The organism is Arenibaculum sp. (genome assembly GCF_035998295.1).
Lineage (GTDB): Bacteria > Pseudomonadota > Alphaproteobacteria > Azospirillales > Azospirillaceae > DASYHS01.
Map to the genome: position 1 here is coordinate 1 of NZ_DASYHS010000046.1, position 53,971 is coordinate 53,971.

A 53,971-nucleotide genomic window follows, 5' to 3' on the forward strand; every position below is an offset into this window, starting at 1 on the left:
ACGGAGGTCGGGGCCATCGACGCCGCGCTGTCCGGCAGCGAGGAGATGGAGACCTACCGCGCCTCGCTGGAGCAGGGGCATCTCGACGAGCTGCGGGCCGCGTTCCGGCCCTTCGCGCCGCCGGCGGTCGACCTGGATACGGTGATCGTGGGGGTGGTCGGCGCGGCCAACGCCCTGTCGAACGCGGCGGCGGCCGGGCAGATGTCCCGGGACGACGCCGTCGGCGCCCTGACGCGCATCTTCATCGGCGCCCTGTCCGGCTGAGCATCGTCCAAATTAGTGGACGATCGGTCCGCGGATTGCCGGCTACTCGGCCGTCGTCTCCTTGCGCATCCTTTGGCCCGGCCGCCCGGTGCGGCAGGACAAGGGAGACTGTCATGACTGCTGTTTCGGTAATCGGCCTCGGGGCCATGGGCTCCGCGCTCGCGTCGACGTTCCTCGACCGCGGCCACGCTGTCACGGTCTGGAACCGGACGCCGGTCAAGGCGGACCCGCTCGTCGCCCGGGGAGCCGTCCGCGCGCCCGCGGTCGCGGACGCGGTCGCGGCGGGCGGCCTCGTCGTCGTCTGCGTCCTCGACTACGCCGCCGCGGGCGCCGTGCTCGACGAGGCGGCAGGCGCGCTCGACGGCAGGGCGGTGGTGAACCTCACCAACGGCACTCCGGCGCAGGCGCGGGCACTGGCCCGCCGGATGGCGGACCGCGGCGCGCGCTACGTCGACGGCGGCATCATGGCGGTCCCGCCGATGATCGGCTCGCCGGAGGCGCTGCTGCTCCTGAGCGGCGACGGCGACGCCTTCGAGGCCCATCGCGGCGCCCTCTCGGGCCTCGGCGGCCTGACATGGCTGGGCGCCGACTCCGGGCACGCCTGCCTGTACGACCTCGCGCTGCTCGCCGGGATGTACGGCCTGTTCGCGGGCTTCCTCCAGGCCACGGCGATGGTCGGTTCGGAGAGGGTCGCCGCGTCCGACTTCCTGGCGCTGCTGGCGCCCTGGATCGAGGCGATGGCCGGGCTGCTGCCGGACCTCGCCCGGCAGGTCGACGACCGCGACTACGCCGCCGACGGCGGGTCGAACCTCGCGATGCAGGCGGTGGGGGTCGAGAACATCCTGCAGGCCGCCCGGGACCAGGGGGTCGGCACCGAGCTGCTGGAGCCCATGCTCTCGCTGATGCGCCGGCGGGTCGCCGACGGCTTCGGCGGCGACGACGTGCCCGGCCTCATCGAGCTGATCCGCTTCTGAGCTCCGGGCCGGCCCCGGCTACGGCCCCGGTTACGGCTGCGGCTTCACGAGGCGGTTCCGCAGGACGCCGATGCGCTCGACCTCCAGTTCGATCACGTCGCCGGGGTTCAGGAACCGTCCCAGCTCCAGGCCGCAGCCGGTTCCGACCGTGCCGGAGCCGATAACTTCGCCCGCGTGCAGCGTCTCCGAGCGGGAAATGAAGGCGAGGATGTCGTCGAACCCGTGATGCATGCTGCGCGAGTTGCCGCCGCCCCACCGCTCGCCGTTGACCCGCGCGACCATGTCGAGTGCGGGCGAGTCGCCGATCTCGTCGCGGGTCACGATCCAGGGGCCGAGCACGTTGCCGGTGTCGAAGTCCTTGCCCTTGGCGGGGCCGAGCTGGCCGGCCATCTCCGCGAGCTGCGCGTCGCGCGCGGTGAAGTCGTTGAAGATCGTGTAGCCGAAGACGTGCTCGAAGGCGCGCTCCTTCGGGATGTCCACGCCCGTGCGGCCGATCACGCAGGCGAGCTCCAGCTCGAAGTCCATCAGGTTCGAATAGGATGGCCAGCGTATCTCCGCATCTGGGCCCACGACGCTGAAGCGGTTGGACTTGTAGTAGATGGGCTGGCGGTACCACACGTCCGGCACCTCGGCGCGCCGCCCCGTCATCGCCTCCATGCGCTCGAAGCAGTTCTTCAGATGCTCCTCGAACACCAGGCAGTCGCGCATCTGCCTCGGTTCCGGCAACGGCGCCAGCAGGCGCACCGACGCGAGCGGCGCCGAGGCCGGCTCGGGGGCGGCGGCATCGAGGCTCCGGGCGAGGTCCAGCGCCTTCTCGCCGCCGTCGATCAGCGCCAGCATGTCGGCCAGATGCGGCGACGGGCGGCCATGGACCAGCTCGTGGGCGTGCTGGAGGTCGAGGAGCGAGCTGGCGGCGGGATCGACGCGGCCGATGCGCCGGACGCCGCGTGCGTCCTCGTAGGTGGCGAGCTTCATGGGGTCAGTCCTCCAGGATGGCGACGGCGCGCGTCCAGCCGGCGGAGGCGCCTTTGACCTTGCAGGGAAAGCAGGAGACGGTGAAGCCGGTGGCCGGGAGCTGTTCGAGGTTGTGCAGCTTCTCGATGTGGCAGTAGCCGATCTCGCGCCCGGCCTTGTGCCCCTCCCAGATCAGCGAGGCGTCGCGGGTGCTGGCGTAGCGCCTGGCCGTGTGGACGAACGGGGCGTCCCAGCTCCAGGCATCGGTGCCGGTCACGCGCACGCCGCGCGAGGTGAGGTACAACGTCGCCTCGCGCCCCATGCCGCAGCCGGTGGACACGTAGTCGTCGTGTCCGTAGCGGCTCCCGGCCCGGGTGTTGACGACCACGATCTCGAGTGGGCGGAGTTCGTGGCCGATGCGCGACAGCTCGCGCTCCACGTCCTCGGCGGTGACGACGTACCCGTCGTCGAAGTGGCGGAAGTCCAGCTTCACCCCTGGCTGGAAGCACCAGTCCAGGGGGACCTCGTCGATCGTGATCGCCTTCTTGCCGCCGTCCATGGTGGACGCGAAGTGCCAGGGCGCATCGAGATGCGTCCCGTTATGCGTGCTGAGCTGCACCAGCTCGATGGCCCAGCCCTCGCCGGCGGGCAGGTCCTCGGGCTTCAGCCCGGGGAAGAACCCGCAGACCTGCTCCGCCGTCTGGCGGTGGTCGAGATAGGTGATGCCGGGCTCCAGTCCGGGCGGGTCCGCCTTGACGTGGTTCTCGAGCGGTACCGACAGGTCGATCAGTCTCCTGGCCATCGCTCCTCCTCCGCCGGCCTCCGCCCGACGGCGCGGACCGGACATTCTTATCGACGTGGCTCAATAATATCGTTATTTTTGCTTCTGTCGATGTTCGGTTGGAACGTCTGTGGCCGGAGGCTCGCGAGCCCATGACGGAACGGCATTCCTGGAATGAAGGGGCAGGGGCCACTCTGACGGGGTCGGACCTCGCCGTGCGGCAGCTGCAGGTGGACATCATCGCCGGCGTGCTGCCTCCCGACGCCAAGCTGAAGCTGCGGGAGCTGACCGAACGGTACGGAATCGGCGCCAGCCCCATGCGGGAGGCGCTGGCGCGCCTCAGCGCGCTCGGGCTCGTGCGCTTCCGCGGGCAGCAGGGGTTCCGGGTGGCGCCGGTCAGCCGCGCGGACCTCCTGGACATCACCCGGTCGCGCCAGATCGTCGAGCCCGAGGTGCTCAAGCTCGCCATCGCGGCCGGCGGGGAGGACTGGGAGGCCGAGATCGTCAAGGCGTTCCACCTGTTCAAGCGGGGGCTGGAGCAGGGCCTGCCGACGGGGCGCGAGGCTCTCGACACCTTCGAGGCGCGCCACCACGACCTGCACCGCGCCCTCGTGGCCGCCTGTCCCCTGGAGACGCTCCGGGATTTCTGCGACGACCTGTACCTGCGCAAGGAGCGCTACCGGCGCCTCCTGTTCCGGTACGACTTCACCGCCGAGGAGGTGATCGCCGAGCACGCGGCCCTCGTGCACGTCGTGCTCTCGCGCGATGCCGCCGCCGCGGCTTCGGTCCTGGCGAGGCATATCGGCCTGACGGCCGACATCTTGCTGAACGTCCTGCCGGAGCCCCATGCCGGCCGGTCCCTCGCGGGACGCGGTTTGCGCCGAGCCATTGCGAATGGGCGCCGCTAGAAGCGCCCCAACACCAGGAGGGCCGCTGAAAGCGCCCCGACATCAGGAGGAAACACGATGCGCCTGAGAACGACCCTGCTTGCCTGCGCGCTCGCCGCGGGAACGGCGCTTTCGGCCGGCAGCGCGCCGGCGGAGGACCTGCGGGTCACGGTCACCGCGGGCCACCCGCCGGTCTTCCTGTGGGTCAAGGAACTCCAGGACTACTTCATACCCGAGGTGGACCGCCGTCTCGCCGCCGGCGGCGAGCACTCGATCGAGTGGACGCAGGCCTATGGCGGCACGGTCGCGAAGATCGGCGGAGAGCTGGACGCGATCCGCGACGGCATCTCGGACATGGGCATCGTCGGGACCATCTTCCAGGCGTCCGACCTGCCGCTCCAGAACGTCAGCTATTTCGCGCCCTTCGGGACCAGCGACCTCAAGCAGGTGACCCGCATCATCGCCGAACTCCAGGAAACCATTCCCGCGATGGGGGAGGCGTGGACCGACAACGATCAGGTCTATCTCGCGGGGGCCGCGCTGGACACCTACCACCTCTTCACCAACTTCCCGGTGACGAGCGTGGACGACCTTGCCGGCAAGCGCATCATGGCGCCCGGCCCTTCGGCCAACTGGATCAACGGCACCGGCGCGGTGGCGGTCGCCTCGGCCCTGCCCGAATACTACAACAACATCCAGACCGGGGTCGCCGACGGGGTGGTCACATTCGCCACGGGGGCGTGGCCGATCAAGCTGTGGGAGGTCGCCCCCCACATCACCCCGGTCGACTTCGGCGCCATGTACGCGGTGGCGCTCACCGTGAACCGCGACGTGTGGGAGGGCTTCCCGGAGGAGGTCCGCACCGTGATGCGCGAGGTGGCGCAGGAATACGCCGACCGGGTCGCGACGGAGCAGGCCCGGCGCGCCGACGACTTCCTGCGGCGCATGGTGTCCGAACACGGCGCCACGCTCCATGAGTTCCCGGCCGCCGAGCGGGCGAAATGGGCCGAGAAGATCGTCAACCCGGCCCAGGCGTGGGTCGAGAGCCTGGAGGCGAAGGGCCTGCCGGCCCTCGAGGTGCTGGAAGGCTATCTGCGCGCCCAGGAAAGGGCCGGCACGACCCTGGTCCGCGACTGGGCCGCGGATCTCCGGAAGTGAGCGGCACGGCGACGGGGGCGGAGTCCGCCCCCTCCCTGCCCAGGCGGGCCTTCCACCTGTTCTCGGACGCGCTCGGCGCCCTCGGGACGATCTGGATCTTCGCCCTCGTGCTGCTCGTCTGCGCCGACGTGTTCGGGCGGTCGCTGCTGGGCGCGCCGGTACGCGGGGTCGCGGAGATCGTGTCCATGTCGATCGTCGGGATCGTCTTCCTCCAGCTCGCGGGCGCGTCGAAGGCCGGACGGCTGACCCGCTCGGCCGCGGTCCTGCAGCGCTTGCTGCTGCGCCGCCCCCGGATCGGCCTGTCCATGGAGGTCGCCTTCCAGCTCTGCGGCGCCGCGTTGTTCCTGGTCCTGTTCGAGGCGAGCCTGCCCTATTTCGCCCGGGCGTGGGAGCGGGGCGAGTATGTCGGCGCGCTCGGCGACTTCACGGCGCCGACCTGGCCCGTCCGCCTGCTGATCCTGGTGGGCAGCGTCGCGGCGGCCCTGCAGTTCCTGCTGGCGGCCGCCGATGCGATTCGCCGCCTGCTCCGGGTGCGGCGATGAGCGGGTTCGAGATCGGCCTGGCGTCGCTCGCCCTGATGCTGGTGCTGATCTGGTTCGGCATGCATATCGGCGTCGTGCTGACAGGCCTGAGCTTCCTGGGCGTGTGGCTGCTGCGCGGCGACTTCGACGTGGCCCGGCGGATGCTGGCGATCTCGGCCTACGAGAGCATCAACGGATACTTCTTCGGCGTCGTGCCCCTGTTCGTGCTGATGGGGCTGATGGTCGGCGCCGCCGACATGGGCCGGGACTGCTACCGGGTGGCCGAGCAGGTGTTCCGGCGCGTGCGCGGCGGCCTCGGCATCGCGACGGTGGCCGCCAACACGGCGTTCTCCGCCGTGACCGGCATCTCGATCGCCTCGGCCGCGGTGTTCACGAAGATCGCCGTGCCCGAGATGCTGCGGCTCGGCTACACGCCGAGGTTCTCGGTCGGGGTCGTCGCCGGCAGCTCGGTCCTCGGGATGCTGATCCCGCCGTCGCTGCTGCTGATCCTCTATGCCTTCCTGGCCGAGCAGTCCATCGGGGACATGTTCCTGGCCGGCGTGGTGCCGGGCCTGATCATGGCGGGGGCCATGGCGCTGGGCATCCTCCTGGTCGCCTACCGTTGGCCGGCTGCGGTCGGAGGCGCGCGGGCGCGGTCGGGAGGGGAGCCGTCGATGGCCGTCTCCGCCATGGCGGCGGCCCTCCTTCCGATGGTGTCGCTGATCCTGGCCGTGCTCGGCGGCATCTACGGCGGGCTGTTCACTCCGACCGAGGCCGGGGCGGTCGGGGCGCTGGGGGCCACCCTCATCGCGGCGGCGCGGCGCAAACTGACATGGCCGGTGTTCTGGGGGGTCCTGAAGGAGACCGGTCACGTGACCGTGTCGATCTGCTTCCTGCTGATCGCGGCGAGCATCTACACGCGCATGCTCGCGATGGCCGGCATACCGCAATGGGTCGCGGGCGGCCTGACCGGGCTCGGCCTGGGCTATTTCGGCTTCCTCGCGGTCTACGTCGTCGTGCTCGTGGTCATGGGCATGTTCCTCGACGCGACCTCGATCATGCTGATCACGATCCCGCTCGTCCTGCCGATCGCGCAGGCGCTGGGCATGGACCTCGTGTGGTTCGGCATTGTCACCGTGATCGCCGTGGAGATCGGGCTGCTCACCCCGCCGCTGGGCCTGTCGGTCTTCGTGGTGAAGAGCACGCTCGACGACGACCGCATCGCGCTCGCCGACGTGTTCGCCGGCGCCGCACCCTTCGTCCTCGTCATGCTCGCGGTGCTGGCGCTGCTGGCAGCCTTCCCGGCGCTCGTCCTGTAGGCCCGGCGGGGCGTCAGGCGCGCCGGTCCCGGACCCTGGCCCTGTGGGCCGCCACCTTGGCGCGGTTGCCGCACAGCGCCATGCTGCACCAGCGCCGCGCGTGCGACTTCGTCCTGTCCAGGAACATGAGCGTGCAGTCCGGGCCCTCGCAGGTCCGGATCAGCCGGAAATCGGCATGGGCCACCAGGTCGCCGATCGCCTCGGCGAGGGGATGCAGCAGCTGCCGGGGTGCGGTCCACCGCCGCACCCGCCGCAGCCGCAGGCCGGACGGCGGCTCGAACGGCGGCTCGTCCGCCGCCTCCACCCTCAGATGGCTGTCGGCGTCCGCGAGCAGGCCGTTGAGGACGTCGAGTTCCGCGGCGGCGTCCGCGGTCAGCCCGCTCCCGGCGTGCCGCCGCACGAACGCCCGCAGCCACTCGCGCAGGTCGCGGGCCTGCCCGGCTGCCGCGTCGAGCGCCGTCCGCCCGTCCGGCGCGTCGAGGAACGTCGCCGCCACGCCGTCCTCGACGAGGCCCGCCCGCGCCAGCCAGTCCGCAAGGCCCGGGCCGTCGGCCAGCCATTCGGTCCGGCCGTCGGGCTGCCCGGCGACGCTGTTGAGGAAATCCATGGCCGGGTGATCGCCGAGGAAGAGCGGATCGGGACGGGTGGGAGGGGCGGTGGTCATCCGGTGTCCTGCATGGCTGTAACCTCGATTATAACCGTTGACAGGTTACAAATCCACTGTAACCGTAATAACGCCAATTTAACGGTTACAAGGGAGTCGCATCATGGTCCGCTACCGCACCGTCGTCGTCGACCGTCATCGCGTGTTCTACCGGGAGGCCGGCGACCGTTGGCACCCGAGCATCCTGCTGCTGCACGGGTTTCCCAGTTCCTCCCACATGTTCCGGGAACTGATCCCGCGCCTGGCCGACCGCTTCCATGTCGTCGCGCCTGACATGCCGGGCTTCGGCCAGTCGGACGCGCCCGACCGGGCGCGGTTCGCCTATACCTTCGACACCCTCGCGAGGACGATGGAAGGCTTCGTCGACGCGGTCGGGCTGGAGCGCTTCGCGGTCTACGTCTTCGACTACGGCGCGCCGGTCGGCTTGCGCATGGCGATGTGGCGTCCGGAGCGCGTGACGGCGCTGGTCTCGCAGAACGGCAACGCCTACGAGGAAGGCCTGAGCGACGGCTGGGAGGCGCTGCGCAGCTACTGGCGGGACCCGAGCCCGGCGAACCGGGCCGCGATCCGCGCCGTGCTGACGCCCGAGGCCACGAAGTGGCAATACGTCCACGGCGTGCCGGACGAGACGATGGTCGCACCGGAATCCTACACCCTGGATACGGCACTCCTGGCCCGCCCCGGCAACGACGAGATCCAGCTCGACCTGTTCCTGGACTACGCGAGCAACGTGGCGCTCTACCCGAGCTTCCAGGAGTATTTCCGCACCCGGCAGCCGCCGCTGCTGGCGGTGTGGGGCCGGAACGACCCGTATTTTCTGCCGGCCGGGGCTGACGCTTTCAAGCGAGACAATCCACGCGCGGAGGTGCACCTTCTCGATACCGGCCATTTCGCGCTGGAAACCCATGTCGAGGAGATCGCGGCGGCCATCCGCGGCTTTCTCGCCAGGACCGTCCCCGCCGACCAGTGAGATGCTCGCGTGACCGAGATAGCAACACCCGCCCGGGAGAGGACGGAGAGCCAGACCGCTCTCCTGGTCCTGCTGGCGCTGAGCCTGTGCCACCTCCTGAACGACATGATCCAGTCGCTGCTGCCGGCGATCTACCCGGTCCTTCAGGTGAACTACAGCCTGACCTTCACCCAGATCGGCCTGCTGCACTTCACGTTCCAGGTGACGGCGTCCATCCTCCAGCCTGCGGTCGGCATCGTCACCGACCGCAAGCCGCGCTTCCGTCTCCTGACGATCGGCATGGGATGCAGCCTCGTCGGCCTGCTCCTGCTCGCCTCCGCCCAGCACTACGCGTTCCTGTTCTTCGCGGTCGCCTTCGTCGGCCTGGGCTCCTCGATCTTCCATCCGGACTCCTCCCGCCTCGCGCGCGCCGCGTCCGGCGGGCGGTACGGCCTGGCCCAGTCGGTCTTCCAGGTCGGCGGCAACGCGGGATCGGCGCTCGGGCCCCTGCTCGCGGCCTATGTCGTCCTGCCGCTCGGGCAGCCGAGCGTCGTCTGGTTCTCGGCGGCGGCCCTGCTCGGCATGCTCGTGCTCTGGCATGTCGGGTCCTGGGCGAAGCGGCGGCATCTCGCCGCCCGTTCGCGCCCGCGCGAGGCGGCGGCCGCCTCGCCCTATCCGCGCCGGACGGTGCTGTTCACGATCTTCATCCTCGCGATGCTGATCTTCTCGAAATACGTGTATCTGACCAGCCTGACCAGCTACTACACCTTCTACCTCATCGAGACTTTCGGCGTGTCGATCCAGCAGTCCCAGCTCCTGCTGTTCGTGTTCCTGGGGGCCGTCGCCGTCGGCACGATCCTGGGCGGGCCGATCGGCGACCGCATCGGGCGGAAGGCCGTGATCTGGGTCTCGATCCTCGGCGTCCTGCCGTTCACCCTGGCGCTGCCGCACGCGGACCTGTTCTGGACCGCGATCCTCTCGGCGGTGATCGGGGTGATCCTGGCCTCGGCGTTCTCCGCGATCGTCGTCTACGCGCAGGAACTGGTCCCCGGCCGGGTCGGGCTGATCTCCGGCCTGTTCTTCGGCTTCGCCTTCGGCATGGGCGGCCTCGGCGCCGCCGTCCTGGGCGTGATCGCCGACGCGCGGGGGATCGGGTTCGTCTATCGCGTCTGCGCCTTCCTCCCCCTGATCGGCCTGCTGACCGTCTTCCTGCCGAAGGAGGTCCGGCACCGCCGGGCCGCCTGACGTCGGGACAGATTCGGGTGACCGGGAACCGCTCCCCGGTCGCGATCTGCTTAACGTTCCTGGTGTTTTCGCAACTATCGTTCCCGTAATGCCTCCGGCACCCTTGACAGGCGGTGCCGCGATCGGTGTTAATTATCTAACTGTTTGGTTAGTTAAGGGGGCGATCGTGATCAGGCAAGCAGGTTTCGTTCTCGCCATGTCGGCCGCCATTCTGGCCGCCGGCACGGCCTCGGCCCAGGACTGGAAGCCCCAGAAGCCCGTGACCGTCGTCGTGCCGTGGCCGGCCGGCGGCTCGACCGATACGGTCACGCGCGTCGTCGCCGGCGAGCTTTCGAAGGCGATCGGCCAGAACTTCGTCATCCTCAACCAGCCCGGCGCATCGGGGTCGGTGGGCACGCGTTCCGTGTGGGAGGCGCCGCACGACGGCACGATGATGGCCGCCGGCGCGGCGGCCGACCTGGGTGCCTATCCGGTGTTCGGCACCCTCGACGTTCCGCTGGAGAAGTGGCGGCTGTACCTGCACGTCGCCAATCCCGGCCTGATCTCCGTGCGCGCCGACAGCGAGTGGGAGGATTTCGGCGACCTCCTGGAGGCCCTGAAGACCTCGTCCGAGCCGATCACCGTGTCGTCCGGCGGGCTGTCGTCGGCGACCGCCATCAGCATGCAGGCCCTGGACAAGGCGGCGGACCTCAACTACCGCCCGATCGTCTACGAAGGCGGCAATCCCGCGGTGATCTCCACCGTTTCCGGCGAGACCCAGTTCACGGCGCAGACCGCGACCGAGCAGGTCGACATGATCCGGGCGGGACGGCTCCGTCCGCTCGCCGTGGTCGCCGACCAGCCGCTCGAACTCGAAGGCTACGGCACGGTTCCGCCGGTGACCGACTGGCTGCCCGAGGTGGCGACCGCACCCAACTTCTTCGGCATCTTCATCCCGGCCGACGCGCCCAAGGAGGTGCTCGACACCATGGACCGGGTCTGGGCGGAAGACATCGCCAACTCCCAGGCCCTGAAGACCTATGCTGCCGAACGCGGCGCGCTCTTCCGCCCGACCTATGGCGACGAGGCGCGCAAGGCGGCGCTGCCGTATCTCGGCATCAACGCCTGGCAGCAGTTCGATAGCGGCGCGGCTCCGAACGACCCGAGCCAGTTCGGCATTCCCCGGCCGGAGTAGGGCCCGGCGCCGACGGCCCGGCATTCCCAGGAGGCTGCCGGGCCGCCGCTCCTGTCCGACCCGGCCGTGCGGCGCCGGTCTTCGAGCGCCGCCCGTCTCAAACCGATCCCTTCCGGTCTTCTCGCGCGCGGCACGCCCCCATGGACGGTCTCTCTCAATTCCTCGGTGCGATCGCCGCCATCGGCCTGTCCGGACAGATCGTGGTCGTGCTGTGGGCCACGTTGCTGGGGATCGTGGTCGGCATGATCCCCGGCCTCACGGCGACGCTGGGCGTCGCCCTGGTGACGACCCTGACGTTCACGATGGAGCCGGGAACGGCGATCCTCGTCCTGGTCTGCGTCTATATCGGCGCCATCTACGGGGGCGGCCGCACGGCGATCCTGCTCAACATCCCGGGCACGCCGGCCAACGCCGCCTCGGCGCTCGACGGCTTCCCGCTCGCCAAGGCGGGCCGTGCCGGCGAGGCGATGGCCATCGCGACCACCGGGTCCTTCCTCGGTTCGGTCGTGGGGATGGTCGGCCTCGCCCTGGTCGCGCCCTGGCTCGCCGAATTCGCCCTCGACTTCAGCTCGTTCGAGTTCTTCTGGCTCGCCGTGTTCGGCATCGTGCTGTGCGGGCAGTTGACGGCCCTCGACGATGCCCTCAAGGGCTGGATCGCCGGGTTCGCCGGCCTGCTGATCGCCATGGTCGGCCAGGAAAGCGTCCATGCCTACGGCCGCTTCTCGTATGGCATTCCGGACCTGGAGGCGGGGCTGGGCCTGCTTCCCGTCCTGGTCGGCGCGTTCGGTTGCGCGGAAGTCTTCTCTGTGATGCGCCAGGAGGCGACGCGGCTGGTGCATGGCGAGGTGCACGGCGTGATGGCGGCCGCCGCGTCGTCGCTGCGCCATGCGCGGACCTGGCTGCGTTCCGGCGTCATCGGCACCTTCATGGGCGTGGTTCCGGGCGTCGGCGAGGACATGGGGGCCTGGGTCTCCTACGCCGCCGCGCGCCGCGCGTCCAAGCGGCGCGACCTGTTCGGGAACGGCTCCACCGAGGGGCTGCTGGCTGCCGAGACCGGCAACAACGCCGCCGTGCCGGGAGCCCTGATCCCCGTCCTGACGCTCGCGATACCGGGCTCGGCGCCGGCGGCCGTCCTCCTGGCCGCCATGGTGATCCACGGGCTGCGGCCCGGCCCGCTGATCATGATCCAGCAGCCGGACTTCTTCTATTCGGTCGTGGCGATGGTGTTCTGGGCCAGCGTCGCGATGCTGGTGATGGGCCTCGCCTTGACGCGTCCGCTCCTGCTCGTGCTGCGCATCCGGCGCGAATGGCTGATGGGGATGATCTTCGTGCTGTGCGCGGTCGGCTCCTTCGCGATTGCCGGACGCCTGTTCGACGTTTGGGTGATGATCGGCTTCGGCCTTCTCGGCTTCCTGATGCGCGAGACGGGGTTCCCGATCGCGCCGATGATCCTGGGCGTCGTCCTCGGCCCCATCCTCGACAACAACCTGAGGCGCAGCCTCGCGCTGACGCAGGGCGACCTCCTGCCCTTCGTGACGCGCCCGATCAGCGCCGTGATCGCGATCCTGGTCCTGCTGATGATCCTCCTCAGCCTGCCTGCCGTGCGCCGCCGGATCGCGGGCCGCCGGGAAGACGACCTGCCGGAGAGGGGGGAGCGCCATGGCTGACGTCCGCCGCCGGGTGCTGATCTGCGGCTACGGTGCGTTCGGCGCCCTGCATGCGGCCGCCTGGCGGCAGGTGGGCGGCGACGTCGCGCTCATGGTCGCCGACCCGGGGGAGGAAGCCCGGGCCCGGGCGCGGGCGGACGGAATCGCCGAGGCCGACATCGGGGCCGAGCCCGCCGCCCTGATGGAACGCGCGGACCTGGTCGACATCGTCGCCCCGCCGGCCCTCCATCTGCCGCTGGCGCTGCAGGCGCTGGACCGCGGCAAGCCGGTCCTCGTCGAGAAGCCCGCCGTCCGCACGCCGGAAGAGGCCGATACGCTGGTCGGCAAGGTCGCCGCCACCGGGCTCGCGGCGCAGGTCGGGCTGGTCCTCAGGTGCCACCCGCTGACCGGGCGCGCCCGCGCCCTGCTGGCGGAGCGGGCGATCGGGAACCTTCTCGCCTTCGACGGCGACTTCTCGGGCTGGAAGCGCATGCGGGCCGATGCGTCCATCCTGGAGAACGACGGCGTCCATTTCCTCGACCTGATGCGCTTCCTCGCAGGCGCGCCGCCGGTGGCCGTCGACGCGCGGGCTGCTTCCCGGCTCGCCGGCGCCGTCGCGGACGACGTCCGCATCGAGGTGGCCTTCGGCAACGGGACCTCCGGTCACCTGCGGCTCGGCATCCTGGCGGGCGGGGAGACGGAGGACCCGTTCGTGCCCGGCGCCCTCACGACCAAGCGGCTCCGGCTCATCGGCGACAAGGGCAACCTCATCCTCGACTTCAACCGCAACCGGCTCTTCCACGGCGAGGTCGACTACGCGCCCGCTCCCGGCGGCTGGACGGTCTCGCCCGGCGCGATGCGCTGGGAACAGGTGCCGGGCGCCACGCCGTCGGCGCTCCTGGCGCGCAGCTTCCGGGTGTTCCTCGACGCGGCGGCGGGGCGGGGGGAACCGCTCTGCCCGGTCCGCGAGGGGGCGTGGGAATTGGCCCGGGTCCTCGCGGGCATCGAGCGCGCCCTCGCGCGTCCGGTCCCGGCCCCGATCGCAATCGGCGAAGGTTTCCCATGACGAGACGCACCATCAACCGCACCGACACGATCGCCGGCCTCCTGGTCGCGTCGCTGGGCATCGCGGCGTTCGTCGAGTCGCTGCGGATGCCCCGCTTCGAGGCGCGCGGCGTAGATCCCTACACGGTGCCCGGTCTCACGCCCGGCATCCTGAGCGCGGTCGTCGCCGTCCTGGGCGTGGCCCTCCTCCTGCGCGCCCTGCTCGGCCGCGAGGGCGGAGCGGGCGCCAAGCCGACCATCACCGTCTGGAACAGGGCGAGCGCGATGCGGACGGTGTTCACCGTCGTCCTGGTCCTCGTGTACGGGCTGGTGCTCTTTGGCAGGCTCCCCTTCGTTCCCGCCACCGCGATCTTCGTCTTCGCCTTCACGGTCGGGGCGGAGGCGATCAATCCGGAAAGGCGGCTCTCCATCCCCGCCGTCCTGGCGGGCGGTCTCGTTCTGGCGCTGGCGAGCGCGTACGCCATCCAGTTCATCTTCACCGACATCTTCCTCGTGCGCCTGCCGGGCTGAGCGCATGAAGGGCCATGACATCGAATTCCGGGAGTGAGGCGATGACCGTGCCGAAGCTGGAGGTCCACGACGGTCGGATCGGCATCTCGAACGCGTTCGCGCGCATGCCGTTCCGGTTCGGCGTCGTCACCATGGAGGCGGCGGCGAGCGCGACGCTCCGGCTCGACGTGTCCGTCGACGGCAGGCCGGTGAGCGGCTACGCGTCGGACCTGCTGGCCTACAAATGGTTCGACAAGAGGCCGGAGAAGACGCCGGCGGACAACGTGACCGACCTGCTGTGGGTGGTCGGGCAGGCGCTGGAGGTCGCGCGCTCCCTGCCGGCCGGCTCGCTGTTCGACCACTGGCGCCGGCTCGACGCGGAGGTGGACCGCCGGTCGGTGGCGGCGGGCTTCAACCGGCTCGGCGCGTCCTTCGGCGTGTCCATGGTCGAGCGCGCGATGATCGATGCCCTGGGCCGGGCGCTCGGCAGGCCGTTCTTCGACCTCGTCCGCGGCGGCGCGCTCGGGCTCGAGCCGGAATCCCTGTTTCCGGAACTGTCGGGCATTCCGCTCGCCGACGTGCTTCCCGAACGGCCCCTGGAGCGCGTCGGCCTGCGCCACACCGTCGGCCTCGTCGACCCGATCGACGCGGACGACCTGCCGCCGGCGGAAAGGTGCTGCGACGGCCTGCCCGAGACGCTCGCCGAGTACATGGAGCAGGACGGCCTGCGCTACCTGAAGATCAAGGTGGGCGGCGACGCGGCCGCCGATCTCGACCGGCTGGAGCGGATCGCGGCGCTGCTTTCGGCCATGGGCCGCGAGGTTTCGATTACGCTCGACGGCAACGAGCAGTACAAGAGGATCGATGACTTCGCGGCTCTCGTCGATGCGATCCGGTCGCGCGGGGCCCTGCAGGCGTTCTACCGGTCGATCCTGTTCGTCGAGCAGCCGCTCGAGCGGTCGGTCGCCCTCGCGGCACCCCTCGACGCCACGGCGATGTCCGTGATCGGCAAGCCGCTGCTGATCGACGAGGCGGACGGCTGGACCAGCGCCTACCGGGAGGCGATCGGGCTCGGCTACCGCGGGGTCAGCCACAAGAACTGCAAGGGCGTCGTCCGCTCCCTCCTGAACGCCATGCTCGCCTTCGAAAGGAACCGCGCGACCGCGTCGCCGGGATCGTATTTCCAGTCGGCCGAGGACCTGACCTGCCTTCCGGTGGTGTCGCTCCAGGCCGATCTCGCGGTGGTCGCGGCACTCGGCATCCCGCATGTCGAGCGCAACGGCCACCACTATTTCCACGGCCTCGACCATCTGCCCCGCGGCGAGGCCGAGGCGGCGCTCCGCGCGCATCCGGACCTCTATCGGCGGGAAGGGGACGGCGTCGTCGTCGCTATCGACGACGGCGCCCTGGACATCCGGTCGCTCCGGACGCCAGGCATGGGCTTCGCCTGCCTTCCCGACCTGGACGCGCGCACGGCGGCGGCGGACTGGTCGTTCGACAGCCTGAACGAAATCGATGCCGGCCGGCCGGCACACGGGAGATGAACGGAATGGATCACGCACTTCCAACGGCCATACGGGACGAGGACGAACTCGACGAGCTGCTGTCGCGGCCGAGCGACGGGCTGGTCTCCGCCCTGGCCGGCCTGGATGGCGACATCACCATCCTCGGCGTCGGGGGGAAGATGGGGCCGACGCTGGCGCGCATGGCCAAGCGGGCGGCGCCGCACAAGCGGGTCATCGGCGTGGCGCGGTTCTCCGAGCCCGGCCTCAAGGAGAAGCTCGAGGCGTGGCAGATCGAGACCGTCGCCTGCGACCTGCTGGACGCGAGCGCGGTGGACGCGCTGGAGAAGACGGCCAACGTCGTCTTCATGGCGGGCCGCAAGTTCGGGTCGAGCGGCAACCAGGCCCTCACCTGGGCCATGAACGTGCACGTGCCGGCCCTGGTGGCGCAGGCGTTCCGGGACTCGCGCATCGTCGCCTTCTCCACCGCATGCGTGTACCCCTTCGTCGGTGTGACGCAGCCCGGCGCGCGCGAGGACACCATCCTCAACCCGCCCGGCGAGTACGCCAATTCCTGCGTCGGGCGCGAGCGCATGTTCGAGCATTTCGCCCAGCGCCACGGCACGAAGGTGGCGCTGATCCGGCTCTCCTACGCGATCGACATGCGCTACGGCGTGCTGCACGACGTGGCGCGCGCCGTCCAGGAGGGCGTTCCGGTGCGGCTCGAGAGCGGGCATTGCAACGTGATCTGGCAGGGCGACGCGAACGACGTCGCCTTGAGGTCCCTTGCGCTGGCCGACAACCCGCCCCTGATCTTGAACCTGTCGGGACCCGAGCTGGTCGGCATCCGCAGCCTGGCGCGGCGGTTCGGCGAGCTGTTCGGCAGGGAGCCGGTGTTCGAGGGCACCGAGCAGCCCGAGGCATGGCTCGTGGACACGAGCCTGCAGCAGAACCTGTTCGGCTACCCGGGCGTGCCGCTGCCGCGGCTCGTCGAGTGGACCGCGGCGTGGCTGAAGCGCGGCGGCCGGTCGCTCGACAAGCCGACCCATTTCGAGGTCCGCGATGGAACGTACTGACGCGCCGTCGCGGGCAGGCACGTCCAGGCGCGAAGCGGCCCCCGGCGAGGCTGCCGGCGACAGCGAGCGCCGCGCCACGCGCGACGCGGCCGCCACGCGGGCGCGCATCCTGGCCGCGGCGTCGAAGGAGTTCGCCGACAAGGGGCTGAAGGGCACGCGCATCGACGAGATCGCGAAGCGCAGCCGCTGCAACAAGGCGTTGATCTACCATTACTTCGCCAGCAAGGAGGCGCTGTTCAGCGCCGTGCTGGAGAAGACCTACGAGGACATCCGCACGGCGGAGCACAAGCTCGACCTGACCCATCGCGAGCCGGTCGAGGCGATGCGCGAGCTGATCGGGTTCTCGTTCGACTACGTGAGCGCCCATCCCGAGTTCATCTCGCTGATCAACGACGAGAACCTGCACGGCGGCGTTCACGTCGCCCACTCGGCAAAGGCCCGAGACCTGAACAGCCCGCTCGTTTCCGTGATCGAGACCATCCTCGATCGCGGCGAGGCGGAGGGCAAGTTCCGGGGCGGCGTCGACCCCGTCCAGCTCTACATCTCGATCGCCAGCATCTGCTACTTCTTCATCGCGAACAGGTCGACGCTCTCCGTGATCTTCGACCTGCCGAAGACCCCCGACATCCTGGACATCCGCCGCCGCCACGTCATCGACGTGATCCTGGGCTACCTGCGCCCGAACGGTCCCGCCGGCACGGCGAAGCCGGGCGTATGAACACAGGCACGGCGAAGCCGGGCGAATGATTACCGGCACGGCGAAGCCGGGCGGATGACCGCCGGCCGGGGCGCGCCACAACCGAAGGACAGACCGTGAAGATCAGCGAACTTCCCGCCCGCCCGCTCGCCGCGCTGCGCAAGGGAGGCGTCATACCGGCCCACCCCCTCGCCCTCGACGCCGCGCGCCGGCTGGACGAGCGCCGCCAGCGCGCGCTGTCGCGCTACTATCTCGATGCCGGCGCCGCCGGTCTCGCGGTCGGCGTCCACACCACCCAGTTCGAGATCCGCGACCACGGCCTTCTGGAGCCCGTGCTGACGCTCGCGGCGCAAGAGGCCGCCGCCCATCCCGGCGAGCCCTTCCTGGTCGCCGGCGCGATCGGCCGGACCGGGCAGGCCGTCCGCGAGGCGGAACTGGCCCGCGTCAAGGGCTACCACGCGGTGCTCCTGGGCCTGGCCGGCCTGGACGATCTCGACGAGGACGCGCTGGTCGCCCATTGCCGCGCCGTCGCCGACGTCATGCCGATCATCGGCTTCTACCTTCAGACCGCCGTCGGCGGGCCCGTGCTGCCCTATTCCTTCTGGCGGCGCTTTGCGCGGATCGAGAACGTGGTGGCGATCAAGATCGCGCCGTTCCACCGCTATCGCACCCTCGACGTCGCGCGCGCGGTCGTGGACGCCGGGGCCGAAGAGCGCATCACGCTCTATACCGGCAACGACGACCACATCGTCGCCGACCTGATGACCCGCTTCACCTTCATGCGCGACGGCAAGCCCGTGAGCGTCCGGATCAAGGGCGGCCTCCTCGGTCACTGGGCCGTATGGACGAAGCGCGCGGTCGAGCTTCTGGCGGACATCCACGAAAGGCCGGATGCCAGGACCACGGCCGAGTGGCTGGAACTGGACGCCCGCACCACGGAGGCGAACGGCGTCCTCTTCGACGTCGCCAACGGCTTCGCCGGCTGCATCGCCGCGATCCACGAAGTGCTGCGCCGCCAGGGCCTCCTGGAAGGCATCTGGTGCCTCAACCCCGACGAGACGATGGGCCCCGGACAGGCCGAGGAGCTCGACCGGATCTACCGCGATTATCCCGAACTGAACGACGACGCTTTCGTGCGGGCCAATCTCGGCCGCTGGCTGAAGTGACGCGTGCCGGACTGCCCGGGGCGGGGCAGCCCCGGGCCGTCCGGGCCGCCTTCACCCCGTGCGCTCCGGCTGCGGGGCCGGAATCGTCCGGTCGAACAGCTCCGGAAAACGCCGCTCCAGTTCCGGCAGCGAGGTGAGGATCTCGCGCAGGTGCCGGCGCATCGCGGCCTCGGCGCGGTCCGCGTCGCGGGCGGCGATGGCGTCGACCACCGCCTCGTGCTGGACGATCAGGCGGTCGAGCGGCGTGGCGTGCGGCAGGCTGAGATAGCGCACGCGGTCCATCTGCGCCTTGGTCTCTTCCACCACCCGCCAGGCGTATTCGCAGTCCGCGCCGGCCGCGATCGTGCGGTGGAAGGCCTCGTCCAGCTCCATGAACCGCTGCGGGCGCAGGTCGTCCGCGGCCGCGCGCTGGGCCTCCAGGTTGCGGCGCAGGTCGTCGACGGTGCCCTCCCGCAGCTCCTGGCAAGCCCGGCGGACGATTGCCAGTTCCACCGCCTCGCGCACGAAGCGGGCGTCGCACACCTGCTTGGTCGAGATCTGGACGACGAAGGTGCCCCGCTGCGGGCGGATCGTCAGCAGCCCGGCCTCGCCGAGCTTGATGAAGGCCTCGCGCACCGGCTGCCGGCTGACGCCGAGCTGGCCGGCGATCTCCTGCTCCGACAGCGCCTGGCCGGGCTTGAAATGCATCGTGATGACGGCTTGGCGCAGCTCCCGGAACACCCGTCTCGCGACGGGTTCGGACGAGTCCGCTTCGATCCTCTTCAGCATGGTCCCCGTTTCCTGCGCCGGCACCGGGGCGGCGCAAAGCGTTTGCTTTCCCGATTTTCGTATACTACCATACTAGTAAGCGGTGCATCCATCACGCAGTCACCGTTCCTAACGTGCCCGGACCTACGGGCCGATCTCCTTGGGAGGATGCTATGAGCTTCATGAATGCCATCCTGCGCGGTGTCGCCCTGGGTGCCGTCCTGTCCACCGCCGCCGCCGCCACCACCGCCAACGTCGCCTGGGCGGCCGACTATACTCTGGGCGTCAACACCGCGTTGGCGCAGCAAGACCCCCTCTACAAGGGTTTGGAGGAATTCAAGGCGAAAGTCGAGGCGCGGACGGGCGGGGACGTGGAGGTGCGCCTGTACCCCGGCTCGCAGCTCGGCAAGGACGAGGACGTGCTGGAGCAGGCGCGCGCGGGCGCCGGCGTCGCAGTGGTCGTCGACGGCGGCCGTCTCGCGGTGTTCGTCGACGAGTTCGGCATCCTCGGCGCGCCCTATCTCGCCTCGGGCTACGACGGCATCCGCAAGGTCGTCACCTCGCCGGTGTTCGAGGAATGGGCGCAGAAGCTGCGCGACGCCTCGGGCCACCAGGTCCTTTCCTTCAACTGGTGGCAGGGCGAGCGCCACGTCCTGACCGACAAGCCCGTGGAGAAGCCCGCCGACCTCGAGGGCGTGCGCATGCGCACGCCGGGCGCGCCGGTATGGATGGAGACGATCCGCGCCATGGGTGCCACGCCGACCCCGATGGGCTGGGCGGAGGTGTATCCGGCGCTCCAGCAGCAGGCGATCGACGGGGTCGAGGCGCAGCATCCCGCCGCCTACGGCTCGCGCCTGTACGAGGTGGTCAGCGACATTTCCAAGACCGGGCACATCAACCTGATCACCGGTATCGTCACCAGCGCCCAGTGGTTCGACCAGCTTCCGGAGGAATACCGCCGGATCCTGCGCGAGGAGGCGCTCGCGGCCGGCGACGTCGCCTCCCGCGGCACCGAAGCCTCCCTCGCCGAGTACGAGCGGCTGATGAAGGAGGAGGGGGTGAAGATCCACGAGATCGACGTCACGCCCTTCCGCGAGGCGACGGCCTCCGTCTACGACACCCTGGGCTACGCCGATCTGCGCAAGGAGGTGGAGGAGATCCTCCGGAACTGAGGCGCGGTGCCGCTCGCGTCCATCGATCCGGATCGGAGGTACCCGCCCGTGCTGTCAGCGTTCGTGAAGGCAGAGGCCCTGGTGGCCGGGGTCCTGCTCGCGGTCATCGTCGTGCTCGTCTTCGCCGCCGGCGTGATGCGCTGGTTCGGGTATCCCCTGGTCTGGTCGGTGGACCTGGCGCAGCTCCTGTTCGTGTGGGTCAGCTTCCTCGGGGCCGACCTGGCGCTGCGCCGGCATGCGCATATCGGCATCGACTATCTGGTCAAGCGCCTGCCGCCGCGTGCGCGGACGCTGCTGGACGTGGCGCTGGCGCTGCTCCTGCTGGCTTTCCTGCTGGCGATGACCGTGCTGGGCTACCGCCTCACCATGCTCAACCTCGAGCGCCGGTTCGGCGACAGCGGGATCAGCTACGCCTTCGTGACGTCGGCCGTGCCGGTCGGATGCCTGCTGCTCGCCCTGACGCTGTCCGGCCAGCTCGTCCGCGCGCTCCGCAGCCTGCGCCGTGCGCCGCAGCCGGTCTTCGTCGCGGCCAGGGGCGGGGAGGGCGCGCCGTGACGCTCCTCGCCCTCGTCTTCTTCGTGCTGATGCTGCTCGGGTTGCCGATCGCCTTCGCGATCGGGATGGCGGGCTTTTCCTTCTTCGTCACCAACGAGCTGATGCCGGTATCGATCGGCGTCCAGCAGGTGGCGACCGCGTCCCAGAGCTTCCCGCTCCTCGCCGTGCCGTTCTTCGTGCTGGCCGGCCACATGATGAACCGCACCGGCATCACGCACCGCCTGATCGCCTGCTCCAGCGTGCTGGTGTCGTGGATGGCGGGCGGGCTGGCCCAGGTCAGCATCGTGCTGTCGACGCTGATGGGCGGCGTCTCCGGCTCGGCCGTCGCCGACGCCGCCATGGAGGCGCGCATCCTCGGCCCCGGCCTGATCGCGCGCGGATACTCCAAGGGCTTCACCTCCGCCGTGATCGCGATCAGTTCGCTGATCACCGCGACGATCCCGCCCAGCCTCGGCCTGATCCTCTACGGCTTCGTCGGCAACGTCTCGATCGGCCGGCTGTTCCTGGCCGGCGTCGTCCCGGGGCTGCTGATGATGGCGGTTCTGATGGCGACGGTCTGGGCGATCGCGCGGCGGCGCGGTTACGGCGCCGAGTCGGCCGAGCGCCCGACGCTGCGGGCCGTCGGCCGGGCGGTGGCCGACGCGAAATGGGCGCTGCTGTTCCCGGTCGCCCTGCTGTTCGCTATCCGCGGCGGCGTGTTCACCCCGTCCGAGGTCGGCGCCTTCGCGGTCGTCTACGCCGGCGTCGTCGGCTTCCTCCTCCACCGCGAGCTGAGCTGGGCCGGCATGATGGAGGCGCTCGGCGAGGCCGTGGTCGACACCGGCATGATCATGCTGATCATCCTGTTCTCGGGCATGGTCGGCTACGCGATCGTGTTCGAGCAGGCCCCGCAGTCGATCGCGGCGGCCATGGCCGGGCTGACGCGCGAGCCGCTGCTGGTCGTGGCGATGATCCTGGTGTTCCTGTTCCTGGCCGGCCTGTTCGTCGAGAGCACCGTGCTGGTGCTGCTGCTGACGCCGATCTTCCTGCCGATCGTGACGCCGCTCGGCGTCGATCCCGTGCATTTCGGCATCCTGATGATGACGATCGTGACGTTCGGCTCGATGACCCCGCCGGTCGGGGTGGCGATGTACACGGTGTGCAGCCTGCTCGACTGCCCGGTGGAGGACTACGTCGTCGAGGCGCTGCCCTTCGTCGCCGCGGTCCTGGCCCTGATCGTCGTGCTGACGCTGTGGCCGGGCCTCGTCCTGTTCCTGCCGAACGCCCTGATGTGACGTCCATGCTCCACGAAGACCGCCTGTTCCCGGCCGACGAGCGTACGCGCGCCATCGCGCGGGTCCTCTATGCCGAGGTGTGCGACCTGCCGATCGTCAGCCCGCATGGCCACACCGACCCGGCATGGTTCGCCCTCGACCGGCCGTTCGCCAGCCCGGCCGAACTCCTCGTCGTGCCGGACCATTACCTGCTGCGCATGCTGTACAGCCAGGGCGTGCCGCTGGAACGCCTGGGCGTGCCGCGGCTGGACGGCGGTCCCGTCGAGGCCGATCCCCGGCGGATCTGGCGCGTCGTGGCCGAGAACTGGCATCTCTTCCGCGGGACGCCGACCCGCCTGTGGTGGGAGCATTCGCTCGAACGCGTTTTCGGCGTCACGCAACGCCTCTCGGCGGCCACCGCCGACGGGATCTACGACTGCATAGACGCGTGCCTCGCCCGTCCCGAGTTCCGGCCGCGCGCCTTGTTCGAGCGTTTCGGCATCGAGGTGCTGGCGACCACCGAATCGCCGCTCGACACCCTCGACCATCACCGGGCCATCCGGGCGTCCGGCTGGTCCGGCCGCGTCGTCACGACCTTCCGGCCGGATATCGTGCTCGACCCGGACACGCCGGGCTTCCTGCGGAACCTGGAGGCGCTGGGAGATCTCGCCGGCGAGGACGCGCTGCGCTGGAACGGCTATCTCGCGGCGCTGGCGCGGCGCCGGCGGGACTTCATGGCGTGCGGCGCCACCGCCACCGACCACGGCCATCCGACCGCCGCCACCGCCGACCTGCCGCGCGACGAGGCGGCCCGGCTGTTCGAGCGCATCGTCTCCGGCCGCTTCGAGCCGGGCGAGGCCGAACTGTTCCGCGGCCAGATGCTGACGGAGATGGCGCGCATGAGCCTGGAGGACGGGCTGGTGATGCAGATCCATCCCGGCGTCCACCGCAGCCACAATCCCCGGCTGACCGGCACCTTCGGGCCGAACCGGGGCGACGACATCCCCGTGCGGACCGATTTCGTCGGCGCCTTGAAGCCCCTGCTGGACCGCTTCGGCAACGAGCGGGACCTGACGGTGATCCTGTTCACGGTCGACGAGACGACCTATGCGCGCGAGCTGGCGCCGCTCGCCGGCCACTATCCCGCGTTGCGCCTGGGGCCGGCCTGGTGGTTCCACGACAGCCCGGAGGGCATGCTGCGCTACCGCGAGCGGATGACGGAGACGGCAGGCTTCTACAACACCGTCGGCTTCAACGACGACACCCGCGCGTTCCCCTCGATCCCCGCCCGCCACGACGTCGCGCGCCGCGTCGACTGCGCCTTCCTCGCCCGCCTCGTGGCCGAACACCGGCTGGACGAGGACGAGGCGCGGGAGCTAGCCTCCGATCTCGCCTACGCGCTGCCCAGGAAGGCCTACAAGCTGTGAACCGCCGCCTGCGTCCGGAAGCCCTGGCCATGCTGTCCGCCGATGTCGCCCGGCCCCGCTACGACCGTTCGCAACTGCGGACCGGCATCGTCCATCTCGGCCTCGGCGCCTTCCATCGCGCCCATCAGGCGATCTACACCGAGGACGTCCTGGAAGGGGAGTTCGGCCCCTGGGGCATCGCGGGCGTGTCGCTGCGCAGTCCCGACACCCGCGACGCGCTCGCTCCCCAGGGCGGGCTGTACGCGGTCGCGGTGCGCGGCGCCGGCGGCGAGCGGCTGCGCGTCGTCGGCGCGGTGACCGAAGTCCTGGTCGCTCCCGAAGATCCGTGCGCGGTGTTGGAGCGGCTATGCCGGCCGGCGGTCAGGATCGTGACCCTGACCGTGACCGAGAAGGGCTACTGCCACGACCCCGCCACCGGCGCCCTCGACGAGGATCATCCCGGCATCCGCCGCGACCTCGCCGATCCCGGCCGTCCCGGGACGGCGCCGGGTTTCCTGGTGGAGGCGCTGGACCGCCGCCGCCGCGCCGGCCTCCAGCCGTTCACGGTGCTGTCCTGCGACAACCTGCCGAGCAACGGCGACACGACCGCCGGCATCCTGCGTCGGCTGGCGAGCCTTCGCGACCCGGCACTCGGCCGCTGGGTGGAGGATGCCGTGGCCTGCCCCAACAGCATGGTGGACCGCATCGTCCCAGCGACGACGCCGGAGGACCGCGATGCCGTCGCCCGGCGCCTCGGGGCCGAGGACGCGTGGCCCGTCGTGACCGAGCCGTTCTCGCAATGGGTGATCGAGGACCGCTTCCCGTCCGGCCGCCCGGCCTGGGAGCGCGTCGGCGCGGAGCTGGTCCCGGACGTCCGCCCGTACGAGCTGATGAAGCTGCGCCTGCTCAACGGCAGCCATTCGACCCTCGCCTATCTCGGCTATCTCGCCGGCTACGACACCGTGTCCCAGGCCATGGCCGACCCGGCCTTCGCGCGGCTGGTGCGCGGGCTGATGGACGAGGAGGTGACGCCGACGCTGACCGTCCCGCCCGGCGCCGACCTGGACCGCTACAAGGCGGCGCTCATCGACCGCTTCGCCAACCCCGCGCTCAGGCACCGGACGTGGCAGATCGCGATGGACGGGTCGCAGAAGCTGCCGCAGCGCCTGCTCGGCACCGTCCGCGACCGGCTGGCCGCCGGGGAGCCGGTCGACCGGCTGGCGCTCGCCGTCGCCGCCTGGATGCGCTACGTCGCCGGGCGCGACGAGCGGGGCGGACCGATCGACGTGCGCGACCCGCTCGCGGGCCGCCTCGCGGCTCTGGCCGCCGGGGCCGGAGGCTCCGCCGAGGCGCTCGCCTCCGCGCTGCTCGGCGTGCGCGAGGTGTTCGGCGACGACCTGCCCGTCACCCCCGCCTTCACGGCCGCGGTGACGGCGGCGCTCGACCGGCTCGTCCGCCTGGGCGCGCGCCGTACCGTCGAGGGCCTGTAGACCGGCGCGTGGCGCAACCAGCATTCGAGGAGCATGCGAAATGGAACAGACTTGGCGCTGGTTCGGCCCGGACGACGCGGTACGGCTGCCGCACATACGCCAGGCGGGCGCCACCGGCATCGTGACGGCCCTGCACCACATCCCCTACGGCGAGGTCTGGACGGTCGGGGAGATCCGCGCCCGCCAAGCCCAGATCGCCGCCGACGCCTCCCTCGGCCTGCGCTGGAGCGTGGTGGAGAGCCTGCCGGTCGCCGAGGCCGTCAAGCTCGGCGAAGGCGATCTCCGGCCGCTCTTCGACGCCTACCGCCAGTCCCTTCGCAACCTCGCGGCCTGCGGGGTCACGACGGTCTGCTACAACTACATGCCCGTGCTCGACTGGACCCGGACCGACCTGGCGGCGCCGGTGGTCGGCGGCGGGCGGGCGCTGCGGTTCGACGCACCCCGGTTCGCCGCCTTCGACTGCTACATCCTGGAGCGGCCGGGCGCCGAGGACGACCACGACCCGGCCGTCCTGGAGCGTGCGCGGGCCTGGAACGCCGGGGCGTCCGAAAGCGACAGGCGCCTGCTGCTCGACAGCATCATGGCCGGGTTGCCGGGCGCGTTCGACCGGTACGACGTGCCGGGGCTGCGCCGGATGCTCGACCGCTACCGGGGCATGACGCGCGACGACCTGCGGGCGACCTTCGCCCGGTTCCTGCGCGAGGTGATCCCGACCGCGGAGGAGGTCGGCATCCGCATGGCCGTCCATCCCGACGACCCGCCCCGGCCGCTGCTCGGGCTGCCGCGCATCGTCGGCACGGCCGAGGACCTGGCCTTCGTCGCCGCGGCCTGCCCGTCGGAGGCGAACGGCTTCACCTTCTGCACGGGATCGCTGGGCGCCGGACGGGACAACGACGTCCCGGCCATGGCGGAGCGGTTCGCCGGGCGCATCCACTTCGCCCATCTGCGCAACGTCGCGAAGGAGCCCGATGGCTCGTTCGAGGAGGCGGAGCATCTCGGCGGCGACGTCGACATGGTCTCGGTCGTCACGACCCTGCTGCGGGAGCAGGAGCGGCGGCGCGACGCCGACGACCCGCGCTGGCGCCTGCCGTTCCGCCCCGACCACGGGCACGAGCTGCTCGACGACGTCGGCAAGCCGACCCATCCCGGCTATCCGGCGATCGGCCGGCTGCGCGGGCTTGCCGAGATCCGGGGCGTCATGACCGCGGTCGCGGCGATGCGGGGGTTCCCGGTCTGACGGCCGGCGGCTCGCGGCGCCGCCGTTCGGGAGAGGGTTCCTATGCTTTGCCGCGCCGCAACGCCGCCGTGAGGGCGCGGCGATGGCGATGGGCACGCATCAGCAGGGACGCCGGCGCGCGACCATCCGGCTCGGACCGGCCCAGCTCCAGCCGGCCGTCCGGCAGCAGGCGCACGCCGTGCCGCTCCAACTCGTCCAATACGTCCCGCACGGAACTGCGCATGGTGTCGTCTCCGGTCCAACTCCGGCAATGATGCCAGTACCCGCGGCCGGGCGGAAATCGGTTGTCCGGATCTGAGCGATAGGCGGAGCCTATCGTTCCTGCCTTCGTTCCAGACGTAGGCACCCCTTGCGACATCCGCATTGCGCCGTTCTCCGGACCGGACGACCCTTTTCGCATGCACGACCTTCCGCTCCTCGCCCTGATCGGCGTCGTCCTGACCTTCCTGCTTGCAGGCTTCGTCAAGGGCGTGATCGGGCTGGGACTGCCGACGGTGGCCGTCGGCGTGCTGAGCCTTTTCATGCTGCCGGTCCATGCCGCCATGCTTCTGGTGATCCCGTCCTTCGTCACGAATGTCTGGCAGATGGCTGCCGGCCCCAGCTTCCTGGCCTTGCTGCGCCGTCTCTGGCTGATGATGATCGGCGTCTTCGCGGGAACCTGGCTGGGCATCGGCTTCATGACCGGATCCCGTTCCGAGCTTGCGACGGCGGCGCTCGGCGCCGCTCTCACGCTCTACGCCGTCCTGGGGCTGGGCAAGGTGCGCTTCGCGATCCCGCCGCGCGCGGAGCCTTGGGTCTCCCCGCTGGTCGGCCTGCTCACCGGCGTCGTGACCGGCGCGACGGGCGTGTTCGTGATCCCGGCGGTGCCTTATCTGCAGGCGTTGAACATGGGCAAGGAGGACCTGATCCAGGCCCTCGGCCTTTCCTTCACCGTCTCTACCGTGGCACTCGCCCTCGGCCTCGCGGACGGCGGGACTTTCGAGGCGTCCTACGCGATGGTCTCGCTCCTGGCCCTGGCCCCGGCGCTGGCCGGCATGTTCTTCGGCCAGCGCATCCGCCTTCGGGTTGAGCCGGAGGTGTTCAGGCTGTGCTTCTTCCTCGGGTTGCTGGCCCTGGGCATCCACCTGGGACTTCGCCCGCTGCTGTGAACGTATCACAGGTTGCAGGTTTTGGCGCCTTGGGTCGGGTGGTACCCGCAAAGGCTGCTTGTTGGTGGGCTGAGCGCGTGTTAGTGGTGCCTTTGGCGAGCTTCACGTGACAGGGATTCCGTCGAGTTGCACGTGACCGATGCGCTTCGACCTGATTGATCTCCGACTGTTCCTCAACGTCGTCGAGGCGGCGAGCATCACGCATGGTGCCGAACGCGCGAATCTGGCGCTGGCCTCGGCCAGCGCGCGGATCCGGGGCATGGAGGAGGCGCTCGGCGTGCGCCTGCTGGAGCGGGGCAGGCGCGGCGTCCGGCCGACGCCGGCCGGGCAGGCGCTGGTCCATCATGCGCGCGTGGTGCTGCAGCAGGTCGAGCACATGCGCGGCGAACTCGGGAAATATGCCCGCGGCCTCAAGGGCTTCATCCGGGTGCTGGCGAACACGGTGGCCGTGACCGAGTTCCTGCCCGAGGCTCTCGCCCGCTACCTGGCCGCCAACCCGAACATCAACATCGACCTCGAGGAAAGGCTCAGCTACGAGATCGTCCAGGCCGTCGCCGCATCCCATGTCGACATCGGCATCGTCGCCGACACGGTCGACCTCGGCGGGCTGGAGACCTTCCCCTTCCGGGTCGACCGCCTCGTCCTCGTCACGCCGCGGGACGGGCCCTTCGCCGGCCGGGACGAGATCGCCTTCGCGGAGAGCTTCGAGCACGAGTTCGTCGGGCTCAGCGCCGGCAGCGCGCTGCAGAACCATCTGGGCGAGCATGCCATGCGGGCGGGCCAGACGCTGAGGTTCCGGGTCCGGGTGCGCGGCTTCGAGGCGGTGTGCCGGATGGTCGAGCACGGCGTCGGGCTCGGCATCGTCCCCGAGACCGCCGCCGAACGGTGCTGCAGGACCATGGGCATCCGGATGGTCCGCCTGTCGGATCCATGGGCGTTGCGCAACCTCACGATCTGCGTCCGCCAGTTCGGTGCGTTGCCGGTCTACACGCGTTCCCTGATCGAGCATTTGACGGAACGGTCCGAACGGGTGCCGTGAGGCCCGGCGGCACCGTGCCCGCAACCCGCGAGGTTCACCGATGCCGGACGACGCCGTCTCCTGGTTCCTCAGCCGCCCGCTTCCCGACCCGCGGGCGCGCCTGTTCTGCTTCCCCCATGCCGGGAACGGTGGCCGGCACGTTCATGGACTGGCAGCGCCTGCTGGGCGACGGCATCGAGGTCCAGGCGCTGGAGATGCCGGGGCGCGGGCGGCGCATCGGCGAGGCTCCGGGGACCGACATGGAGGCGACGGTCGCGGCGGTCGCCGACGCGGTTCGCCCTCTGCTCGACCGCCCGGCCTTCTTCTTCGGCCACAGCCTGGGCGCCGTCGTCGCCTTCGAGGTCGTCCGCCGCCTGCGCGACCCCGCGATCCGGCACCTGTTCGTCTCGGCCTGCGCCGCGCCGAGCCACCTGCCCACCCCGCGCGTGAGGCGGCTCGCCGAGATGGAGGGCCCCGACTTCCTCGACGGCATCCGCGGCTACGGCGAACTGGCGGAGGAGATCCTCGCCGACGAGGACCTGCTGGCGATCTTCCTGTCGGTCCTGAAGGCCGACTTCACCATGATCGCGCGCTACGCCTACCGGCCGGCCGCGCCGCTGGACCATCCCGTCACCGTGCTGTTCCGGGAGCGCGACCCGCATGTGGCACAGGAGCATCTGGCGGACTGGCAGCGCGAAACCGTGCATCCCGTCGCCAGGTACGGCTTCGACGGCGGCCATTTCTTCGTCGCGGCCATGCCCGCGCGCGTCGTCGGCCTGATTGCCGACCGGGTCCGCCGGTCGCTGGCCGACGACGCGCTCAGATGAGCATTTCCGCGCGTTCCTGCGCGACGTTCCTGCCCTCGGCGAAATGGGCGAAATAGGCGTAGCCGTCCCAGACCCGCCGCCATTCCCGCCGCTTGGCCTCCGCGCCGAAGCGCTGCCCGACCCGGTCGAGATGGAGCGCGATCGCGTCCGCCGACCGCCGCGCATGGCCGACCGACAGGTTGTCGATCGACAGGTGCGTCCTTTCGTAGATCGCATCGAAGCCCCAGCGGTCGAGCTTCTGGATCTCGTGGAGCCGCAGCTCGCCGAGGCCGAACATCTCGATGCCGAGGTTGTAGCCGAGGATCTCGGGATAGAAGCCGTCGGGGAAGAGGCTGAGGCAGAGCTGATGGACCGGAAACGCGTAGAATGCGTCCGGGATCTCGTCCTGGTCGATGAACGCGGCGTCCCGGACGTGGGGCAGGGCGATCCCCATGCTGTCCAGGACCCGCCGGATCAGGGTGATGTGGTTCTTGCGGACGTCGCCGAGCCCCATCTCGTCGGCGTAGATCGCGAACAGGATGCCGTCGGCCGGCTGGTCGTAACGCCCGACATTGCCGATGCGGAACGCCCACGAGCCGTCGATCAGGCTGCCGAGCGCGAACACCTTCTGGCCGAAGACCACCTCGTCGCGCGCCGGGATCTCGTCCAGGGGAACGTAGGGGGACACCAGCTTGTCCCAGTAGACGGCCGCGATCCTCTCCTCCAGCGCCTCGGGCGCGTAGGCGAAGAAGCTGGCGTCCGTGAACCGCCCCGGCGCGGCCGACGCCCGGGCCCGTGACAGCGCCTCCGACGCCTTCTCCCGTGCCAGCGGCAGGACGTGGGGGAAGTTCTCGACGTTCACGAGGCGATGGAACAGCGTCCGGTCGTCGAGCGGGGCCGCCTCCTCGAACCGGACGTCCCGTTGCGGGTGGTGCCGTATGCGGTCGAGCCAGGCCGCGGCCGCGGCTTCGCCCGGCGCCACCAGCTCGTCCGCCTCTTCCGCCTCGTCCGACGGGGGCGCCGGGGCCGCGGCCCATTCCTTCAGCACCCGCGCCTCCTCCTCGGTGAAGATGCCGAACATCGGGCCGCCGAACTTCAGGGCGTCGAGGAAGCGGCAGCTTCCGCCGGGTGCCGCGCGGAGGTACCAGGACCGTTTGAACGCGCGCAGGAACGCGCCCATGTCGAGGCCGGGATCGCCCAGCAGGTCGGCCAGCGGCGCGCCGCCGACGCGGACCCGGCCGTGCTGCCCGCCGGCGAAGGGCGCATGGCGCTTCAGGATCTCGGCGGCCCTGGCCTCGACCGTCCGGACCGTGTGCCGTTCAGCCGTTTCGGCGAGCAGCCTCGCATGGGCCGCTTCGATCGCGGCCATGGCCGTGACGGCGTGCAGCAGGCGCCTGGCGGCGGCCGCGGCGCGGCGGGTGTCGGCATCCGCCTCGACGAGGTCCAGATAGGCGTCCAGGGTCGCCCTCGCTTCGGCCGGCGTGACCACCGGCCGCGTCCCCGCGAGCGCGTCGTCGATGCCGAACAGGTGATGGACGCAATGGACGCCGACCAGTTCGGGCAGGCGGGTCGCGGGATAGCGCGACAGCGACAGCAGGAAGGCGCCGTGCAGCGCCGTCGCGTCCCCCATGCCGGACTCGCGCGCGAAACTCGCGCTGCCGACCGGCGGCAGGAAGATGCCCCGCTCCTCCAGGACGCGGCGCCGGACGGCGGCGGCCGAACGAAGGGGGTTGCCTTCGCCCTGCAGCCGCCAGTGCTGCCCGAACAGCAGGTTCACGATCGCCGCCGGCTGCGTCGCCGGCTGCGACACGGTGTCGAGCCAGCACCCCGCCACCAGGGACAGGGCCGCGCGCTCGCGCAGCACCTCCCGCGACGCCTCCTCGCCATGCGACGCCGCCCGGTCGAGTTCTCGCAGCGCCACGGCGCGCCGCTCCTCCAGCCAGGCGGCGAGGCGGTCCCGGTCGACCGCCAGGCCGTCCTCGCCGGCGGCAGGCGGCATCGCCCCGAAGGTGTCGAGCGTCGTATCGAGGACCCGTTTGGCGGCGAGCAGGACGCCCTCGCTCTCCTGGTCCACCGCCAGCGCGGTGAAGATTGCGGCGGGGCCCTGCGCCAGTATCGCTTCGGCCGCCGCTTGTGCCGTGGGGCTGAAGCAGAATTCGTCGATCGGATTCACGTAGAACGGATCTATCGAGTCATCCATTTACTGCCCCATTTCAATATTCAACCATGATCATATACAATCAAAAAAGAACCTCGTAATTTTCATTTGCGGTTTCCGATCATATATTTCATAGTTTCCCGAGGATTTCGACATGAGAGTATGAAAATGACGAGATCGAACCTTTTCTTGCATGGCTGTTCCTATGCGCTCGGCGAGGTGGAGCATCCCGTGACCGCCATCGACGGCTTCACCGAGTTCCTCGTGGGCCAGCAGATGATCGACGATGCCGATCTCTGGGGGTGGGGCAGCTACCGTGCGACGCGCCGCACGGTAGTCGAGCTGTGGCTCGATGCCGCCGGGCAGTCGCTCTCCGCCTTCGCGCGCGAATCGGTCGACGCGGTGATCCTGTGCGGCGCCCGTTTCCCGACCGACGTCGACGGGCATGCCGAACTGGTCGGTCGCTTCCTCGAAGCGGTCGGGCTTCCTCACGCCATTCCCTACGGCGTCACGCTGAACCGGTGCGCGACGCTCGTCGCCGGGCTGGGACTGGCCGAGGCGCTGGTCGGAAGCGGGCACCACCGCGCCGCCCTGGTGGTCGCGGGCGATGCCGTCTCCTCGCCCGACGAGCGGCTGCGGCCTTTCGCGGTCTTCAGCGACGGGGCCGCGAGCTGCATCGTCGCGTCCGGCCTTCCCGGCCCGTTCGAGCTTCTCGCGACGGCGGGGGCGTGCGACGCGGCCGCGATGACGGTCGGCGGCCAGATCTCCGCCGACCTGACGCGGCGCGTCAACGCCGCGCTGGCCGCGCGGACGGGGATCGATGCCGCCGCGGTGCGTCGCCTCGCCCACAACAACGTCTTCAAGCCCATCGTCGTGATGAAGGAGCAGATGGGCGGCTTCCGCCGGGACCAGCTCTTCCTCGAGAACATCGCGCGTGCCGGCCATGTCTTCGCGTGCGACCCCCTGGTCAACCTCGCGGACCTGGCGGGCTCCGGCGCCGTGGGGCCCGGCGACGCGGTGGCGATGGGCTCCAGCGTGTCGGGCGCACGGTTCGGCGCGCTGCTGCGCATGCGCTGAAGGGCGGCCGGGCAGGGGCGGCGTCACGCCGCCCCCACGGGATGGCGGGGCGGCATCACGCCGCCCCCACGGGATGGCTCGCCCGCTCCAGATGGGCCGCCATGCCCCGCGGGCTTTCCAGCCGGGGCAGCTCGGTCAGGGGGACGGAAACGCCGAAGTCCTTGCGGATGCGGGCGAGCAGCCGCACCGCCGACAGGGACGTCCCGCCGAGGCGGTAGAACTCGCTCGTCGGCTCGATGCCGTCGGTCTTCAGGATTTCCGACCAGAGCGCGACCAGCCGCCGTTCCAGCTCGGTCTCCGGCCGTGCCTCCGGCGCCGCCTCCGCCGCGGCCGGCGCCCGTTCGGCCGCCGCCTCCTGCAGGGACTTGCGGTCGACCTTGCCGTTGCCGGTCAGCGGCAGGCGTTTGATCCAATGGAACCGGCGCGGCACCATGTAGTCCGGAAGCCGGGCGGACAGCAGGCCGGCGAGCTCGCGTTCCAGGTCCGCCGCCCCATCTTCGGCCCCGTTCGCGCGGACCAGGAAAGCGACGAGCTGCGCCCCGCCGGCGGCGACCACGGCCGAGCGGTCGACGGCCGGGTGTCCGTCCAGCACGGCCTCGATCTCGCCGGGCTCGATGCGGAAGCCGTTCAGCTTGATCTGGAAATCGGCGCGGCCCAGGATCTCGATCGTGCCGTCCGGAAGATAGCGGCCGAGATCGCCGGTCCGGTACAGCCGTTCGCCCAGGCATGGGTGATGGAAGAAGCGCTCGGCGGTGCGTTCCGGGTCGCCCCAGTAGCCGCGCGCCAGGCCGATCCCGGCGGCGCACAGCTCGCCCGGCACGTGGTCGGGGCATTCCCGGTCCTGCCGGTCCAGCACGTAGTACCGGTTGTTGGCGTTCGGCCGGCCGTAGGGGATGCTGGTCCAGGCGGGATCGACCCGGTCGATGGGGTGGAGGATGTTCCACACCGTCGTCTCGGTCGGCCCGCCCAGGCTGACGATGCGCGTATCGGGCTTCAGCGCCGCGATCCGGCCCGGCAGCGTCACGGGGATGCGGTCGCCGCTCATCATCACGAGGCGCAGCCGCTCCGGCAGCGGCCGCCCGGCGCCCGTCGCCGCCTCGACCAGCATGTCCACGATCGCGGGGACCGAGTTCCACACGCTCGCCCCCGCCGCTTCGGCGAGATCCAGCCAATGGGCCGGGTCCGTGGCCCGGTCGGCGTCCGGGACGGCGAGGGCCGCGCCGGCGGACAGCGCACCGAAGATGTCGAAGACCGACAGGTCGAAGCTGCACCGGCTGACCGCGAACAGCCTGTCGCCGGGACCGACCGCGAAGCGGGCGTTCACGTCCTCGACGAGGTTGACGACGCTGCGGTGGCTGATCATCACGCCCTTGGGGGTGCCGGTCGAACCGGAGGTGTAGAGCACGTAGGCCAGGTCGTCCTGGCCGGCCTCCGCCGGGGCCGGGTCGGCGACCTCGGTTCCGGCCTCCTCGACGGCGGCGGCAAGGAAGGCGTCGTCGATGGCGAGGCACGCGACCCCGGCATCGACGCCGCGCTGGACGAGCGCGCACCGCACCCCGCCGTCCCGCAGCATCTGGTCGATGCGCATGCGCGGCAGGTCCGCGTCCACGGGGAGATAGGCCCCGCCCGACATCACGGCACCGAGGATGCCGGCGATCTGCTCCCAGCCCTTGCGCATCACGATCGCGACCGGCTCGTCGCGCCTCACCTCCCGCAGGCGGAGCCACCGGGCCGCCTTCAGCGCCGCCGCGTACAGCTCGTGGTAGGTCAGGCGTTTCGAGGCGGTCTCGATCGCGGTCGCCTGCGGCGCGGCGCGCACCCGGTCCAGGAAACGGGCGTGCGCCTGCCCCGGCGGGACCGGCGCGTCGGTGGCGTTCGCTTCGCGGCGCCGCGCCGCCTGCGCGGCCGGCAGCAGGGACTGGTCCGCGGCTCCCCATGCCGCCTCTCCCCCGGCCAGCGCCTCCAGCAGGCGGCCGAAGGCGCCGACGAGCGCGTCGACCAGGCCGTCCGGGAACAGCGCGTCCACGGCGTCGACCTGGGCGACGAGGGCGCCTTCCGCCTCCAGGAGGAACAGGTTCAGCCACACCTGGGGCGTCTGGCTGACGCAGTATGCCTCGTGCCCGAACGCGGTGATCGCGGAGCCGTCGGCTCCGTCCTGGGCCGCGCCGACCGTGCTGTTGAAGGTGACGGGCATCGCCTCCGCCCGGCCGGCCCTCCGGTGCCGCCCCAGCGCCTGCATCACCTCGATCCCGGAGAACTGCCGGTGGTCGAGGACCTCGCGCAGCCGGTGCTGGAGCGCCTGGGCGCGCGCCTCGAAGCCGGCGGCGGGGTCGGTCTCGACTGGCAGCAGCAGGCAGTCCGTGAAGTTGCCGACGAGCTGGTCCATGTCGGGATGGACCGGCAGCCGGTTCGCGAGCGTCATGTTGAGCGTGAACGGCTCGCCGCCGCTCCACAGCGACAGGACCTCCGCGTAGGCGGTCGCCAGCACGGCGTTCGGCGTCAGCCCGGCGGCGGCGGCGCGGTCCTTCAGCCCCTGCCAGCGCGCGGGCGCCAAGGTGACGGTGCGCCTGGTCGAGACCGGCCTCCTCACCGTCTCCGGGTCGACGCGGAGCGGGAGCTGGGGGCGGGGCGGGAGCGCGTCGAGCCGGCTCGTCCAGTATTCGGTCGCGCGGGCATGGGCCGGCGTGGCGCGAAGGGCCTCCAGGGCCTCCACATGGGCGCGGAACGACGCGCCCAGCGGCTCGGCCGGCCGGTCCGGGTCGTCGAGGAAGCGCCGCCAGTCCCGGAACAGCAGGAACGAGCTGATGCCGTCCACGACCAGGCCGTCATGGCTGACGTGGAGCACCATCCGCTCGTCCGACAGGACCGTCAGGCGCGCGTCGACCAGCGGGGCGCGGTCGGCCGGCAGGACCTGATGCGACATGGCGTCCCGGACCGCCAGGCGGGCGGCCTCCCGCTCGGCTTCCGGCAGCCCTCGCAGGTCAGTGACCGGGATGCGGACCGGTGCCGCCTCGCCGGGCGGCAACTCCAGTTGCGTCCCGTCGGCCCGGAAGACGGTCCGCAGCGTCGGATGGCGGACCACGACCTTGGCGAGCGCCGCTTCCAGCCGGGCGGCATCGAAGACGCCTTCGATCTCGTGATAGACGTGCGAGGACACGTTGCCGAGCGCGAAATGCTCCTGGCGCCCGTAGAGATAGCTCTGCTGCATCGCCGTCGCCGCGAAGGCGCCGGCCGGCTCCGGGCCGTCCGTCCGGCCACGCAGATGCGCGACGATCTCGGCCTTGGCCTGACGGATCGCGGCGACGAGCGCAGGATCGATGCGGGACTTCGGGCCTTCGAGCCGGAGGTCCGAACCGTCGAGGGAGACGGACAGGCCACGGTCGGAAAGCTGCTTGAGGACTGCGGGGGCGCTCATATCAGGACTCCGCCTTCGTGGGACGGCAGCGCGTCGGACGCGTCGTGCGGCAGGCGCGACTGCGCGAGGTCGGCAAGGCTCGCGACCGTCCGCGCCTCCATGACCTCGCGGACGGTCACGTCCACCCCGTAGTCCGCCTGGAGCTGGTACTGCAGCGCGATCGCGGCCAGCGAGTTGAGGGCCAGTTCGGCCGGCGAGCGGTCGGCGATGTCGACCTCCGGGCCCAGCTTCAGGAGGCGGCGCAGCGTCTGGTGGATGAACCGGCGGACTTTGAGGTCCCGGCTCGAGCGGTCGAACGGCTGGTTCGGCATGATGCTTCCTCCCGGGTTCCGCGTCAGGCGGATGCGACGATCAGTTCAGGGGCGCGGGGCACGCCGGCCGGCGGCCGGGCCAGCGAGGACACGGAGAAGAAGACCCTGTGCTCGAGGGCGAGGCGGGTGCCGGGCGGAACCAGGCACACCGTTTCAGGCCATTCCGCCGGGACCGTTCCCCCCAGGGCCTCCGCGAGCCGGCCGGCGAAGCGCGGCATGACCGGGGCCGCGCAGGCGGCCAGCAGCCGCGCGGCCGCGAGCTCGAGGGCGACCGTGGTGCGCCATTCCTCCTGCAGCGATGGTTCCGACGCGAGCGGGCGGTGCTCGGCCGCGAAGCGGATCGTGTCATCGACCAGGCCGTCCAGCTCGCGCACGGCGCCGTCCAGCGCGAACCCGTCGGCGCCGTAGGAGACCGTGACCGCGCCGAGCCGGTTCTGGAGGCGGCCGAGGAATGCGCTCTGCCCGGGCGTCCAGGAGCCGGGGTCGGGGGCGCGGCCGCCGAAGTGCCGGGTCGTCCGGGCGCCCAGGTCGCCGAGCCAGGCTTGCCAGCGGCCGATCAGGGTTTCCGCGACCTTGCGCCGGAAGGCGGCGAAGTCGAATTCCGACGCTCCGGTCCCGGCATGCGCCGACGCGAGATAGTAGCGCACGGCATCGACGGTCTCCGGCGTCAGGACGTCCCTGGCCCGGATCGGGGGCTGCCGGGCCGGGCGCTTCCCGGCCGCCGGCGGTACGTAACCCATCGCGTTGTAGTCGACGTCCGCCATCCAGTCCGGATGGGCGAGGGCGTACAGCGCCGGATACAGGACGGTATGATGGAACGCGCCGTCGCCGCCGAGGAAATGGACGACCTTCCAGTCGTTGCACGGCCGGCCCGGGGCCCAGTCGCGTCCGAGCCGGCGTCCGAGCGCGGCGATCGCGTGAAGGAAGCCGTAGGCCATCGCGAGCCTGGACCAGACGACCTGTCCGTTCTGCGGACCCGCATCCGGATGCACGCCCCAGGCCGAACGGTGGGTGAGGGGAATGTGGACGGTGCCGCGCGCGAGGATCCGTCCGGCGAGCCGGCGCAGCTGCGGCGAAACCTTGCCCCGCCTCTGATGTTCGCGCACCGCGTCCGCGAGCGCGTGGACCGGGAGCGAGTCGCGGCCCGGCGGCATGCCGCGGACGATGCCCCCGGAGGAGACGAGCCGCGAGACGAAGGCGCGCAGCCCGGCCGGGTAGGCGGGGTCGGCGGCGGGGGTGGCGTAGAGGTCGGGCGCAACGTCCATCAGCGCAAGCGCCGACAGGGTCTCCTGCGCGTGTCGGGCGGCGGCGGCGGCGGGCGTGCCGCCCGCCATGCGCGCGCGCCGGGCGACGGCGTGCTGGTGGTCGTCGCTCCCGGTCAGGTGGTAGGCCTCGACGCCGTTCATGCGCTGGAAGCGCACGAAGGCGTCGGCTCCCAGCGGGGGCCCGCACCGCGCGCCCAACTGGACGTCGCCCGTCGGCGGCAGCGGCGGGGAGAAGACGAAGACCGGACGCTCCGCGAACCGCTCCCGTCCGGTCCTGCGCGCCGCCTGCGCCGCGCGCGTGGGGTTGCGCCAGCAGAGATTTACGAACCGCAGGTCCCCGGCGCCGAGGTTGCGCAGGACGTGCCGCTCGAACGGCTCGAGCAGGAGGACGGCGCCGGGGGCGACGGGATGGGGCCTGCTGTCGACGCTCACCTCGCCGTGCCCGTCCACGACCACGAAGGCCTCGGCCTCGTCGTGACGGCCCAGCGTGGTCTCGCCGCCGGGAGGGACGCGGCCGAAGCCGGCGGCGACCATCGCGGCGCCGCCGACCTCGATCGTTCCGATCGTCGCCATGTCGACGCCGAAGACGAGCGAGAATTCCGCACTCTCGATGGTCATGAGGCGCATGGACCGAGATCCTTCGAAAGGCGTCCGCACCCAGCGGGCGGACGACTCCGTCGCTGGCCGTCATAGTGTAAAACTACGTCCGATAAGAATATTGGTGAGGCTTGTTGATGTCGGACGACAATATGTATTTTCGGTAGCCTGACTACGGATAAGGCAAAATCATATTTTATCCATATCGAAGTATGCGGATTGCATTCAGTCGAAGGATGCTTCGTGATGTTTTGGACGTATGGCTCGGATATTAAGAGTAGTTCTTCAGTGATAGGCGGTCTTCGTGTATTTTCTCTTTACCTGCTCACCGTGCGTGAGTCAGCCTACGAGGCCAATCGGGAGGGTTTCATGCAGACATCCTTGAACGTCGCCGACGTCGAGCCGACCACGCACCGCATCGCCGACGAGGGCGAGGCCATCGATGCGGCCCGGCGGTTCGCGGCGCTGATCGCGCCGGGAGCCGCAGCCCGGGACCGGGAGAGGCGGCTCCCCTTCGAGGAGGTCGAGCAGTACTCCGCGACGGGGCTCTGGGCCCTGAACGTGCCGCGGGAATACGGCGGGCCCGGCGTGTCCTGCGCAACGCTCGGGGCCGTGTTCGGCATCGTCGCCGAGGCGGACCCGTCGATCGCCCAGATCCCGAAGAACCACTTCTATGCCCTGGACGTCCTCGCGCTGACCGGAACGGAAGCGCAGAAGGAGTTCTTCTTCCGGGAGGTGCTGCTCGGCAAGCGCATCGGCCAAGCCGCCTCGGAACGCGGCACGAAGCACGCGATGGACATCAAGACCCGGCTGGTCCGGACGCAGGGCGGGCTGCGGCTCAGCGGCCGCAAGTTCTACACGACGGGGGTGCTGTTCGCCCACTGGATCGCCGTGAACGCGATCGACGACGACGGTCGCTTCGTCCAGGTCTTCGTCCCGCGCGAAAGCCCCGGCGTCGAGGTGATCGACGACTGGACGGGCTTCGGCCAGAAGACGACGGCCAGCGGCACGACGGAGCTGCGCGACGTCCCGGTGGAGCCGGAGCACGTCGTGCCGCTCCAGGCCGCCTACGAGCGCCCGACGCTCGCCGGTCCCGTGTCGCAGTTCCTGCACGCCTGGATCGATGCCGGCATGGCGCGCGGCGCGATCGCGGAGACGATCGCATTCGTCAATACCAAGTCGCGGCCCTGGCCCGACAGCGGGCTCGCCAGGGCGTCGGAGGACCCCTACGTGATCCAGGCCGTCGGCGACCTCAAGATCCGCCTGTTCGCGGCCGAGGCCGCCCTCGACCGGGCCGCCATGCGCCTCGACCTCACCGGCGAGGTGCCGAGCGAGGACGAGGTGGCGGCCGCTTCCGTCGACGTGGCCTGCGCCAAGGTCCTGACCACCGAGCTGGCCATCCTCGCGGCCAACAAGCTGTTCGAGCTCTCCGGCGCGAGCGCGACGTCGGAGGGCTACAATCTGGACCGCCACTGGAGAAACGCCCGGACCCACACGCTGCACGACCCGGTGCGCTGGAAGTACAACCTCGTCGGCGACTACTACCTGAACTCCGTCCACCCCCGCCGCCACAACTATGTCTGAAGTCAGGTACGCCTGAAGTCAGGCGAGCGTGGGCGCCAGCGTGACCGCCAGCCCGTCGAGGTCGGGGGTGATGCGGATCTGGCAGGACAGCCTGGACGCGTCGAGGACGTCGGGCGCGTCGGCGAGCGTCGTCTCCTCGTCGGCCGAGCGCGAGGGCAGGCGGGCGGCCCATTCCGGCGCCACGTAGACGTGGCAGGTCGAGCACAGGCAGCAGCCGCCGCATTCCGCCGGCAGCGGCAGTCCCGCCGCCTTGATGCATTCCATCAGGGGCCAGTCCGCCTCGGCGTGGATCTCGTGCGTGGCGCCGGCATAGTCGGTGACGTGGATCTTCATGCGGCCTGGAACTTCTTCTGAAGGTTCGTGGAGGTCGTCGTGTACTGGAACAGCAGCTTCTTGTCGGGGCGCAGGTAGCGGAACGCCTGCTGCGCCATCAGCGCCCCCTCGTGGAAGCCCGACAGGATCAGCTTCAGCTTGCCGGGATAGTGGTTGATGTCGCCGATCGCGAAGATCCGCGGCACGCTGGTCTCGAACTTCTCGGTATCGACGCGGATGCGGCCCTCGGCCAGGTCCAGCCCCCAGTCGGCGATCGGCCCCAGCTTCATCGTCAGCCCGAAGAAGGGCAGCAGCCGGTCGGCGGGGACTGCGACGCGCCCGCCGTCCGCCGTCTTCACGACCACCGCCGACAGCTCGCCGCCGGCCCCCTGCAGCTCCGCGCATTCGCCCAGCACGAAGTCGATCCTGCCCGCCTCGGCCAGCTCCAGCATCTGGCGCGCCGATTCCGGTGCCGCGCGGAACTCCGGCCGCCGGTGGACGAGGGTGACGCGCTGCGCCACCTCGTGCAGGTTCAGCGTCCAGTCCAGCGCCGAATCGCCGCCCCCGGCGATCACGACGCGCTTGCCGCGCATCGCCTCGATGCTGCGCACGGCGTAGAGCACGCTCCCGCCCTCGTACGCCTCGATGCCCGGGATCGGCGGCCGGCGCGGCGTGAAGCAGCCCGCCCCCGCGGCCACCACCAGCACGCCGGCGTGGAACGCCGTGCCCTGGTCGGTGCGCACGTGCCATCCGCCGTCCCCGGCTGGGCGCACCTCGCTCACGGTCTGGCCGAGATGGAAGCTCGGCGCGAACGGGCGGATCTGCCGGAGCAGGTTGTCGATCAGCTCCTGCCCCGTGCACACCGGCAGGCCGGGGATGTCGTAGATCGGCTTCTCCGGATAGAACTCCGCGCATTGCCCGCCGGGCCTGTCGAGCACGTCGACGACGTGGCACGACAGGTCAAGCAGGCCGAGCTCGAACACCGCGAACAACCCTACCGGGCCGGCGCCGACGATCAGCGCGTCGGTCCGGATCTCGCCGTCGGTCATCTCTTCCGTCTCCATCAGTTGCGGTCCGCCGGCCCGATCCCCTCGGTCCGAGCCAGGCGCTCGCGCGCCTGCCCGGGCGTCTCGGCCCGTGCGTAGGCTTCGATGCCGGCCGCCCGGTCGACCGGGACCGCCTGCGCCAGCGTCGTCCCGCCCGGCGGCTGGAGGTCAGGCGGGAACAGGGCGAGCCGCTGGCTGCGGCCGAGCTTGTCGTCGCGGCCCGGGCTGATGTCGCGCTCGTTGGTGCCGGCGACCGGCGGGCCGGCGACGCCGTCCACGACCTCCAGGTCGAACCACCACCGCTTGGCGGGGTTGCGCCTGCCGTTCTCCTGGACGTCGTCCATCGCGATGATCGCCGGGCGCGCGGCGGGCACCGCGATCGACAGCTCGACCAGCCGGCGCGCCTCGACCGTGTCCTCCCGGTTCCACGGGCACATCTTCATGCACCGCCCGCACGCCGACCCCTTCATCTGGGTGACGCGGTACTTCGTGCATTTCTCGACGTCGGCCTTCCAGATCTCGTAGCCGTTGAACATCACCTTGGAGCCGAAGGAGATGGCGTTGCACGGGCATTCGCGCGCGCATTTGCGGCACTGCGCGCAGAAGTCCTGGACGCCGAAGTCGATCGGCCGGTCGACCGCCATCGGCAGGTCGGTGGTGAACACCACCGATTTCGAGCGCGGGCCGATGAACGGGTTCAGCAGCGTGTCGCCGATGCGCGACACCTCGCCCAGCCCGGCCATCAGGATGGCCGGGTTGTGGATCACCTCGGAATGGGCGTTGGAATGGGACCGGGCCGAATATCCCATCATGCGGCAATGGCCGGCCATGATGCCGGCGATCTCCGCGCCGCGCATGTAGGCGCGCATGGACTGCGAGGCGGAGATCCAGTCGTCCCCGGACGCTCCCTCCATCGTCTCGAAGCCCTGGTCGATCAGCATCACGACGGCGTAGGTGTGGTAGGGCTCGATCGGGGCGCCCTCGACGTCGTCGTGGGAATAGTACATCCACGGCTCGGCGCGGCAGATGCCGACGAAGTCGGCGCCGAGATGGTAGCCGAGAGCCTTGATCGCCTGCGCGTTGCGCTCGGGGTCGCCCAGCTCCCCGCCGCGCCCGGTCGGCGCCAGCGGCGTGCGGGTGCCCTGGTGCGGCACCATGCCCTGGATCAGCGGCTGCATGCCCAGTGCCAGCGGGTGCTTCATCGGGAAGCGCTTCTTCTCCCGCATCGCCTTCTCGCCGAGGTCGCCGGCCTCCGCGCGCTTGAAGAAGTCGGCGCGCTTGGGCACGCGCCGGATCTCCTGCGCGATCACCAGCGTCGTCGGCTCGTCGACCCGCCTGATCGTCTCCATGGGATAGCGGCCGAGATGCAGCGGCCGGGCCTCCTCCTCGTCGTAGTGCCAGCCCGGCCGCGTGCCGTCCTCGCCCATGTAGACCCCGGGCGCGTCGCAGCCGAGGTCGCTTTCCGGGGCGAGCGGCAGGTCGGCCGCGACCCGGTAGTCCATCGTCACCGCGCCGACGCGGAAGCCGCGGCGCAGGAACGGGGCCGCCAGCCGCCCGTTCTCGACCCGGGCCACGCCGGCCCCGACCGCGAGCCGGGCGAGATCGACCAGCGCGTCGCCGGCGAAATGCCCGCGCGCGGAGTAGCCGAGCCGGCGGACGTAGCCCGCCAGCACGGCGGCGATCTCGGCGCAGCGCATGTCGGTGCGGGCGGCGTTCGTGCCGCGGATCCACAGGTCGCCGGGTTCTCCCTCCGCGGGTTCGCGGCCGAACTCGACCGCGAAGACCAGCGCGTGGGTGTGGCCGTCCGGCAGGCCGGCCCGCTCCGCCGGGTCGATCGCGCAGCAGGCCGCGATCGTCGCGTCGAGGAAATAGGCCGACGCCTTCAGGTTCTCGGCGCGCACCGCCGGGTCCTCGGGGACGGATGCGCGCCCCGGTGCCGGCTGCCCGGCGAGCATGCCCGCGAACAGCTCCGCGTATTCGCGGATGCTGCCGGCGGCCGAGTCCGGTGCCGCCTCGATGCCGTCGGCCGGCATCGCCCCTGCGGCGACGGGCGCATCGGGATCGCGGCGCAGGCGCTCGAGGGCGAGGGGGCCGAGATGGTGGGGGCGTTGCCGGTTGGAATGGAGCCGCATCTGCCGTCTCCCTTGATGCCCGCCGCGTGGCGGATGCTGGACGTGGCGTGAAGGCTAGCAATGGTCCGGCCGGATGCCTATACTCGCTACGGCATGAATATCATTCCGGATCGGCATGAAGTGGACGTCAGCCTCCAGCATCTGAAGGTGCTGGAGACCGTCCTGCGCGAACGCAGCCTGACCCGGGCGGCCCATGCCCTGGACACGACGCAGCCCAATGTCAGCAAGGTGCTGGCGAAGCTCCGCCTGTATTTCCGCGACCCGCTCTTCGTCCGGGTGGGCTCGGCGATGGAGCCGACGGCCAAGGCGATCGAGTTGGCGGAGCCCGTGCGCCAGATCCTCGACGCCTCGCGCGCCTTGTGGGTGGAGACGACCGGCTTCGTGCCCGCGCACTCGCGGCGGAGCTTCCGCTTCTTCATCAGCGACGTCGGTGCTGCGCGGCTGGCGCCGCCCCTGATGGCGCGCCTCCAGCAGGACGCGCCCGGCGTCAGGCTGGAGCTGGTCCAGCTCGACGCGCGCCAGCTCCAGCCCAGGCTGGAGAGCGGCGAAGTCGACCTGGCCGTCGGCGCATTCCCGGACCTGGATCGCGGCATAAGGCGGCGCAAGCTGTTCACCGAGCGGCACGTCGCCGTGGTGCGGCCGGGCCACCCGCTCCTGGAGCGAGCGGGCGACGCGGATGCGTTCCTCGCCGCGCGCCACGTCATGGTCGCGGCGTCCGGCCTGGGCCATGCCCATCGCGAGGCGGTGAGGGTCCTGGAGGCGGCCATACCGCCGGAGAACGTGGTGCTGCGGGTGCCGGGCTTCGTGGCGGCCGCCATGGTGGTCAGGCACACGGATGCCGTCCTGACGCTGCCCGGCAATCTCGCATCCTTCATCGTGCCCGAGCTGGGGCTCGCGACCATCGAGCCGCCGCTGGAACTGCCGGTCATCGAGATCGCGCAGTACTGGCACGAGCGGTTCCACCGCGACGGCGGGAACCGCTGGATGCGTTCCGTCCTGCTGGAGATCCTCGGCCGGCGCCTGCGCGAGCGCAGCCGCGCGTGATAAAGGCGCGAGCGCAGCCGCGCGTGATCAAGGCGCGAGCGTAGCCGTGCGTGATCAAGGGCACGGGCGCGGGGAAGACCCCGCGCCCGCCGGGATGGGCCTCGGCTGGACGGCTCAGTTCGAGGCCGCGGCGTTCTCCAGTTCCTGCCGGTAGGCCGAGAGCAGGGCGGCGCCGTCGACCCCCAGCTTCGCGACCTCCTTCGCCCAGGCATCCTCCAGCGGCCGCGTCCGGGCCAGGAGATCCTTCATGAACGCCTCGTCGGCCTGGATCATCTCGACGCCGTTGGCGACGATGGCCTCGTGGGCGGCTTCCTCGTTCACGTCCTGGGCGCGGCCGGCCAGCCGCGCCACCTGCTCGCCGGAGACGGACAGGATGGCCGCCCGGTCCTCCTCCGACAGCTCGTCGAAGGCGGCGGCGTTCATGATCAGCGCCCAACTCGTGTTGTAGAGGCCGCCGCGCACCGCCGTGCCGTAGCGGATGAACCGGTCCAGGTTGAAGGAGCGGATCGGCTCCGTCGGGAAGAACACGCCGTCGACGACGCCGGCGCTGACCAGCTCGTAGGACTCGTTGGCCGGCTTCAGCACGGCCGCGACGCCGAGCGCGTCGGCGATGTCGTTGACGACGCCGCCGCCGACGCGAAAGCGCAGACCGGCGAGGTCGTCGAGGGTGCGGATCGGCCGCTTCGTGTTGAAGATATAGCCGGGGCCGTTCGTGAACACGGCAAGGGTCCGGACGCCGGGGTGCTGGTCGATCGCTGCCAACTCGCGTTCGTAGATGCGCTGGTAGGCCACCGAGGCGGCTTCCGCGGTCTCGCCGGTGCCGCTGAACTCCGCCAGCGTGGCCAGCGGGAAGCGCCCGGGCGAGTAGCCGTGCACGACCGCGGCGACATGGGCGATGCCGCTCGCGACCGCGTCGAAGGTACCGCCGGGGTTGGCGACGGGTTTCGGCAGGACCTGGATCTTGACCCGGCCTTCGGTCGCCTCTTCGACCTGGCTCGCCCAGACCTGCAGCACGTCCTTGAAGATGACGTGCTGCTGGGGCAGCCAGTTGGTCAGGCGCAGCACGGTCTGGGCCCGGGCGTCGGCGGGCGCGGCGAGGACGAGGACGAGTGCCAGGGCGGGGAGCAGCGATGCTAGGCGCTTCTTCATGACTTCCTCCTTGGGGTCCGGCCCGTTGCGTCCCGGCGGGATCGGGCTTCTTCTCGGACGTCGGTTTCGTGGGGCAGCATCCGGCGGCTGCCGGGGCGCGTCATTCCTCATCCATGAGGATGGGAAGCGGCGGCGCCGTTCCCTGCGCCATTCCCCGGGGTCAATGCAGCAGGCCGAAGGCGCGCGGCAGCGCGAGGCTGAGCCAGGGCACCGTCACCAGCAACGCGACGCGGAAGACGTCGGCGGCGACGAACGGGCCGAGGCCGCGGAACACCACGCCGGTCGGCACGTGCGGCACCAGGGTGCGCAGCACGAAGACATTCATGCCCAGCGGCGGTGTGATCAGGCTGATCTCGGTCACGACGACGACGACGATTCCGAACCAGACCGGGTCGAAGCCCAGCCCCGTCATCAGCGGGAAGAACACCGGTACGGTGAGCACGATCATCGAGATGCTCTCGAGCACGCAGCCGAGCAGCAGGTAGACGAGCACCATCGCCGCCACGACCAGCAGCGGATGGACCGAGAACGAGCCGACGAAGGCCGTCAGGTCCATCGAAAGGGTCGTGAAGTTGATGTAGTTCGCGAAGACCAGGGCGCCGGTCAGGATCGCGAACAGCATCGCGGTCGTGCGAGCGGTCTGGCGGAATACCCCGACCAGCTCGCGCAAGCCGGCCGCCCTGCGGGCGGCGGCGAACACCAGCGCGCCGAAGGCGCCGACCGCCGCGGCCTCGGTCGGGGTGAAGATGCCGCCGTAGATGCCGCCCAGCACGACCGAGAACAGCGCGATGACCGCCCAGACGTCGCGCGCGGCGCGCAGGCGCAGGCGCCAGGAAGCGCGGTCGCCGGCGGGCCCGGCCTCGGGGTCCCGCCAGGTCGTCCAGGCCACGGCCCCGGCGTACAGCGCTACCGCGACGAGCCCCGGCAGCACCGCCGCCGCGAACAGGGCGCCGATGTTGGTGTTGGTCAGGATGCCGTAGAGCACCATGATCACCGAGGGCGGGATCAGCACGCCGAGCGTGCCGCCCGCGGCGATCGCGCCGGTGGCCAGGCCGGGCTTGTAGCCGCGCGCCTCCATCTCCGGCAGCGCCACCTTGGAGAAGGTCGCGGTCGTCGCGAGGCTCGATCCGCAGATCGCGCCGAAGCCCGCGCAGGCGAGCACGGTCGACGTCGCGAGCCCGCCGCGCCGGTGGCCGACGAAGCTGTAGGCCAGCGCGTATAGCTCGCGCGACATCCCCGCGCGGGTGACGAGGTCGCCCATCAGGATGAACAGCGGGATGACCGACAGCGTGTACTGGGCGCCGGTCTCGTAGAGGGTCTGGACCACGCTCGCCAGGGCGACCGACGGCGACAGCTTCAGGGCCATGCCGGCGAAGCCGACGATGCCCATCGCGAAGGCCAGCGGCACGCGCAGCAGGCTGAGGGCGAAGAGGGCCAGGAACGCGAGGGAGGCTTCGAGCATGCGTCAGGGTTCCGTATCGGGGGGCCCGCCGCGCGCCAGGACGGCGAAGGCGTGGACCAGGGCCGTCAGCGCGCAGCACCCGCCCATGACCAGGGCCATGCCGCCGACCGGGAGCCGCAGGACGGGCGACTGATCGCCGGCGGCGATCATCTCCAGGCCCCGGCGCGCCATCGCATAGGCGAGATAGGCCAGCACGGCGGCGATGAGCAGGTCGGCCATCGTCCCGACCGCGGCGGCGAGCCGCCGCGACAGCGCGCGCTCGAAGTAGTCGATGGTGACGTGGGTGCCGGTGGCGGACGCCGCGGGCAGCGCCAGGAACACGCAACCCACGATCATCGCCTCGACCAGCTCGATGCTGGATGCGACCGGCGCGTTGAAGACGTAGCGCGACACGACGTCGACCGTGACGATGCCGGTCATCGCGGCGAGACAGGCGGCCGCCAGGACCTCGGCGGTGCCGTTGATGCGGGCCAGCATCGATGCGGGGAGGCTTCTCATTCCGGCAGCGTCCCCGGTCGCGGGGGGCCGGGCAATCCTCATCGATGAGGAATCGGGGGCTTGCGGCAGGGCGGGCCGGCGGTCACATTGTGCCCGGTATCGAAACCGAGCGGCGCGCCATGGCCAAGATCTCACCGTCCCGACGTTACTGGTTCCGTCCTGCCGGGGAAGGGCGGTCGAGTTCGATCGTGCAGCTGGACAACCATCTCGGCGCGCATGACGACTACCTGCTGGTGGCCGCGCTGCAGCTGGGGCTCCAGCAGCCGCCGAGCGGCTCGCCCGAGGAGGTCGTGCGCACGCTGCGCTGGCAGGCGATGTGCGACGGCTGGTGCCGGATCGGCGTCATCGACGTCGCCGGCACTCCGCCCTCGGCCTATGTGAACGCGGTCAGCCGCGAGCATCTGCTGCGCGCCTCGCGCTTCGTCGACGCGGAGCTGCGCGGCACGCTGGCGCGCATCGAGCTCCAGATCGAAAGGGCGCCGGAAGTGCGCGACGTGATGATCGTCACCGAGAAGGCGCTCGACCGCTATCTCACGCACGGCGCCCTCAGCGGCGACTTCGTGCCCGAGCGGGAACTGGCCGGGGGCTGACCGCCGGAACTGCGGGCGCCGTCAGGCGCCCGCGCGCGGGACCGCTACGCCGCATGGCTGGGAAGGCGGCGCTGCCATTCCAGCGAGGTGGCGATGATGGTGCGCAGGTCGTCGTGCCGGGCGCGCCAGCCGAGAAGCTCCCTGATCTTGCTGTTGTCGGCCACGACGCTCGGCGGATCGCCGGCGCGCCTGGGTGCCTCGCGGACCGGCAGGGGCCGGCCCGTGATCCCCTGTATCGCGGAAACGACGTCGCGGACCGAATATCCCCGGCCGTAGCCGCAGTTCAGCACCAGGCTGGGGCCGCCGTCCAGCAGATGGCGGAGCGCCAGCACATGGGCTTCGGCCAAGTCCGACACGTGGATGAAGTCGCGCACGCAGGTGCCGTCCGCGGTCGGGTAGTCGGTGCCGAAGACGTCGAGCCGCGCCCGGCGGCCGAGGGCCGTTTCGCAGGCCGCGCGGATCAGATGGGTGGTCGTCGCCGACATCTGCCCGGTCCGCATCTGCGGGTCGGCGCCGGCGACGTTGAAGTAGCGCAGGACGACGCTGCGCAGCCCGTGCGCCGGGTCCGCGTCGGCCAGCATCTGCTCGGTCATCAGCTTGGAGGCGCCGTAGGGATTGATCGGGGCGGGCCTCGTCTCCTCCGTCACCGGGACCTGCTCCGGCTGCCCGTAGACGGCGGCGGTGGAGGAGAAGATCACCTTGTCCACGCCGGCGTCCAGGCAGCCCTGGAACAGGGAAAGACTGTTGGCCGTGTTGTTCCGGTAGTAGTCGAGCGGCCGTTCCACCGACTCCGGGACGATGATGCTGCCGGCGAAATGCAGGACCGCCCGTACGTCGAACCGCTTCAGCGTGTCCACGACCCGCGCCCGGTCGCCGACATTGCCGCGGACCAGGGGGACCCCGTCCGGGACCAGCGCCGGGTTGCCGGTCGACAGGTCGTCGAGCACGACCGGGCGGAAGCCGGCGTCCAGCAGGGCCAGCACGGCATGGGAACCGATGTAGCCGGCCCCGCCGGTGACCAGGATCGGAGTGTCGTTCACCGGCCGGCCCTCCGGTTGCCGGGGGAGGGCGACTGCGGGGAGTAAGGCATGGCAACCGGCATGATCGGCAACGCTCCGGGCATCGGGAAGGCGGCCTTCGGGCCGCGGCTCCACCCAGAGTTAGGGAACGGCCCGGTGCCTGTCAGTGGCGCATCCCGGTGATCTCCGTTCGGGGCATCGGGGGGCAAGCCTTCCGGTCAGCCGCGCGGAACTCCGGCAGGTGTGCCCGGTTCACGTCTCGAGACCGGAACGGGAGCACGGCGCGGGACCATGGCGGAAGAGGATCGGCATATTCGGGAGCGGCCCGTCGACGCATCGTCGCGCGGCCCCGTGGTGTCGGGGGAACGGGCGCGGCAGGGCAGGATCGTGCTGAACACGCCGGCCCGCCGCTGGATATTCGCCACCGGCCTGCTGGTGCTCGTGGTGGTCGTGATCCTGTTCGGCTGGTAACGACGCCTCATCCCTGGGATCGTGGGAGTTCGCCATGCGCATCGCTGGTATCGCCGCCGCTCTCGTCCTCGCCGGATGCTCATCCCTGGCAGGGACTTCGCCCGGCACGGACGTTGCCGGCGCCGGGATCTGCCAGCCCGAACGCTGGGAGCGCATCCAGGCTCTGTCCACCAAGCCGGAGGTCGACGCGCTCGCGCGCGAGGCCGCGGACAGGTACCGGGCCGGCGACACCGCCGGCTGCCTCCTCGAGTTGAACCGGGCGGAGTACGAGGCTCACGAGGCGCCTATCTACGACTGATCCCCGGCACTCGCCTTTTCCGCGCGGGACCTCGGCTGGCATTCACCTGTTCACGTGATGGACGGGCGCCTCGAGATGGCGCCGAGCGTCCTTGGGGAATGGCAGGAAGGAACCGCCGATGTCCGCGATCATGCTTCGCACCGCTGCCCGCAGTCTTGCGGCCCTCTCGGGGTTGGCCCTTCTGGCCGCCTGCGCCAATCCGCGGACCGACGAGGTCATGCAGGCCCAGGACGCGCTGGTCGGCATGCCGGTCGAGACGCTGCTCTCCTGTGCCGGCGTGCCGGAACGGCGCGCCAGCGCCGCCGGCACCGACTTCTTCACCTATGTCGGCGCGCAGGGTGCGGGCACCGCCGGCCCGACGACGTCGCTGGGCGTCGGCCTCGGGACCGGCGGCGGTGGTTTCGGCTTTGGCCTCGGCCTGCCGCTCGGGACGGCCGGAGGGGGTATCCAGCGGGATGCGTGCGAAGCGACCTTCACGGTCCGCAACGGGGTCGTCCAGCAGGTCCGCTACAGCGGCGACGCGGTCGGGGAATGCTATCCCGTCGTCGCGAACTGCCTCGCGGTGGCTACGGGACCCGTGTCGGCCGTTCGATGATCCCTCCGATCGGCCCGGCCCGCGCGTGCCGCCGCTACTCGGCGGCGCTTCGCGTGTGGGTGAGCAGATGGTCGATCCGCTCCTTCGTGTGCAGCTTTTCAATCTTCATGCGCTTCAGTCCGATCTCGTCGGGCCAGAGGCGCTTTTCTTCTTCCCAGATGAGATGGTCCAGGGTGGCGTGGCGTTCGCGAAGCGAGTCGAGGCTCGGTTCTTCCGACATCGCAGTCCTCCTTGAAGCCTGGGACCGGGCGCAGGATGCGCCCGAGCGCACCGTCGAGAATCAGTGTCGTGGAAGACAGAAGTGTCTGCAAGAGGATTCGCACTCACCGGCGGAAGTATCGCCGCATCGGGGAGGAGCCGATTCGGGATGGTTCCTGCTTCTTCTCAGTTGTCGGGTGCGAGACGGGGAGTGACACATTTTCAAGGCGTTTTGAGCTATTTTACCTCGTATTGGGGGTGCGGTCACAGAAGATAGAATTTCAGAGAAAAGGGCCGAAATAACTCATCTACCATCCTTTCCGACTCTTCTCCCATTCAGGGCGGAGCTGCCTCCATGTTGCCCGGGCCGGACAGCGCCCATGTGACGGGGCGGGGCCGCATCCCGCTCGGGGCGCCGTGCCAGTCCGCCGACGTTCATCGCACTATTTTCCGGAAGGCGGAGCCACCGGCAGGCCATGAGGAAAGCGCCTGCTCGGCGACGGCCTCAAGCATGTCGCGGCTGAAGGCGGCCTTGGCCTACACCGCTCTTGGAACCACGACGAATATCGACGGCCCCTAGTAGATCAGCTCGTCTTCGCCCTTGCCTTCGGCGAGCACGATCTCGCCGCGCGCCGCCAGGTCCTTGGCGAGCTGGACCATGTACATCTGCGACTCGTCGACGTCGCGCACCCGGACGGGGCCCATGGAGGCCATGTCCTCGCGCAGGATCTTGGCGGCGCGCTCGGACATGTTGGTGAAGAACAGGTCGCGGAGCTGCTCGGAAGCCCCCTTCAGCGCCAGCGCCAGCTTGGGCTTGTCGACCACGCGGAGCAGCGTCTGCACGCCGGCCGGGTCCAGCTTCGACAGGTCCTCGAAGGTGAACATCAGCGCCTTGATCCGCTCGGCGCTGTCCCGGTTGCGTTCTTCCAGCGCGGTGATGAACCGGTTCTCGGTGTTGCGGTCGAGATGGTTGAAGATCTCCGCCATCATCTCGTGCGCGTCGCGGCGGCTGGTCCGCGCGAGGTTGGACATGAACTCGGTCCGAAGCGTGCGCTCGACCTGATCGAGCACTTCCTTCTGCACGGATTCCATGCGCAGCATGCGCATGATCACTTCCATCGCGAAGCTCTCGGGCAGCAGGGCGAGCACGCGCGACGCATGGTCCGACTTGATCTTGGACAGGACGAGGGCGACGGTCTGCGGGTACTCGTTCTTCAGGTAGTTGGCGAGCACCGTCTCGTTGACGTTGCCGAGCTTGTCCCACATCGTGCGGCCGGCCGGGCCGCGGATGTCCTCCATGATCTGGTCGACGCGGTCCTTTTCCAGGACCTTCAGCAGCAGGCGTTCCGTCGTGTCGTAGCTGCCGACCAGCGAGCCCGTGCTCGAGATCTGCTCCGCGAACTCGACGAACAGGCGCTCGATGATGTTGGCGCTGACCGTACCCAGGTTGGCCATGGTCTGGGAAAGCTCGCGGATCTCCTCGTCGTCCATGTAGCCGAACAGCTTGGCCGCATGCTCTTCGCCCAGCGCCAGCAGCATGATCGAGGCCTTCTCCGGTCCGGTCAGGCTGCGGTAGTCCTCGCGTACGCGCGTCGCCATGGCGTGTCCTCGCATCACGGTGCGCCCGCACCGCTCATGCGCGCGATGATAGATCAAATCCGCACCGGAAGGTGAGCGCATCATCGTCCGAAGGGGGAGGCGTGGCCTTCCTGCAACATTCGCAGCGGCCCGCGGCATCGGGGCGCGAGCCTCGAAGGGATATCGGATTCGATCCCGGTCCGGGCCGAACCCATATCCGTTCGGGACAGATACGCAAGGCAACGAACCTGTTTGTTTTATGTCTTGATGCGATGGCGATAATTCCTTAGGATTTTAGAGAGTGATGTTTTCTTCGTTCTCAACAAGAAGTTCGGCGGATATGGACAGCAAAACGGCGTATTCGGCCCCCACGGACAGGACCGAGCTGGTCCGGCTCACCACCCGCATAGTTTCGGCCTATGTCCGCAACTCGACGCTGCCGACCGGCATGCTCGCGGGGCTGATCGAGGGCGTGTTCGGCGCCCTGTCGGGCGCAGCCAGCCCACAGCCCGCGCCGTCGGTGGAAAAGCCGCAGCCGGCGGTCCCGATCAACCGCTCGATCCGGCCCGATCACATCGTCTGCCTCGAGGACGGCAAGAAGCTGAAGATGCTGAAGCGCCACCTCTGGTCGCGCTACCGGATGACGCCGGACGAATACCGCAGGAAATGGGATCTCCCCGCCGACTATCCGATGGTGGCGCCGGACTACGCCAAGCAGCGCTCCTATCTCGCCAAGAAGATCGGGCTGGGCAGGTTGGGGCGCGAGGACGGCACCCCGGTCGACGACGGTCCGGACGAGGTCGTCGCGGCGTGAGCTACCGGCCGGTGGGCATCCCTGCCGGTGATCGTCCCGGCTTAACCCTCGGTTAACGGCGCGCCGTCTACCGTCGTCGGGCGGGCGGTGGCCTCAGGCGCGCCGTACGCACCATCGGGTCAGAGCCCGGGTCACGGGCCGGATCGGGGACGGCAGCGACCGATGAGCGAGGAGAAGACGTCACTCGGCTGGAAACGACGCCTGGCCGCATGGTGGGAAGGCTACGAACTGCCGCCGGTGGCGGCGCAAGCCGATGCCCCTTCCACCTGTCTCCCGGCGCCTCCGCCGCCGCCCGGGCCACCGGGGCCGGCCAGTCAGGCCGGCAACGTCAGTCGTTTCGGCAGGCCTCTTTGGACCGCGACGCGGATCGAGGTCGCCGAGAAGATCTGGGGGTCGGGCTTCGCGACCCCTGGCGGCGAGGACTTCATCCCCTACCTCGTGAAGCCGCTCGGCCTGAACCCGGCCATGAGCGTGCTCGACCTGTCGGCCGGCCTCGGCGGGGCCACCCGCCAGATGGCCTCGACCTTCGGGTGCTGGGTCACCGGCCTGGAGGCGTCTCCGGTCCTGGCCGAGGCGGCGATGGAACGTTCGGTGAAGGCCGGCCTCGCCAAGCAGGCGCCGGTCGCGCATTACGATCCCGAGACCTTCCGCCACCCGAAGCGCTTCGACTGCATCTTCGCCAAGGAAGCCTTCGTCTTCATCAAGAACCGCGAGGCGCTGACCGACGCGATCGAGCTGAGCCTGAAGCCGAAGGGGCAGCTCCTGTTCACCGACTACGTATATGAAAAGCAGGCCGCCCCGGGGCCGGCGACCCGTTCCTGGCTCGACAACGAGCCGATCGAGCCGCACGTCCTCACGATCTCGCAGGTCGTGACGTCGCTCCAGCAGCGCAACCTCGACATCCGCATCACCGAAGACATCACGGACACGCACAAGAACCTCATCATCCAGGCGGTCCAGACCCTGACCGGCTTTCTGGAGAAGCACACGCTCGC

General features: G+C 70.4%; 52 protein-coding genes. 34 read left to right on the top strand and 18 right to left on the bottom strand.

The genetic code is table 11. The annotated features are described in order from the left end of the window. The coding region (locus tag VGO20_RS04600; RefSeq protein ID WP_327501118.1) for a hypothetical protein at nucleotides 1-264 on the top strand (264 nt) is incomplete at its 5' end. 113 nt (nucleotides 265-377) lie between these two features. After that, nucleotides 378-1,238 carry an NAD(P)-dependent oxidoreductase gene (locus VGO20_RS04605; RefSeq protein ID WP_327501119.1) on the top strand — a complete coding sequence of 287 codons (861 nt, stop codon included), beginning with the start codon at nucleotides 378-380 and terminating at the stop codon, nucleotides 1,236-1,238. Between the two features lie 30 nt (nucleotides 1,239-1,268). On the opposite strand, the gene VGO20_RS04610 is transcribed toward VGO20_RS04605, so the two are convergent. Then, nucleotides 1,269-2,213 carry a fumarylacetoacetate hydrolase family protein gene (locus VGO20_RS04610; RefSeq protein ID WP_327501120.1) on the bottom strand — a complete coding sequence of 315 codons (945 nt, stop codon included), beginning with the start codon at nucleotides 2,211-2,213 and terminating at the stop codon, nucleotides 1,269-1,271. Between the two features lie 4 nt (nucleotides 2,214-2,217). Beyond that, nucleotides 2,218-2,994: a cyclase family protein gene (locus tag VGO20_RS04615; protein ID WP_327501121.1), complete on the bottom strand. Its 777-nt coding sequence runs from the start codon at nucleotides 2,992-2,994 to the stop codon at nucleotides 2,218-2,220. 194 nt (nucleotides 2,995-3,188) lie between these two features. Here VGO20_RS04615 and VGO20_RS04620 point away from each other — a divergent pair, with 194 nt between their 5' ends. The 4 genes from VGO20_RS04620 to VGO20_RS04635 are packed head-to-tail and all read left to right on the top strand — an operon-like array spanning nucleotide 3,189 to nucleotide 6,858. Further along, the gene (locus VGO20_RS04620; protein ID WP_327501122.1) at nucleotides 3,189-3,881 is read left to right on the top strand and encodes an FCD domain-containing protein; all 693 of its coding nucleotides are present in this window, start codon (nucleotides 3,189-3,191) and stop codon (nucleotides 3,879-3,881) included. Nucleotides 3,882-3,938: 57 nt separating this feature from the next. Continuing rightward, the gene (locus VGO20_RS04625; protein ID WP_327501123.1) at nucleotides 3,939-5,018 is read left to right on the top strand and encodes a C4-dicarboxylate TRAP transporter substrate-binding protein; all 1,080 of its coding nucleotides are present in this window, start codon (nucleotides 3,939-3,941) and stop codon (nucleotides 5,016-5,018) included. Continuing rightward, nucleotides 5,015-5,560: a TRAP transporter small permease subunit gene (locus tag VGO20_RS04630; RefSeq protein ID WP_327501124.1), complete on the top strand. Its 546-nt coding sequence runs from the start codon at nucleotides 5,015-5,017 to the stop codon at nucleotides 5,558-5,560. The genes VGO20_RS04625 and VGO20_RS04630 overlap by 4 nt, the downstream gene beginning before the upstream one ends. Beyond that, nucleotides 5,557-6,858 carry a TRAP transporter large permease gene (locus VGO20_RS04635; RefSeq protein ID WP_327501125.1) on the top strand — a complete coding sequence of 434 codons (1,302 nt, stop codon included), beginning with the start codon at nucleotides 5,557-5,559 and terminating at the stop codon, nucleotides 6,856-6,858. Before VGO20_RS04630 ends, VGO20_RS04635 begins: the two co-directional genes overlap by 4 nt. Before the next feature lie 13 nt (nucleotides 6,859-6,871). Here VGO20_RS04635 and VGO20_RS04640 read toward each other — a convergent pair whose 3' ends face one another. After that, a complete protein-coding gene (locus VGO20_RS04640) occupies nucleotides 6,872-7,522 on the bottom strand; it encodes a CGNR zinc finger domain-containing protein (RefSeq protein WP_327501126.1) in 651 nt (216 codons plus the stop codon). 103 nt (nucleotides 7,523-7,625) lie between these two features. On the opposite strand from VGO20_RS04640, the gene VGO20_RS04645 reads away from it, so the two are divergent. The 10 genes from VGO20_RS04645 (at nucleotide 7,626) to VGO20_RS04690 (ending at nucleotide 18,531) form a co-directional block, all read left to right on the top strand. Continuing rightward, on the top strand, nucleotides 7,626-8,492 hold the full coding sequence (locus tag VGO20_RS04645) for an alpha/beta fold hydrolase (protein WP_327501127.1): 867 nt from the start codon (nucleotides 7,626-7,628) through the stop codon (nucleotides 8,490-8,492). A 9-nt stretch (nucleotides 8,493-8,501) separates the two neighbouring features. Continuing rightward, nucleotides 8,502-9,716 (top strand): MFS transporter, encoded by a 1,215-nt coding sequence (locus VGO20_RS04650; protein WP_327501128.1) that lies wholly within the window; start codon nucleotides 8,502-8,504, stop codon nucleotides 9,714-9,716. Nucleotides 9,717-9,882: 166 nt separating this feature from the next. After that, a complete protein-coding gene (locus VGO20_RS04655) occupies nucleotides 9,883-10,890 on the top strand; it encodes a Bug family tripartite tricarboxylate transporter substrate binding protein (protein ID WP_327501129.1) in 1,008 nt (335 codons plus the stop codon). A 140-nt stretch (nucleotides 10,891-11,030) separates the two neighbouring features. Continuing rightward, the gene (locus VGO20_RS04660; RefSeq protein WP_327501130.1) at nucleotides 11,031-12,557 is read left to right on the top strand and encodes a tripartite tricarboxylate transporter permease; all 1,527 of its coding nucleotides are present in this window, start codon (nucleotides 11,031-11,033) and stop codon (nucleotides 12,555-12,557) included. After that, nucleotides 12,550-13,602, top strand: a complete 1,053-nt coding sequence (locus VGO20_RS04665) for a Gfo/Idh/MocA family protein (RefSeq protein ID WP_327501131.1) — start codon at nucleotides 12,550-12,552, stop codon at nucleotides 13,600-13,602. The genes VGO20_RS04660 and VGO20_RS04665 overlap by 8 nt, the downstream gene beginning before the upstream one ends. Next, nucleotides 13,599-14,111 carry a tripartite tricarboxylate transporter TctB family protein gene (locus VGO20_RS04670; protein WP_327501132.1) on the top strand — a complete coding sequence of 171 codons (513 nt, stop codon included), beginning with the start codon at nucleotides 13,599-13,601 and terminating at the stop codon, nucleotides 14,109-14,111. Before VGO20_RS04665 ends, VGO20_RS04670 begins: the two co-directional genes overlap by 4 nt. A gap of 41 nt (nucleotides 14,112-14,152) precedes the next feature. Beyond that, nucleotides 14,153-15,634, top strand: coding sequence for an enolase C-terminal domain-like protein (locus tag VGO20_RS04675; RefSeq protein ID WP_327501133.1), 1,482 nt, complete (start codon nucleotides 14,153-14,155; stop codon nucleotides 15,632-15,634). 5 nt (nucleotides 15,635-15,639) lie between these two features. Further along, nucleotides 15,640-16,668 (top strand): NAD-dependent epimerase/dehydratase family protein, encoded by a 1,029-nt coding sequence (locus VGO20_RS04680; RefSeq protein WP_327501134.1) that lies wholly within the window; start codon nucleotides 15,640-15,642, stop codon nucleotides 16,666-16,668. Further along, nucleotides 16,655-17,386, top strand: a complete 732-nt coding sequence (locus VGO20_RS04685) for a TetR/AcrR family transcriptional regulator (protein WP_327501135.1) — start codon at nucleotides 16,655-16,657, stop codon at nucleotides 17,384-17,386. The genes VGO20_RS04680 and VGO20_RS04685 overlap by 14 nt, the downstream gene beginning before the upstream one ends. Before the next feature lie 95 nt (nucleotides 17,387-17,481). After that, the gene (locus VGO20_RS04690; protein ID WP_327501136.1) at nucleotides 17,482-18,531 is read left to right on the top strand and encodes a dihydrodipicolinate synthase family protein; all 1,050 of its coding nucleotides are present in this window, start codon (nucleotides 17,482-17,484) and stop codon (nucleotides 18,529-18,531) included. Nucleotides 18,532-18,582: 51 nt separating this feature from the next. On the opposite strand, the gene VGO20_RS04695 is transcribed toward VGO20_RS04690, so the two are convergent. Next, complete coding sequence (locus VGO20_RS04695; protein WP_327501137.1) at nucleotides 18,583-19,299, bottom strand: GntR family transcriptional regulator; 717 nt, start codon at nucleotides 19,297-19,299, stop codon at nucleotides 18,583-18,585. Between the two features lie 152 nt (nucleotides 19,300-19,451). Between VGO20_RS04695 and VGO20_RS04700 the strand changes: the two genes are divergently transcribed. Genes VGO20_RS04700 through uxuA form a run of 6 tightly spaced genes read left to right on the top strand, consistent with a single transcriptional unit; the run spans nucleotide 19,452 to nucleotide 26,391 of the window. Next, nucleotides 19,452-20,450: a C4-dicarboxylate TRAP transporter substrate-binding protein gene (locus VGO20_RS04700; RefSeq protein ID WP_327501138.1), complete on the top strand. Its 999-nt coding sequence runs from the start codon at nucleotides 19,452-19,454 to the stop codon at nucleotides 20,448-20,450. Nucleotides 20,451-20,498: 48 nt separating this feature from the next. Then, nucleotides 20,499-21,005: a TRAP transporter small permease gene (locus VGO20_RS04705; RefSeq protein ID WP_327501139.1), complete on the top strand. Its 507-nt coding sequence runs from the start codon at nucleotides 20,499-20,501 to the stop codon at nucleotides 21,003-21,005. Further along, a complete protein-coding gene (locus VGO20_RS04710) occupies nucleotides 21,002-22,279 on the top strand; it encodes a TRAP transporter large permease (protein WP_327501140.1) in 1,278 nt (425 codons plus the stop codon). The genes VGO20_RS04705 and VGO20_RS04710 overlap by 4 nt, the downstream gene beginning before the upstream one ends. Before the next feature lie 5 nt (nucleotides 22,280-22,284). Next, nucleotides 22,285-23,685 (top strand): glucuronate isomerase, encoded by a 1,401-nt coding sequence (gene uxaC, locus VGO20_RS04715; protein ID WP_327501141.1) that lies wholly within the window; start codon nucleotides 22,285-22,287, stop codon nucleotides 23,683-23,685. 29 nt (nucleotides 23,686-23,714) lie between these two features. Continuing rightward, on the top strand, nucleotides 23,715-25,154 hold the full coding sequence (locus VGO20_RS04720; protein WP_327501142.1) for a mannitol dehydrogenase family protein: 1,440 nt from the start codon (nucleotides 23,715-23,717) through the stop codon (nucleotides 25,152-25,154). 40 nt (nucleotides 25,155-25,194) lie between these two features. After that, the gene (uxuA, locus tag VGO20_RS04725; RefSeq protein ID WP_327501143.1) at nucleotides 25,195-26,391 is read left to right on the top strand and encodes a mannonate dehydratase; all 1,197 of its coding nucleotides are present in this window, start codon (nucleotides 25,195-25,197) and stop codon (nucleotides 26,389-26,391) included. Nucleotides 26,392-26,431: 40 nt separating this feature from the next. Here the strand turns inward: uxuA and VGO20_RS04730 are convergent, their stop codons facing one another. After that, nucleotides 26,432-26,614 carry a hypothetical protein gene (locus VGO20_RS04730; RefSeq protein WP_327501144.1) on the bottom strand — a complete coding sequence of 61 codons (183 nt, stop codon included), beginning with the start codon at nucleotides 26,612-26,614 and terminating at the stop codon, nucleotides 26,432-26,434. A gap of 175 nt (nucleotides 26,615-26,789) precedes the next feature. Between VGO20_RS04730 and VGO20_RS04735 the strand changes: the two genes are divergently transcribed. From VGO20_RS04735 to VGO20_RS04745, 3 genes are all read left to right on the top strand, one after another. After that, nucleotides 26,790-27,539 carry a sulfite exporter TauE/SafE family protein gene (locus VGO20_RS04735; RefSeq protein WP_327501145.1) on the top strand — a complete coding sequence of 250 codons (750 nt, stop codon included), beginning with the start codon at nucleotides 26,790-26,792 and terminating at the stop codon, nucleotides 27,537-27,539. Between the two features lie 139 nt (nucleotides 27,540-27,678). Further along, a complete protein-coding gene (locus VGO20_RS04740) occupies nucleotides 27,679-28,578 on the top strand; it encodes a LysR substrate-binding domain-containing protein (protein WP_327501146.1) in 900 nt (299 codons plus the stop codon). A 116-nt stretch (nucleotides 28,579-28,694) separates the two neighbouring features. Continuing rightward, nucleotides 28,695-29,384 carry a thioesterase II family protein gene (locus VGO20_RS04745; RefSeq protein ID WP_327501147.1) on the top strand — a complete coding sequence of 230 codons (690 nt, stop codon included), beginning with the start codon at nucleotides 28,695-28,697 and terminating at the stop codon, nucleotides 29,382-29,384. Here the strand turns inward: VGO20_RS04745 and VGO20_RS04750 are convergent. Beyond that, complete coding sequence (locus VGO20_RS04750; protein WP_327501148.1) at nucleotides 29,377-31,563, bottom strand: iron-containing redox enzyme family protein; 2,187 nt, start codon at nucleotides 31,561-31,563, stop codon at nucleotides 29,377-29,379. The genes VGO20_RS04745 and VGO20_RS04750 overlap by 8 nt on opposite strands. A 126-nt stretch (nucleotides 31,564-31,689) precedes the next feature. Here VGO20_RS04750 and VGO20_RS04755 point away from each other — a divergent pair, with 126 nt between their 5' ends. Further along, nucleotides 31,690-32,598: a beta-ketoacyl-[acyl-carrier-protein] synthase family protein gene (locus tag VGO20_RS04755; RefSeq protein ID WP_327501149.1), complete on the top strand. Its 909-nt coding sequence runs from the start codon at nucleotides 31,690-31,692 to the stop codon at nucleotides 32,596-32,598. 55 nt (nucleotides 32,599-32,653) lie between these two features. On the opposite strand, the gene VGO20_RS04760 is transcribed toward VGO20_RS04755, so the two are convergent. The 3 genes from VGO20_RS04760 to VGO20_RS04770 are packed head-to-tail and all read right to left on the bottom strand — an operon-like array spanning nucleotide 32,654 to nucleotide 38,216. Next, nucleotides 32,654-36,013: a non-ribosomal peptide synthetase gene (locus VGO20_RS04760; protein WP_327501150.1), complete on the bottom strand. Its 3,360-nt coding sequence runs from the start codon at nucleotides 36,011-36,013 to the stop codon at nucleotides 32,654-32,656. Next, entirely contained in the window at nucleotides 36,010-36,324 is a 315-nt protein-coding gene (locus VGO20_RS04765; protein ID WP_327501151.1) for an acyl carrier protein, read from the bottom strand. Before VGO20_RS04765 ends, VGO20_RS04760 begins: the two co-directional genes overlap by 4 nt. Before the next feature lie 23 nt (nucleotides 36,325-36,347). After that, nucleotides 36,348-38,216 (bottom strand): class I tRNA ligase family protein, encoded by a 1,869-nt coding sequence (locus tag VGO20_RS04770; RefSeq protein WP_327501152.1) that lies wholly within the window; start codon nucleotides 38,214-38,216, stop codon nucleotides 36,348-36,350. 339 nt (nucleotides 38,217-38,555) lie between these two features. Here VGO20_RS04770 and VGO20_RS04775 point away from each other — a divergent pair, with 339 nt between their 5' ends. Continuing rightward, entirely contained in the window at nucleotides 38,556-39,770 is a 1,215-nt protein-coding gene (locus VGO20_RS04775) for an SfnB family sulfur acquisition oxidoreductase (RefSeq protein WP_327501153.1), read from the top strand. A gap of 18 nt (nucleotides 39,771-39,788) precedes the next feature. On the opposite strand, the gene VGO20_RS04780 is transcribed toward VGO20_RS04775, so the two are convergent. Genes VGO20_RS04780 through VGO20_RS04790 form a run of 3 tightly spaced genes read right to left on the bottom strand, consistent with a single transcriptional unit; the run spans nucleotide 39,789 to nucleotide 43,260 of the window. After that, nucleotides 39,789-40,103 carry a 2Fe-2S iron-sulfur cluster-binding protein gene (locus tag VGO20_RS04780; protein WP_327501154.1) on the bottom strand — a complete coding sequence of 105 codons (315 nt, stop codon included), beginning with the start codon at nucleotides 40,101-40,103 and terminating at the stop codon, nucleotides 39,789-39,791. Continuing rightward, nucleotides 40,100-41,146, bottom strand: coding sequence for an NAD(P)/FAD-dependent oxidoreductase (locus VGO20_RS04785; protein WP_327501155.1), 1,047 nt, complete (start codon nucleotides 41,144-41,146; stop codon nucleotides 40,100-40,102). The genes VGO20_RS04780 and VGO20_RS04785 overlap by 4 nt, the downstream gene beginning before the upstream one ends. Continuing rightward, a complete protein-coding gene (locus VGO20_RS04790; protein WP_327501156.1) occupies nucleotides 41,146-43,260 on the bottom strand; it encodes a 4Fe-4S dicluster domain-containing protein in 2,115 nt (704 codons plus the stop codon). Before VGO20_RS04790 ends, VGO20_RS04785 begins: the two co-directional genes overlap by 1 nt. 120 nt (nucleotides 43,261-43,380) lie before the next feature. Between VGO20_RS04790 and VGO20_RS04795 the strand changes: the two genes are divergently transcribed. After that, complete coding sequence (locus VGO20_RS04795; RefSeq protein WP_327501157.1) at nucleotides 43,381-44,304, top strand: LysR substrate-binding domain-containing protein; 924 nt, start codon at nucleotides 43,381-43,383, stop codon at nucleotides 44,302-44,304. A gap of 114 nt (nucleotides 44,305-44,418) precedes the next feature. Here VGO20_RS04795 and VGO20_RS04800 read toward each other — a convergent pair whose 3' ends face one another. From VGO20_RS04800 to VGO20_RS04810, 3 genes are all read right to left on the bottom strand, one after another. Beyond that, nucleotides 44,419-45,453, bottom strand: a complete 1,035-nt coding sequence (locus VGO20_RS04800; protein WP_327501158.1) for a TRAP transporter substrate-binding protein — start codon at nucleotides 45,451-45,453, stop codon at nucleotides 44,419-44,421. A gap of 160 nt (nucleotides 45,454-45,613) precedes the next feature. Then, nucleotides 45,614-46,915, bottom strand: coding sequence for a TRAP transporter large permease (locus tag VGO20_RS04805; protein ID WP_327501159.1), 1,302 nt, complete (start codon nucleotides 46,913-46,915; stop codon nucleotides 45,614-45,616). A 3-nt stretch (nucleotides 46,916-46,918) separates the two neighbouring features. Continuing rightward, entirely contained in the window at nucleotides 46,919-47,413 is a 495-nt protein-coding gene (locus VGO20_RS04810; RefSeq protein WP_327501160.1) for a TRAP transporter small permease, read from the bottom strand. A 188-nt stretch (nucleotides 47,414-47,601) separates the two neighbouring features. Here VGO20_RS04810 and VGO20_RS04815 point away from each other — a divergent pair, with 188 nt between their 5' ends. Next, complete coding sequence (locus VGO20_RS04815) at nucleotides 47,602-48,003, top strand: hypothetical protein (RefSeq protein ID WP_327501161.1); 402 nt, start codon at nucleotides 47,602-47,604, stop codon at nucleotides 48,001-48,003. Between the two features lie 44 nt (nucleotides 48,004-48,047). On the opposite strand, the gene galE is transcribed toward VGO20_RS04815, so the two are convergent. Continuing rightward, complete coding sequence (galE, locus tag VGO20_RS04820; protein WP_327501162.1) at nucleotides 48,048-49,043, bottom strand: UDP-glucose 4-epimerase GalE; 996 nt, start codon at nucleotides 49,041-49,043, stop codon at nucleotides 48,048-48,050. Between the two features lie 270 nt (nucleotides 49,044-49,313). Between galE and VGO20_RS04825 the strand changes: the two genes are divergently transcribed. The 3 genes from VGO20_RS04825 to VGO20_RS04835 all read left to right on the top strand — a co-directional run bounded on the left by VGO20_RS04825 (nucleotide 49,314) and on the right by VGO20_RS04835 (nucleotide 50,386). Continuing rightward, nucleotides 49,314-49,493 (top strand): hypothetical protein, encoded by a 180-nt coding sequence (locus VGO20_RS04825; RefSeq protein ID WP_327501163.1) that lies wholly within the window; start codon nucleotides 49,314-49,316, stop codon nucleotides 49,491-49,493. A 34-nt stretch (nucleotides 49,494-49,527) separates the two neighbouring features. Beyond that, entirely contained in the window at nucleotides 49,528-49,791 is a 264-nt protein-coding gene (locus VGO20_RS04830) for a hypothetical protein (RefSeq protein ID WP_327501164.1), read from the top strand. Nucleotides 49,792-49,909: 118 nt separating this feature from the next. After that, a complete protein-coding gene (locus VGO20_RS04835; RefSeq protein ID WP_327501165.1) occupies nucleotides 49,910-50,386 on the top strand; it encodes a hypothetical protein in 477 nt (158 codons plus the stop codon). A gap of 34 nt (nucleotides 50,387-50,420) precedes the next feature. Here VGO20_RS04835 and VGO20_RS04840 read toward each other — a convergent pair whose 3' ends face one another. Beyond that, on the bottom strand, nucleotides 50,421-50,606 hold the full coding sequence (locus VGO20_RS04840) for a YdcH family protein (RefSeq protein ID WP_327501166.1): 186 nt from the start codon (nucleotides 50,604-50,606) through the stop codon (nucleotides 50,421-50,423). 554 nt (nucleotides 50,607-51,160) lie between these two features. Then, nucleotides 51,161-52,183, bottom strand: a complete 1,023-nt coding sequence (fliG, locus tag VGO20_RS04845; RefSeq protein ID WP_327501167.1) for a flagellar motor switch protein FliG — start codon at nucleotides 52,181-52,183, stop codon at nucleotides 51,161-51,163. Nucleotides 52,184-52,502: 319 nt separating this feature from the next. On the opposite strand from fliG, the gene VGO20_RS04850 reads away from it, so the two are divergent. Both VGO20_RS04850 and VGO20_RS04855 read left to right on the top strand, forming a co-directional pair. Next, entirely contained in the window at nucleotides 52,503-52,976 is a 474-nt protein-coding gene (locus VGO20_RS04850; protein WP_327501168.1) for a Ros/MucR family transcriptional regulator, read from the top strand. Nucleotides 52,977-53,138: 162 nt separating this feature from the next. Next, nucleotides 53,139-53,971 (top strand): SAM-dependent methyltransferase (locus VGO20_RS04855; protein WP_327501169.1); only part of this gene is annotated, 833 nt, incomplete at its 3' end.

Excerpts from the sequence above, each read along its gene's own strand:
- VGO20_RS04605 (WP_327501119.1), top strand. The coding sequence starts at position 378 with ATGACTGCTGTTTCGGTAATCGGCCTCGGGGCCATGGGCTCCGCGCTC.
- VGO20_RS04610 (WP_327501120.1), bottom strand. The coding sequence starts at position 2,213 with ATGAAGCTCGCCACCTACGAGGACGCACGCGGCGTCCGGCGCATCGGC.
- VGO20_RS04615 (WP_327501121.1), bottom strand. The coding sequence starts at position 2,994 with ATGGCCAGGAGACTGATCGACCTGTCGGTACCGCTCGAGAACCACGTC.
- VGO20_RS04625 (WP_327501123.1), top strand. The coding sequence starts at position 3,939 with ATGCGCCTGAGAACGACCCTGCTTGCCTGCGCGCTCGCCGCGGGAACG.
- VGO20_RS04635 (WP_327501125.1), top strand. The coding sequence starts at position 5,557 with ATGAGCGGGTTCGAGATCGGCCTGGCGTCGCTCGCCCTGATGCTGGTG.
- VGO20_RS04640 (WP_327501126.1), bottom strand. The coding sequence starts at position 7,522 with ATGACCACCGCCCCTCCCACCCGTCCCGATCCGCTCTTCCTCGGCGAT.
- VGO20_RS04645 (WP_327501127.1), top strand. The coding sequence starts at position 7,626 with ATGGTCCGCTACCGCACCGTCGTCGTCGACCGTCATCGCGTGTTCTAC.
- VGO20_RS04660 (WP_327501130.1), top strand. The coding sequence starts at position 11,031 with ATGGACGGTCTCTCTCAATTCCTCGGTGCGATCGCCGCCATCGGCCTG.
- VGO20_RS04665 (WP_327501131.1), top strand. The coding sequence starts at position 12,550 with ATGGCTGACGTCCGCCGCCGGGTGCTGATCTGCGGCTACGGTGCGTTC.
- VGO20_RS04670 (WP_327501132.1), top strand. The coding sequence starts at position 13,599 with ATGACGAGACGCACCATCAACCGCACCGACACGATCGCCGGCCTCCTG.
- VGO20_RS04675 (WP_327501133.1), top strand. The coding sequence starts at position 14,153 with ATGACCGTGCCGAAGCTGGAGGTCCACGACGGTCGGATCGGCATCTCG.
- VGO20_RS04680 (WP_327501134.1), top strand. The coding sequence starts at position 15,640 with ATGGATCACGCACTTCCAACGGCCATACGGGACGAGGACGAACTCGAC.
- VGO20_RS04685 (WP_327501135.1), top strand. The coding sequence starts at position 16,655 with ATGGAACGTACTGACGCGCCGTCGCGGGCAGGCACGTCCAGGCGCGAA.
- VGO20_RS04695 (WP_327501137.1), bottom strand. The coding sequence starts at position 19,299 with ATGCTGAAGAGGATCGAAGCGGACTCGTCCGAACCCGTCGCGAGACGG.
- VGO20_RS04700 (WP_327501138.1), top strand. The coding sequence starts at position 19,452 with ATGAGCTTCATGAATGCCATCCTGCGCGGTGTCGCCCTGGGTGCCGTC.
- uxaC (WP_327501141.1), top strand. The coding sequence starts at position 22,285 with ATGCTCCACGAAGACCGCCTGTTCCCGGCCGACGAGCGTACGCGCGCC.
- VGO20_RS04720 (WP_327501142.1), top strand. The coding sequence starts at position 23,715 with ATGCTGTCCGCCGATGTCGCCCGGCCCCGCTACGACCGTTCGCAACTG.
- uxuA (WP_327501143.1), top strand. The coding sequence starts at position 25,195 with ATGGAACAGACTTGGCGCTGGTTCGGCCCGGACGACGCGGTACGGCTG.
- VGO20_RS04730 (WP_327501144.1), bottom strand. The coding sequence starts at position 26,614 with ATGCGCAGTTCCGTGCGGGACGTATTGGACGAGTTGGAGCGGCACGGC.
- VGO20_RS04735 (WP_327501145.1), top strand. The coding sequence starts at position 26,790 with ATGCACGACCTTCCGCTCCTCGCCCTGATCGGCGTCGTCCTGACCTTC.
- VGO20_RS04740 (WP_327501146.1), top strand. The coding sequence starts at position 27,679 with ATGCGCTTCGACCTGATTGATCTCCGACTGTTCCTCAACGTCGTCGAG.
- VGO20_RS04745 (WP_327501147.1), top strand. The coding sequence starts at position 28,695 with ATGCCGGGAACGGTGGCCGGCACGTTCATGGACTGGCAGCGCCTGCTG.
- VGO20_RS04750 (WP_327501148.1), bottom strand. The coding sequence starts at position 31,563 with ATGGATGACTCGATAGATCCGTTCTACGTGAATCCGATCGACGAATTC.
- VGO20_RS04755 (WP_327501149.1), top strand. The coding sequence starts at position 31,690 with ATGACGAGATCGAACCTTTTCTTGCATGGCTGTTCCTATGCGCTCGGC.
- VGO20_RS04760 (WP_327501150.1), bottom strand. The coding sequence starts at position 36,013 with ATGAGCGCCCCCGCAGTCCTCAAGCAGCTTTCCGACCGTGGCCTGTCC.
- VGO20_RS04765 (WP_327501151.1), bottom strand. The coding sequence starts at position 36,324 with ATGCCGAACCAGCCGTTCGACCGCTCGAGCCGGGACCTCAAAGTCCGC.
- VGO20_RS04770 (WP_327501152.1), bottom strand. The coding sequence starts at position 38,216 with ATGCGCCTCATGACCATCGAGAGTGCGGAATTCTCGCTCGTCTTCGGC.
- VGO20_RS04775 (WP_327501153.1), top strand. The coding sequence starts at position 38,556 with ATGCAGACATCCTTGAACGTCGCCGACGTCGAGCCGACCACGCACCGC.
- VGO20_RS04780 (WP_327501154.1), bottom strand. The coding sequence starts at position 40,103 with ATGAAGATCCACGTCACCGACTATGCCGGCGCCACGCACGAGATCCAC.
- VGO20_RS04785 (WP_327501155.1), bottom strand. The coding sequence starts at position 41,146 with ATGGAGACGGAAGAGATGACCGACGGCGAGATCCGGACCGACGCGCTG.
- VGO20_RS04790 (WP_327501156.1), bottom strand. The coding sequence starts at position 43,260 with ATGCGGCTCCATTCCAACCGGCAACGCCCCCACCATCTCGGCCCCCTC.
- VGO20_RS04800 (WP_327501158.1), bottom strand. The coding sequence starts at position 45,453 with ATGAAGAAGCGCCTAGCATCGCTGCTCCCCGCCCTGGCACTCGTCCTC.
- VGO20_RS04805 (WP_327501159.1), bottom strand. The coding sequence starts at position 46,915 with ATGCTCGAAGCCTCCCTCGCGTTCCTGGCCCTCTTCGCCCTCAGCCTG.
- VGO20_RS04810 (WP_327501160.1), bottom strand. The coding sequence starts at position 47,413 with ATGAGAAGCCTCCCCGCATCGATGCTGGCCCGCATCAACGGCACCGCC.
- VGO20_RS04825 (WP_327501163.1), top strand. The coding sequence starts at position 49,314 with ATGGCGGAAGAGGATCGGCATATTCGGGAGCGGCCCGTCGACGCATCG.
- VGO20_RS04830 (WP_327501164.1), top strand. The coding sequence starts at position 49,528 with ATGCGCATCGCTGGTATCGCCGCCGCTCTCGTCCTCGCCGGATGCTCA.
- VGO20_RS04835 (WP_327501165.1), top strand. The coding sequence starts at position 49,910 with ATGTCCGCGATCATGCTTCGCACCGCTGCCCGCAGTCTTGCGGCCCTC.
- VGO20_RS04840 (WP_327501166.1), bottom strand. The coding sequence starts at position 50,606 with ATGTCGGAAGAACCGAGCCTCGACTCGCTTCGCGAACGCCACGCCACC.
- fliG (WP_327501167.1), bottom strand. The coding sequence starts at position 52,183 with ATGGCGACGCGCGTACGCGAGGACTACCGCAGCCTGACCGGACCGGAG.
- VGO20_RS04850 (WP_327501168.1), top strand. The coding sequence starts at position 52,503 with ATGGACAGCAAAACGGCGTATTCGGCCCCCACGGACAGGACCGAGCTG.